This is a genomic window from Methanofollis sp. W23, from assembly GCF_017875325.1.
In the GTDB taxonomy this organism is placed as follows: Archaea; Halobacteriota; Methanomicrobia; order Methanomicrobiales; family Methanofollaceae; genus Methanofollis.
Genome location: NZ_JAGGMN010000001.1, coordinates 57,672 through 115,342, shown reverse-complemented (window position 1 = coordinate 115,342; position 57,671 = coordinate 57,672). Strand labels below are relative to the sequence as shown.

46 protein-coding genes (1 of these 46 only partly in view) are annotated in these 57,671 nt (G+C 55.5%); 18 read left to right on the top strand and 28 right to left on the bottom strand.

Annotated features, from left to right (window positions below; genetic code table 11):
* Positions 1-118 precede the first annotated feature (118 nt).
* A complete protein-coding gene (locus J2129_RS00470; RefSeq protein WP_348632269.1) occupies positions 119-664 on the top strand; it encodes a class I SAM-dependent methyltransferase in 546 nt (181 codons plus the stop codon).
* Positions 665-794: 130 nt separating this feature from the next.
* Entirely contained in the window at positions 795-2,039 is a 1,245-nt protein-coding gene (locus J2129_RS00465; protein ID WP_209628596.1) for a glycosyltransferase, read from the top strand.
* Positions 2,040-2,140: 101 nt separating this feature from the next.
* On the opposite strand, the gene J2129_RS00460 is transcribed toward J2129_RS00465, so the two are convergent.
* The 12 genes from J2129_RS00460 to larB form a co-directional block, all read right to left on the bottom strand.
* Positions 2,141-3,343: a Coenzyme F420 hydrogenase/dehydrogenase, beta subunit C-terminal domain gene (locus J2129_RS00460; RefSeq protein WP_209628594.1), complete on the bottom strand. Its 1,203-nt coding sequence runs from the start codon at positions 3,341-3,343 to the stop codon at positions 2,141-2,143.
* Between the two features lie 4 nt (positions 3,344-3,347).
* The gene (locus J2129_RS00455; RefSeq protein WP_209628592.1) at positions 3,348-4,610 is read right to left on the bottom strand and encodes a polysaccharide pyruvyl transferase family protein; all 1,263 of its coding nucleotides are present in this window, start codon (positions 4,608-4,610) and stop codon (positions 3,348-3,350) included.
* A 26-nt stretch (positions 4,611-4,636) separates the two neighbouring features.
* Positions 4,637-5,710: a UDP-N-acetylglucosamine 2-epimerase (non-hydrolyzing) gene (gene wecB / locus J2129_RS00450; protein WP_209628590.1), complete on the bottom strand. Its 1,074-nt coding sequence runs from the start codon at positions 5,708-5,710 to the stop codon at positions 4,637-4,639.
* A 2-nt stretch (positions 5,711-5,712) separates the two neighbouring features.
* On the bottom strand, positions 5,713-6,987 hold the full coding sequence (locus J2129_RS00445) for a nucleotide sugar dehydrogenase (RefSeq protein WP_209628587.1): 1,275 nt from the start codon (positions 6,985-6,987) through the stop codon (positions 5,713-5,715).
* A gap of 262 nt (positions 6,988-7,249) precedes the next feature.
* Positions 7,250-8,389 (bottom strand): glycosyltransferase family 4 protein, encoded by a 1,140-nt coding sequence (locus J2129_RS00440; RefSeq protein ID WP_209628585.1) that lies wholly within the window; start codon positions 8,387-8,389, stop codon positions 7,250-7,252.
* A gap of 4 nt (positions 8,390-8,393) precedes the next feature.
* Positions 8,394-9,161: a class I SAM-dependent methyltransferase gene (locus tag J2129_RS00435; RefSeq protein WP_209628583.1), complete on the bottom strand. Its 768-nt coding sequence runs from the start codon at positions 9,159-9,161 to the stop codon at positions 8,394-8,396.
* Between the two features lie 62 nt (positions 9,162-9,223).
* Positions 9,224-10,216 carry a GNAT family N-acetyltransferase gene (locus J2129_RS00430; RefSeq protein WP_209628581.1) on the bottom strand — a complete coding sequence of 331 codons (993 nt, stop codon included), beginning with the start codon at positions 10,214-10,216 and terminating at the stop codon, positions 9,224-9,226.
* Positions 10,213-11,631, bottom strand: coding sequence for a hypothetical protein (locus J2129_RS00425; RefSeq protein ID WP_209628579.1), 1,419 nt, complete (start codon positions 11,629-11,631; stop codon positions 10,213-10,215). The genes J2129_RS00430 and J2129_RS00425 overlap by 4 nt, the downstream gene beginning before the upstream one ends.
* Before the next feature lie 4 nt (positions 11,632-11,635).
* Positions 11,636-12,727 (bottom strand): DNA topoisomerase IV subunit A, encoded by a 1,092-nt coding sequence (locus tag J2129_RS00420; protein WP_209628577.1) that lies wholly within the window; start codon positions 12,725-12,727, stop codon positions 11,636-11,638.
* An 846-nt stretch (positions 12,728-13,573) separates the two neighbouring features.
* Positions 13,574-14,266, bottom strand: coding sequence for an FkbM family methyltransferase (locus J2129_RS00415; protein WP_209628575.1), 693 nt, complete (start codon positions 14,264-14,266; stop codon positions 13,574-13,576).
* A gap of 544 nt (positions 14,267-14,810) precedes the next feature.
* Complete coding sequence (locus J2129_RS00410; protein ID WP_209628573.1) at positions 14,811-15,323, bottom strand: nicotinamide-nucleotide adenylyltransferase; 513 nt, start codon at positions 15,321-15,323, stop codon at positions 14,811-14,813.
* Positions 15,320-16,096 (bottom strand): nickel pincer cofactor biosynthesis protein LarB, encoded by a 777-nt coding sequence (gene larB, locus J2129_RS00405; protein ID WP_209628571.1) that lies wholly within the window; start codon positions 16,094-16,096, stop codon positions 15,320-15,322. Before larB ends, J2129_RS00410 begins: the two co-directional genes overlap by 4 nt.
* A 90-nt stretch (positions 16,097-16,186) precedes the next feature.
* Between larB and J2129_RS00400 the strand changes: the two genes are divergently transcribed.
* The 4 genes from J2129_RS00400 (at position 16,187) to J2129_RS00385 (ending at position 21,740) form a co-directional block, all read left to right on the top strand.
* Entirely contained in the window at positions 16,187-16,495 is a 309-nt protein-coding gene (locus J2129_RS00400; RefSeq protein ID WP_209631204.1) for an ABC transporter permease, read from the top strand.
* 41 nt (positions 16,496-16,536) lie between these two features.
* Positions 16,537-17,769 (top strand): histidine--tRNA ligase, encoded by a 1,233-nt coding sequence (gene hisS, locus J2129_RS00395; RefSeq protein ID WP_209628569.1) that lies wholly within the window; start codon positions 16,537-16,539, stop codon positions 17,767-17,769.
* Positions 17,756-19,558, top strand: a complete 1,803-nt coding sequence (locus tag J2129_RS00390) for a DNA topoisomerase VI subunit B (RefSeq protein ID WP_209628567.1) — start codon at positions 17,756-17,758, stop codon at positions 19,556-19,558. The genes hisS and J2129_RS00390 overlap by 14 nt, the downstream gene beginning before the upstream one ends.
* A 1,702-nt stretch (positions 19,559-21,260) precedes the next feature.
* Entirely contained in the window at positions 21,261-21,740 is a 480-nt protein-coding gene (locus J2129_RS00385; RefSeq protein WP_209628565.1) for a hypothetical protein, read from the top strand.
* A 419-nt stretch (positions 21,741-22,159) separates the two neighbouring features.
* Here the strand turns inward: J2129_RS00385 and J2129_RS00380 are convergent, their stop codons facing one another.
* Together J2129_RS00380 and J2129_RS00375 are read right to left on the bottom strand one after the other, a co-directional pair.
* Positions 22,160-22,645: a hypothetical protein gene (locus J2129_RS00380; RefSeq protein WP_209628563.1), complete on the bottom strand. Its 486-nt coding sequence runs from the start codon at positions 22,643-22,645 to the stop codon at positions 22,160-22,162.
* A 19-nt stretch (positions 22,646-22,664) separates the two neighbouring features.
* Entirely contained in the window at positions 22,665-23,003 is a 339-nt protein-coding gene (locus tag J2129_RS00375) for a hypothetical protein (protein ID WP_245320516.1), read from the bottom strand.
* Positions 23,004-23,069: 66 nt separating this feature from the next.
* On the opposite strand from J2129_RS00375, the gene J2129_RS00370 reads away from it, so the two are divergent.
* Complete coding sequence (locus J2129_RS00370; RefSeq protein WP_209628559.1) at positions 23,070-23,804, top strand: metallophosphoesterase; 735 nt, start codon at positions 23,070-23,072, stop codon at positions 23,802-23,804.
* Here the strand turns inward: J2129_RS00370 and J2129_RS00365 are convergent.
* The 3 genes from J2129_RS00365 to J2129_RS00355 all read right to left on the bottom strand — a co-directional run bounded on the left by J2129_RS00365 (position 23,776) and on the right by J2129_RS00355 (position 27,320).
* Entirely contained in the window at positions 23,776-24,999 is a 1,224-nt protein-coding gene (locus J2129_RS00365; RefSeq protein ID WP_209628557.1) for a hypothetical protein, read from the bottom strand. The genes J2129_RS00370 and J2129_RS00365 overlap by 29 nt on opposite strands.
* A 434-nt stretch (positions 25,000-25,433) precedes the next feature.
* Positions 25,434-25,754, bottom strand: coding sequence for a hypothetical protein (locus J2129_RS00360; protein ID WP_209628555.1), 321 nt, complete (start codon positions 25,752-25,754; stop codon positions 25,434-25,436).
* A gap of 393 nt (positions 25,755-26,147) precedes the next feature.
* Positions 26,148-27,320 (bottom strand): redox-regulated ATPase YchF, encoded by a 1,173-nt coding sequence (locus J2129_RS00355; RefSeq protein WP_209628553.1) that lies wholly within the window; start codon positions 27,318-27,320, stop codon positions 26,148-26,150.
* A gap of 42 nt (positions 27,321-27,362) precedes the next feature.
* Here J2129_RS00355 and J2129_RS00350 point away from each other — a divergent pair, with 42 nt between their 5' ends.
* Complete coding sequence (locus J2129_RS00350; RefSeq protein WP_209628550.1) at positions 27,363-27,953, top strand: pyruvate kinase alpha/beta domain-containing protein; 591 nt, start codon at positions 27,363-27,365, stop codon at positions 27,951-27,953.
* Between the two features lie 7 nt (positions 27,954-27,960).
* Positions 27,961-28,818: a hypothetical protein gene (locus tag J2129_RS00345; protein ID WP_209628548.1), complete on the top strand. Its 858-nt coding sequence runs from the start codon at positions 27,961-27,963 to the stop codon at positions 28,816-28,818.
* A 448-nt stretch (positions 28,819-29,266) separates the two neighbouring features.
* On the opposite strand, the gene J2129_RS00340 is transcribed toward J2129_RS00345, so the two are convergent.
* Positions 29,267-30,475: a DUF92 domain-containing protein gene (locus J2129_RS00340; protein WP_245320515.1), complete on the bottom strand. Its 1,209-nt coding sequence runs from the start codon at positions 30,473-30,475 to the stop codon at positions 29,267-29,269.
* 881 nt (positions 30,476-31,356) lie between these two features.
* On the opposite strand from J2129_RS00340, the gene J2129_RS00335 reads away from it, so the two are divergent.
* On the top strand, positions 31,357-33,948 hold the full coding sequence (locus tag J2129_RS00335) for a valine--tRNA ligase (protein ID WP_209628546.1): 2,592 nt from the start codon (positions 31,357-31,359) through the stop codon (positions 33,946-33,948).
* A gap of 484 nt (positions 33,949-34,432) precedes the next feature.
* Here J2129_RS00335 and J2129_RS12955 read toward each other — a convergent pair whose 3' ends face one another.
* From J2129_RS12955 to J2129_RS00315, 4 genes are all read right to left on the bottom strand, one after another.
* Positions 34,433-34,663: a type II toxin-antitoxin system HicA family toxin gene (locus J2129_RS12955; RefSeq protein ID WP_209628544.1), complete on the bottom strand. Its 231-nt coding sequence runs from the start codon at positions 34,661-34,663 to the stop codon at positions 34,433-34,435.
* Complete coding sequence (locus J2129_RS00325) at positions 34,650-34,862, bottom strand: type II toxin-antitoxin system HicB family antitoxin (RefSeq protein ID WP_209628542.1); 213 nt, start codon at positions 34,860-34,862, stop codon at positions 34,650-34,652. Before J2129_RS00325 ends, J2129_RS12955 begins: the two co-directional genes overlap by 14 nt.
* 683 nt (positions 34,863-35,545) lie before the next feature.
* A complete protein-coding gene (locus J2129_RS00320) occupies positions 35,546-36,424 on the bottom strand; it encodes a hypothetical protein (RefSeq protein WP_209628540.1) in 879 nt (292 codons plus the stop codon).
* Positions 36,425-37,276: 852 nt separating this feature from the next.
* Positions 37,277-38,755, bottom strand: a complete 1,479-nt coding sequence (locus J2129_RS00315) for a flippase (protein ID WP_209628538.1) — start codon at positions 38,753-38,755, stop codon at positions 37,277-37,279.
* 643 nt (positions 38,756-39,398) lie between these two features.
* On the opposite strand from J2129_RS00315, the gene J2129_RS00310 reads away from it, so the two are divergent.
* Positions 39,399-40,238 (top strand): MerR family transcriptional regulator, encoded by an 840-nt coding sequence (locus J2129_RS00310; RefSeq protein ID WP_209628536.1) that lies wholly within the window; start codon positions 39,399-39,401, stop codon positions 40,236-40,238.
* A gap of 1,826 nt (positions 40,239-42,064) precedes the next feature.
* Here the strand turns inward: J2129_RS00310 and tmk are convergent.
* On the bottom strand, positions 42,065-42,661 hold the full coding sequence (tmk, locus tag J2129_RS00305) for a dTMP kinase (RefSeq protein WP_209628534.1): 597 nt from the start codon (positions 42,659-42,661) through the stop codon (positions 42,065-42,067).
* The gene (locus tag J2129_RS00300) at positions 42,652-43,299 is read right to left on the bottom strand and encodes a HisA/HisF-related TIM barrel protein (RefSeq protein WP_348632268.1); all 648 of its coding nucleotides are present in this window, start codon (positions 43,297-43,299) and stop codon (positions 42,652-42,654) included. The genes tmk and J2129_RS00300 overlap by 10 nt, the downstream gene beginning before the upstream one ends.
* 62 nt (positions 43,300-43,361) lie before the next feature.
* Between J2129_RS00300 and J2129_RS00295 the strand changes: the two genes are divergently transcribed.
* The 6 genes from J2129_RS00295 to J2129_RS00270 all read left to right on the top strand — a co-directional run bounded on the left by J2129_RS00295 (position 43,362) and on the right by J2129_RS00270 (position 49,931).
* Positions 43,362-44,048 carry a (5-formylfuran-3-yl)methyl phosphate synthase gene (locus tag J2129_RS00295; RefSeq protein WP_209628530.1) on the top strand — a complete coding sequence of 229 codons (687 nt, stop codon included), beginning with the start codon at positions 43,362-43,364 and terminating at the stop codon, positions 44,046-44,048.
* Between the two features lie 5 nt (positions 44,049-44,053).
* Entirely contained in the window at positions 44,054-45,520 is a 1,467-nt protein-coding gene (guaB, locus tag J2129_RS00290; protein WP_209628528.1) for an IMP dehydrogenase, read from the top strand.
* Positions 45,521-45,564: 44 nt separating this feature from the next.
* Positions 45,565-46,200, top strand: coding sequence for an ArsR family transcriptional regulator (locus J2129_RS00285; protein ID WP_209628526.1), 636 nt, complete (start codon positions 45,565-45,567; stop codon positions 46,198-46,200).
* Positions 46,181-46,564 carry an Hsp20/alpha crystallin family protein gene (locus tag J2129_RS00280; RefSeq protein WP_209628524.1) on the top strand — a complete coding sequence of 128 codons (384 nt, stop codon included), beginning with the start codon at positions 46,181-46,183 and terminating at the stop codon, positions 46,562-46,564. Before J2129_RS00285 ends, J2129_RS00280 begins: the two co-directional genes overlap by 20 nt.
* A 1,014-nt stretch (positions 46,565-47,578) precedes the next feature.
* Positions 47,579-48,973 (top strand): mannose-1-phosphate guanylyltransferase/mannose-6-phosphate isomerase, encoded by a 1,395-nt coding sequence (locus tag J2129_RS00275; protein ID WP_209628522.1) that lies wholly within the window; start codon positions 47,579-47,581, stop codon positions 48,971-48,973.
* Between the two features lie 13 nt (positions 48,974-48,986).
* Positions 48,987-49,931, top strand: coding sequence for an SDR family oxidoreductase (locus J2129_RS00270; RefSeq protein WP_209628520.1), 945 nt, complete (start codon positions 48,987-48,989; stop codon positions 49,929-49,931).
* 772 nt (positions 49,932-50,703) lie between these two features.
* Here J2129_RS00270 and J2129_RS00265 read toward each other — a convergent pair.
* Positions 50,704-51,741, bottom strand: a complete 1,038-nt coding sequence (locus J2129_RS00265; RefSeq protein ID WP_209628517.1) for a polysaccharide deacetylase family protein — start codon at positions 51,739-51,741, stop codon at positions 50,704-50,706.
* A 671-nt stretch (positions 51,742-52,412) separates the two neighbouring features.
* On the opposite strand from J2129_RS00265, the gene J2129_RS00260 reads away from it, so the two are divergent.
* Complete coding sequence (locus J2129_RS00260; RefSeq protein ID WP_209628515.1) at positions 52,413-53,111, top strand: GNAT family N-acetyltransferase; 699 nt, start codon at positions 52,413-52,415, stop codon at positions 53,109-53,111.
* A gap of 654 nt (positions 53,112-53,765) precedes the next feature.
* Here the strand turns inward: J2129_RS00260 and J2129_RS00255 are convergent.
* The 3 genes from J2129_RS00255 to J2129_RS00245 all read right to left on the bottom strand — a co-directional run.
* On the bottom strand, positions 53,766-55,541 hold the full coding sequence (locus J2129_RS00255) for an asparagine synthase-related protein (protein WP_209628513.1): 1,776 nt from the start codon (positions 55,539-55,541) through the stop codon (positions 53,766-53,768).
* Positions 55,532-56,986, bottom strand: coding sequence for an oligosaccharide flippase family protein (locus J2129_RS00250; protein WP_209628510.1), 1,455 nt, complete (start codon positions 56,984-56,986; stop codon positions 55,532-55,534). Before J2129_RS00250 ends, J2129_RS00255 begins: the two co-directional genes overlap by 10 nt.
* Before the next feature lie 107 nt (positions 56,987-57,093).
* Positions 57,094-57,671, bottom strand: the 3' portion of a protein-coding gene (locus J2129_RS00245) for a glycosyltransferase family 4 protein (RefSeq protein WP_209628508.1). The gene runs 667 nt beyond the window's last position; 578 of the gene's 1,245 nt are visible here — the last part of the coding sequence; its start codon lies beyond the right edge, outside the window; it ends in the stop codon at positions 57,094-57,096.

The window sequence follows — 57,671 nt, the reverse complement described above, 5'->3', positions numbered from 1 at the left end:
GCGTCTGTGTATTTCTATGTATTCAAAATGAAACTTAATTACTGGCACGACAGACTATAGTATGATGCCCGACATGGATGTACATCGGCACACGGAAGATGAGCTACGTCTAAAAACCGTGTCAAAATACTGTTCAGGGAGAATACTCGATTTAGGATGTAACAAAGGCGAATTAAAACAATATCTAGACAAAAACAGAACAAATTATATTGGATTGGATATGAAAGGTGATGGTTGCGACATACAGGGCAACCTCTATAACTTGCCATTTAAAAACCAGAGCTTCGACACCGTTACATTATTTGAAGTATTGGAACATCTTGAAAACCCCTTAGCTGCATTGAAAGAAGCAGCTCGTGTAAGTAGATCAACAATAGTAATCTCAGTCCCAAATCCGTACAGCATTATAGAGTTAGCAACGCTCATAATTCGAAATCGAAATACAAACGCCCCCTACCATGTTAATCTCTTCGGTGAGAATGAAATAAAGCAGTTATCCCGGCGGTCTTCATTAAAAATCGAAAAGATAGAGAGATTCAATATTGTCATACCCACATACAAAAATAAACATCTAATAATCCCAATTAAATCGAGATTTGGTCACTGGAATATATATGTATTGTCACATGATATATCCAACCAGGAACCCCCCATTTGTATTTAACAACCCACACAGGATATAAAGAAAACAAACAATAGATCACCTTTTTTATTCTGAGGGGATCGTTTCTATCTTAAACCAAACAGAAGAGTACATCTAATATAACAATGACACCCAATGTTAGAGGTGGAGCATGGAAAAGTCTATTTTACTGATTGCGTACAAATTCCCCCCTTTTGCTGGCGTAGGGGGTTTCCGATGGGCAAAGCTCAGCAAATATCTGGCAGAACGAGGATATAAAATCCATGTAATAACAGTTAAATGGCGGAACCTGGGTTTGAATACCAATCAGAATGATATAGATTCACCAAATATCATAATTCATCGTATTCCATCATCATATTTCCACAACTACAAATATAAAAAATATCCATCAAATTTATTCGGGGGACTAAAAAAAATAGTCCGATTTGGATTATTAAATTTGCTAAATATAATCTGGTATGAGGATGAAGCACAGTATTGGGGATACAATATGATCCCATACTGTAAAAAGATCATAGAAAAAGAAGGCATAAAAACAGTAATTGCAACAGGCCATCCATTTATGGTAAATTATTGGGCCGCTAAATTGAAATCAGAAATTCCTAAGATCAAACTAATTCAGGATATTCAGGATCCATGGAACGATGACCCGTCGCATAAATATTATCTAGCCACCATTAAAAAAAGATCAGAATCGCACGAGAGATATGCGTTAAATAACTGTGACGTCCTATTTACTGTAACATCAGGCCTTTTAGAGAGATTATCGGATAGAATAGTTAATCCTGTCGAAAAGATCGTCCTCCCAAACGGCTACGATCTAACTGGACTGGAACAGATACCTACAGAAAATAGGGACTTCTCATTTATATATGCAGGAAATCTGTTTGAAGGGCGTGAAGAGCCATTATCATCATTTTTAAACGTAGTGGATGATATAATCGACAATATCCCTGAAATGAACATTGAGATATATGGTTATGTTGATGCATCGATCGAAAAACATTACAATAGACTCTTTGAAAAAGGACATATTACAATTTCAAACCCCATCTCTCCCCAGGAAATTCTAAGACATATCTCCAAATCCTTCGTGTGTTTACAATTTAACGCCAGAAAATATCCATATCTTGTATCGACCAAAATATATGAATACGGAGCTCTAAAACGTCCAACACTAAGCATTAATTATGGAGGAGAAATTGATAAACTCATAAAAGAACACAATCTTGGAATAAGCACAAATGGAGATAATTACCAAGAGATTAAAGATTCAATATTCAAATTATATGATCTTTGGAAATCTAACCCGAGTTATGAAATAGAAACCATCAAACTGGAAGATTTCAGTTATCGTAACTTATCCAAAGAAGTTGAAAAATATCTGCAATAAATAACCTAGAATATCCCTATATCACTCCAAGACCTACAATTATCAGTTTTAAAAAAGATAGCAAGATCTCACAAGGAATGAAAAGGATAACAAACCTCAACCTATTTTAGGAAAAATCTACGCAATCTGGAAGAACTTAATCCCCACAATACGTATTGATTCACCTTGTGTTTCAAATAATCCACAGAGATGTTTCTTTTTAAGTAACCCTCAATGATCCTATCAAATGTTTGACACTTTAGGTCAGAAAAAAAATCAGCACGGTTATCAGGGATAGAAAGTTTGCCACACGACAATCTCTTGTTGGATTGCAGAGCGGCATCTAGGAGATACGCTTTTACTTCGATTTTTCTTTCTTTGCACACCCTGTCAAATACCTTCTTGCCCCATTGATTATTAATAACAACCAATGAAGTACCCCAATGATTATAAACTTCCTTTGGAGATCTCCAAAAATCTCCCAACGTTATATCCCCCTGGCGCGGGATCTTAGAAAATGGACAATCATAACAGGAGGGTCTCAAATATAATGCATTTGAGTAACCAACAAGATAGGGATCAAACTTTCTGCTACAGATGTATTTTTCATGATTTGAGAAACAAATCTCCATAGAAAAATCCATCCAACCGTGTTTTTTGGATCGAAATGATATCGAAGTAATATCTCCACAGAATTTTTTTTTGTGATGATCAAGGTACTTTCTGAACACTGCAGAAGAACCTACGCCCTGACAAATAAGATCACATAATATTATATTCTGCCGCACATCTTTCATTTTATTAATTGCAATTTTTAATGCTGCCACCTGGCATGGGGTTCCACAAAAAAGAACAAATCGACCTTTTTTCGCCAATGTTATTATTTCAGAATACACTTTCCCAGTATAACTCTGGACATATTTAGAACCAAAAAGTTTCTCGAGTTTATCGGGACAATCCACAGATACATGCCTTAGTTGAAAATTATCATCCCACCCAGCACCATACACTACACCTCCAGCCTGTAGTACACTCAATGCAATCTCTCCAAAAATCCCACCAGAGGAACCCTTCATAAGTAACTCAAAATCATTACTTCTCGCAGCGAAGACCTCTGGTTCTACCCAATTAGAATACTCATAATTCAAAACAGGGCAGTAATTTTCACACTTCCCACAATTCTTACACTTAGAACTATCAAAGTAAGGATAATAAAAACCGTAATCATCCAATCTCATTTCAACTGCATCGAACGGGCAGGAAGAAAAACAACCAAAACAACCGACACAAGCATCTTTTGCAAGATGTAACAACTTTGAGGTCACACTATTACCTTATCAATGTATCTTTAACAAGATCAATCTGAAAGATAGCATTTTCCCGGGCCTTCATCACTTCAGATTTTATTTCCCTGATTAACGAAGGGTAGTTATTATCAATATAATCCACCTTGTCTGCAACGACCTTGGCCAATACCCTGTTGCGATATAAACTATCATCTGTCGCCTCAATGATCAGATCATTCCTTTTTAGCCCCTCACCAATAACACCTTTATATTTTGCCGAATATGAAAGGCAAATTGCAGGTTTATTCATCTGAAATGTTGACACAGCAGCATGCATCCTCCCTGTTATTGTGAAATAACCATTCCCAAGGATACATCTTGCCTGACTGGGCATCAATTCATCATAAATAGGGATTATATTGTTAGAATCTATTCGCTGACAGATCTCTCTGATAACTCGTCGATCATCGAGATGCTCGGGCCTAACTACATGAGGTAACAGAACGATATTATAATGGGAAGTTTTCTCAGATGTGTTCAAATATTGGATAATATCACACCACATTTGAATATACTCATCCCAGTTATTATGATAATGTCTCCATAATCCTGAGGGAACAACAGAAATGTACCGATTTTTTTTCAATTCATAGGTAGAGAGTATGCTCTCAAATGACGCTTCACTTTGCTTTGGCAAATCTAGAAATGCAAGATCAGCACTGTCAAAAATATTATTTAATCCCAATATCTGCTGGGAATAAGTATAATTCAAATAATCCCGGGTAGAAATAAGAATTTTTTTTCTATTAAATATCATTCGAACAGCTGGAACTCTCCATGAATGAAATGGACCAATAGTATGCCCTATCAGAAAGATATGATCACAAAACAGAGATGGAACATATATATTCATTACAAGTCTCTTTATTAATCCAAGATAACTTGTTGCATAATATTCAGATAGAGTATCCCCACCCAAGACAACAATGTTATTTATAGCATTTTTTTTCAGAGAACGGAAAAATCGACAATATGCCACCAAATAAGAAAAAGGCCGTTTAATTGTCAGGTTAATACATTCAAATTCATTTAATTGTTTTATTTCGCTGTTTATACCTGTTTCATATCGCAAGCGAAGAAGATCCTCTTCAGTCATCGCATCGGTAAAATAATGTATGTTAGGCACTTTTTTTTTTAGGTAGTACATAAAATTAATACCCATCATCATAGTGCCATAATTAAAAGTATCAGATACCCCTGTAATTGCAACATGCAATGGCATCGGATTTTCTGGATCAATCGTCATAGTATAATTCTCATATTATGTGCATCTCAACACTTCGTTAAAATCTCAACAATTTGCTTTCCAGAATCCCCGCTCCCAAAGGGATTTTGATTGGAGATTTTTTTGACGAACATACTTTTAACACATGAGATAATAGTCCCTGGCTCCCGACCTGCAAGAATATTCTTTTCAGCGTCAATAGTTTCAGGACGTTCTGTAGTATCCCGTAAAGTTACACAAGGAATATTCAAGATACAGGTTTCTTCCTGAACACCACCAGAATCAGTCAGTACTAATCGTGCATTACCCTCCAGTACTAAAAAATCCAGATATCCAACTGGTTTAATACAGGTAATTCCATTCAAAGAAGAACTTAAGTTGAACGTCTGTATCATCTTTTCAGTTCTGGGATGTACAGGGAATAGTATTGGTTCCGCATAGATTTTAGAGAGATTACTCAATGAAGATAATATATTGCTCAATATATCCTTATCATCAACATTTTCTGCTCTGTGTAAAGTAACTAAAAAATAATCCCCTTTTTTCAGACCGAGATCCTGAAGGATAGTGGATTTATCATTTGCAATATTAAGATTTTGATAAGTTGCATCAACAATTGTATTCCCAACAACAGAAACTCCAGAGATTATTCCCTCATGTATGAGATTCTCCTTCGAGATATTTGTTGGTGCGAAAAGATAATCCGCAATGTGATCTGTCAGAATACGATTTATTTCTTCAGGCATATTTCTATCGAATGAACGTAATCCCGCCTCTACATGAGCAACAGGGATATGCAATTTGGATGCGGCAAGTGCCCCTGCAAGGACACTATTTGTATCCCCTTGAACCAAAACAATTCCTGGTTTCTCTTTCATCAGGACAGTTTCAATTTTAGACAGCATTTTCCCGGTCTGATCACCGGGAGTACCTGATCCGATCTCAAGATTGAAGTTCGGTTCAGGCAGATTCAGATCTTCAAAAAAAATCCTGTCCATATCATATGAGTAATGCTGGTTAGTATGAATAATGTTGAATTCAATATTTTTTTCTTGGCAGTACCTTATTATCGGAGACATTTTTATGATTTCTGGACGTGTACCTACGACTATTGACAGCATTGTTATTTCCCCAGGACTTTTACAACAAACCCAGCGTTTTCCCACCTTTTATGATCAAGACAATTTCGTGTGTCATAGATATTTTTTGTCTTCATAATATCTCCAATTTCTTCAACAGGAAGTGAATTAAATTCATTGTGATCAGTAATGACTACAATACAATCACTATTCTTAACTGCATCCTTAAGAGGAAGGAGGTTAAAACGTCGATCTTTTACATGGGGATCATAAACATTCACCGTATAACCCTCTTTTTCCGCTAACAAAATAAACTTTAATGCCGGTGTTTCTCTTGTATCATCAATATTCCCCTTATATGCCACACCAAATACGGTAATTATAATATCTCTTGGATTTAAATTTTTAATAATTTCTTTTATGGTGCGCAATACATATTTTGGCATACCATCATTAATATCCCGTGAAAGGGATATTATTCGGCTTTTTGTCGAATCTTCGGTTAAAAACCAGGGGTCGACTGCAATACAATGACCTCCTACACCTGGCCCAGGTTTTAGAATACTGACACGAGGATGCTTATTGGCAAGTTCAATCGCTTCCCATACATTTATTCCAACTTCATCAGCAATCTGAGCGAACTCATTTGCAAGTGCAATATTGATATCCCGATATGTATTCTCCATAAGCTTGACTATCTCAGCGATTTTTACAGACGTCGTGAAGATATCTCCCTTCACAAAACTTTGATATATTTTTTTCGTTAACAGAGCAGATTTTTCATCAATCCCTCCAACAACCCGATCGTTATGAACCATTTCATAGTAGGTATTTCCTGGAATCGCCCTTTCAGGGCAATGAGCAAGATAAAAGTCTTGCTGAACCTTCAATCCACCTTTTCCTCCATTGCACATATTTTCCAGAATAGGCACCACACAATTTTCACAGGTACCTGGAGGTATAGTTGATTCAATAACGATTAGGTCCGATTTTTTAATAAATGGCGCAATACTCCGACAGGCTTCAATAACATAATGCAGATCCGCCATTCGATTTCCCTTATCAAACGGTGTAGGAACTGCAATTAAGAAAATATCAGACTCTTCAGGTATTTTTGATGCTCTGAAAGTGTTTGCATCCAGAGCCTCATCAAGAAGACACTGAAAGCCTGCCTCTTCAAATGGCATTGTTCCACGATTTATAGACTCGACTTTATTGGCGTCGACATCTATTCCAACGACATCATATCCATTTGTAGCAAACAGTAGCGACGTTGGGAGGCCTATATAACCTAAACCAACAACACATATCTTTTTCATGGTATCTCTGCATTTAATGAATTCAGTAACCTGTACATTCTGTTAACAAGCCTTCGATTCTAAGTTTGCGTAAATATATGTAATGTATTAATATGCTATATAATAACCTATACTAACGCCAATATGAATACAGGGCGGTTCTGTAGAAGGTCTCTTGTCCAGGTAGGAGGAAGAAAGAATCAAAATGATTCCTCACACCATCAAGAAAGAAGTTGGGATCTATAAATTACTGCCATGATTGAAAAAATCCACGGAACCTCATTTAATGTACAGCAATTTTTTTATATAGACCCAACAGTTTTTTCTCCATATTAATCCAGTTATATTTTGTTTTAATAGCATCTCGACCATTTTTCCCAAATTGCCGTGCAACATCTGGATTTTCAAACAGATAATCAATCGCATCTGCGATCATATGGTCATCCATGGGGTCAACGAGAATTCCACAATTTGAATCCTCAACTATACGAGATATATTTGGATTGTTACTTGCAACAACCGGGATTCCCGCGGCCATGTAGTCAAATAACTTATTCGGGATCCCCATAATGTTATTATAACTCACAGGTTGGAAAAGAATCACCCCCACACCTGAATTGACCAAATATTTAGGAACATCCGCATAGTTCACCCAATCATGGACATCAAAGTTGGATTCAAGACCATTCCTCATCACAAATTGGTTTGCCCATTCTAAATCAGATCCCGGGATCACTCCAACGATCTTAAAAATAATATCAGGATATTTTTTAGAGAGCGATTTCAGTGCATATAAATATTTATCAAGCCCTCTTTTTCGGATATCTACCCCCCCTTCATATATCACAGACCTAGGACTATAGAGAGCCGGAGACCGTTCAATTTCAAGAAATAATCTAGAATCCGGATAAACAAATATTGTTTCAACATCTCTATTAGACACAGTAGAAAATCTCTTTTTTAGATCGTCTCTAACAATAATAATCGCATCTGCACATCGTGCCATCAATGTTTCCCCTATATCAGCGATACGATGAATAAATGGACGTATTATAGGGGGGAATAACAGATCTCCTGCAATTATTGAAGGATAATATTCATGTACATCATAAATAATTTTTTTTCTCCGGATGAATTTCAGCATTGTAGCAACGAGAAGTGAACTTGGTTCATGGCAGTGATAAACATCACAGTCCTGTTTCAGACCTGCAATAAATACTCGCCACAGCGTAAGAGGATGAAGTAATTTATCTTTTGGTTTTTTAACGGTTATGACCCTGACACCATCAATTCTCGTATTGATAACTTCATCAGACGGTGCGATAAGTACGACATCATACACTTTCGCAAGACTTTTCGCTTCTTTATGAAATATACGGTCATCAAACGGAGCATGAACCGTTGTAAGCATACATACCTTCATATGATCACTTCCTGACAACTATGAACTTCATCCAGCAGTCAACTCCGAGATTTTTAAAAAAGAAATTATTTTTGAATGGGATCTCAAAACGGTACAAAAATCTCCTGCATGATTCGGGAAAGAAAAATACCTGAAACAAACCGGATGAACTAGAATCCACAAACTGAGCACCAAGATCGCCCATAATATTCTTATAATACCAATAGGGCCGATAATACTCAGGAATTACATCATATTTCAGTAAACGAGCAATAGTTTTTGAGAAACATAAGGTCAATCCATAGAGCGAAAACTTATTTTTTACATGAATAATTATTACTGAATTTTCTTTTGATACCCTGATAAGATCCATCAATGCTGCTTCACTTACCTCATCACAGAGATACTGAAGGACACTATAACATATAGTTTTATCAAAACAATCGTTCTTGAACCCCAAGCAATTGATAGTACCAACAACCACTTCGGAATTCTCTAAATTTTCAGAATCTATTCTCTTTTTTGCTCTCTTTAGCATTTCATATGAGATATCTACACCAATAATCCTCTTAAATTGTGGTCCAAACCTTCTAATATTTATTCCAGTTCCACAACCAGCGTCAAGAAGACATTCGCCGTGTCCAAGGTCACAGAAATCGTATATAGGATCATTAAGTGAATCAGATCTCCCATTTTTCAAGGCGGAACCACGATCGAGTTCGTAATCTGATATCTGGTGTCTTGCCTTACTATCCCAATGATTTTGCCAGAATCTACTAAATTTTACCATCATACCCTCCAGAAAGTATGATATAGATATTTATGGTCATAGAACCCTAAGATTCCAAGCAAACATCATCTATAGAGATCTCGTTTAACATTTTTACGCCACCATACATATGCACCCCTCCCTGCATCTGCAAGTGATGAGTGTGATTTATAGAGATATGAATAACTGACCAGATCACCACCAAAGCTACTCTTAAACTTTGCAATACTAGGGATATTTGCTCCAAGCATATCATATATCCTGAACCCATTCTGTACAGCCCATTGGATGATATGCCACTGGATCAGATTGTTCGGTGCATACCGATAATAGTCTGGATATGAAGCACCTTGCCAATAATAGATCTTGTCAGCAAAGCACAGAAAAATTGCTCCTCCAATACGTTCTCCATCACGCTCTGCGAAAATCATTTTGAACTGCTCATTCTGGGAAAAAGCATCATAAACCGCTCTGGTATAGTCAACCGAAATCGGAGATTCGGTATCCCATTTTTGAAAGGTAACTTCTATCATTTCCCAGAAGTCTTCAAGATCCCTTTGAGAATTACCTTCAACAATCGTGACATCTGATTTTTTTGCCTTTCGAATTGCATTCCGACATTTTTTGTTAAGATTTTTCCAGATTATATCAATTGACTGATCAAGATTCAAGATATACGTATAACGCTCCTGAAAATCGAGATTTTCCAAGACATTGTCGTCATAAACATATCCGGGTGAGAATGTAATATCATAATAATCTGCACATTCCGAATAGATATCAAAAGCTCGGATTACATCACTTAATTTATTATTCCCAACAACCGGACCCGCATAGGGGGTAGCCGCCTCATGCAATGGGGACACAAGAATATTAAAGATACCTTTCCTTTGCAAAAACGCAGGAAATACCCCGATCAGATCCCCATTCTCAAAAATGCCCAGGGGTATCTTTTGTACCTTATACTGTTGCTCAAGAACATCCATCCACTCAAATGTATGGAAGACTGTTCCATACGGCGATGCCCTAACAACTCGATTCCATTCATCCCCATCGTCGAGCATCTCAAATTTGATCATAATAAACCAATCCTGATATCTTTCTGTTCATATTTCAGATCTACAGAAGTATCTCCCCTCCGATGGGTTCCAGAGATCGATCGCAGAGAACCAGGTTTTACATGCAGACGAAAAGAAAAAGATGGCATGTCAGCACTTGCCTCTATGCCCATAATAGAGGTTGATATAACATCTTCATTCCAATGATAATCGGGAAAACTCTCTCTCCTCTGATCAAACCATCGCGCGACATCCTCAACCGGCGCCACCCACGCCCCATCCGCGATCGCCTTCTCCACCAGCACCCGATAAAACTCCCCCCATCTCTTCGGTGCCGCCATGCTCACCTGATGCCAGAGAACAGTGACGACCCCCCCATACTGTTTCGCATACGCCAGCATCTCTTCGCACCGGCGCATCCCTTCCTCCTCGGAGAGGCGGAGGCACGCCCCACGGCCCCCGTCATCAGACGAGTTCCAGGTCTTTCCCCCAAACAGACCGCCGTCCTGGATGATCAACGGCACCTCCAGCAAGCGCTCACACCCGCGCGGCCGGTAGGGCTGCATCGTCCCCGCCCTGAAGCCCACATCGTCGTTGTACCCAAAGGTCGAGTCATAGGCATAGCTGGCCTCGTCAAGTTTCTTCCAGGAGTCGGCATCAAAGAGCAACCAGTGGACGCGCGTCCCCACCTCCGCACAGGAGAGGGCTGAAACCTTCTGCAACTCTTCCCGCGCCGCACTGGCGTCATGCCAGTTGTCAAGCCCGTGCACCCCGACCTCCCAGCCGCCGTCGGTCAACGTCTTGATCAACGCAGGGTCGAGGTCGTAATACCCCGCCCGGATCGCGGGCGCACCCTCCCCCGCCTTCTCCTTCTCGGGCAGGAAGAACCAGGTCGAGCGCACGCCGAGGTCTTCCTCTAGGCGCATCCACTCCTCAAAGCAGTTCCAGGGGTCTTTTCCGACCCCGCATTTCGCACCGAGGATCCTGGCGGCGTCCTGCACCATGCCCTTCCGCAGGCACTGGTACACCGCATACCCCACCGAGATCCAGCGTCGCTCACGCACCGAGGTGATGTCCACGTCATGGGTCAGGGCGACGATGTACGAGTAACCCCATGGCACCGGCGGGATCTCCACGAGGAGGGTATGTTCCTTCAAGATCTGGCGCAGTTCATCGATGAGGATCTCGACCGCCGGTTCGTGGCAGTGAGGGAGACCCTCGTTCAAGATCCGTGCGATCTCAGCAAAATAGTCTTTCTCTGAGAGGTCGACGAGATAGGCCCCGCCCGTCTCGACCTCCCCTCTGCGGGCGATGACCACGTCATAGGTGTGTGAGGGATTGTACCATTCCCAGGGGATCTTGAAGAGCTGGAAGGTCTCCTCGACCGCGTAGGAATCGTCATACTTCACCCCGATCAGCGCCCGCTGCTCGGCCACGGCCCTACAGCACCCCCATCTCTGACAACCGCGCCGGCAAATACTCCCTCGTCACAAAATCCAGCCCCTGCGCCGCAAACGCCTGCTGTTCCGCCTTCAGCCCCATCTCCAGTTGCAGCCCGATCTGCTCCCGCCAGTAGTCGGTCGCGAAGCGCGGATCGGTCAGCTCCGCCTTCAGCGCATTCACGTCCTGGTCGGAGAGGTGATCCGCGGGCAGGTCATAGTCCCGGATATCCGAAGGCTGCACCCCGACAAACTGCGCCTGCGGCGTGGCGAGCAATTCAGACATATGCGCCGCCTTGATCGAGCCGTAGGCCACCGAGGCATAGATCCGGTACGACCAGGGGTCGCCGTCGGTGAAGACGATCACCGGGAGTGTGAACTCCTCGTGGAGGCGCTTGAGAAGTCGGCGGGTGGAACGCGCCGGCTGGCCCTTCAGGTGGACGAGGGCGGCGCCGTACTTCTCGTCGAACCCGTTCTCAATGAGACGTGCATACATACCGCCGGTCTCCAGGGCGATGACGAAGTTGGCGTCATGGTCCACGAACTCCAGGGCGTCGACATTGTTCGGGATCTGATACCCGGTCTCCCCCACGTCGTCCTGACAGTGGATCTCGCGCATCCCCCGTCTGGTCTCCTCGCGCACCCGGATCGGCCCGAAGAGCGAGGCGCCGTCCTCCTCAGGGCGGAGATGGTAGACCTCGCGCTGGATGTCGGTGAGGATCTCCAGGTCCTCGACAAGCCTGTTGGACTCGTCCTGCGCCGAGAACTTCGCCTGCTTCCAGCCCTCAGAGATGTAGTACATCTCCCTCAAGGTCGAAGAACGGTTCTCGGCAAGTTGCTGCTTCAGGAACCCGACCACATATGCCATCTTCAGGAGATGGACCGCACCCTTCGCCGTCTGCGCCGACCGCACACTCTCGCGGTTCCCGTACTTCCAGACCCCGCTCTCCTCATCGTACTCGATATTCTGCTTGGTCCTGGTCGGGAGGGCGATCGAGGGGATCTGTCCCTCGCTGAGTTGCCCATACCACCGCTCCGCGATCGCATAGAGCCGTTCTGCAGCTCTCTGTTCTGTCTCCACCTGCCCTCTCATCGCCAACGTCACCGGCCTCTTATACCCCCATTGTTTGCGTCCAGGTACGGATTAATCCATTCATTGATTCTGTAGAGTCGGGCATGATGGGCCCAAGCATACCTGGAGCATATCCCAAAACTCTCTATGGTTGAAGATCTCCTCGAACTGAAGTGCTTCCCTCCAGAAATTCTCAACGCTCTCCTCAACCGGGGGCTTGCCGCCCCCCGGACCCCCCGCTGATGAAGATTGGCAGAGAATTGCGTTCCGTCTTCATGATCATCGCTCTACCTTCCTGTCCCCATCGCCATCCCGGGGGTCCGGGGGCAGAGTCCCCGGCCAAAGAGGTGGGAAGGCGATGAATGCATGGGTGAGCGATGAAAAAGTTGGGATCTCTTCATTGTCATCCATCGCGCTTCATCGGTGAGGAGAAGGGCTGGAGAGTTTTGGGATGACCTCCTGATGAATATTGCTCTGAACAGCGCTACAGAGTGCTACGCGGATCCCTATTCTCACAACAGGACATCTAGAAAATGCGGTTTCATCGCCGCCCCCACCTATCTTCGTCGTGGGGGGTCCGGGGGGCACTCGCCCCCCGGTGCGAGACGACGGTGAATTACGATAAGGGCGACCCCCTGATCACCTGCCATCCACCCTCTCCATTGTTCCTATTCTCACGCCTTCCCATGCGCTCGCGCCGGGGGCGCTGCCCCCGGAACCCCCAGGATGGCGATGGGGCGGGGAAGGCAGAGATGGGGACGTTTCAAAGATTTGTGACGCCCTCTGCCTATCAAGTCCACACAGGGTGGAGACGTGGTCAGCTCTGGATTCACACTTCTGAAGAAATTTTTAACAGAGCCAGGATTTCTACAGTTCCCATTCATCCATCAGTCGAGCATGGAGGAGGGCATGGCCATCGACCTCCTCCCACTCAACGACATAGTGCGACCTGATGAAGCCAAGCAACACCTCCGGGTCAGCCCCATTCAGATTCTTCGGATGGTAGGCAAGTTCGATCCGGCGGATCCCGTCGAGTTCCTCGGGCCTGACAGACCACTCCCCCCCTTCGCAGTGGCACTTGAGGACATCGCACCCACCGCAGACCTCCTTGAGGTGCCCTAGCGTCATCGTCTTGACCCGCCGTACCTCCTCCCCCCAGGCGATCTCCTGCTCGGTCCCGTCGCCGAGGCCCGCCTCGATCACCGTGACCTCCACTCCATTGAGGGCGATGTTCTGGCGCAACTCGTCGGCGGTCATCGGCTCGACGGCATAGACATGCGCTGAGTACCTGGAGGCCGGGATGCAGAAGCCCCCCACATTTGCCCCGAGATCGATGACGATATCGTCCTTCCTGATCCCGGAGAGGCGGTACCTCACTGCCGCATCGCTCACCGACCCGACCTCATGCGAGAGCAGATAGCGCGTGCCGTCATGGGTCGAGACCGTCCTGAAAACCCGGCGGTCCAGCGGGACGCGGTGCTCGTCCCTGAACCGTCGGTTCACCCATGCCTGGAGATCCCTGGTCTGGAGCAGGTCCTTGAGCAGGAAGACGATGTTCATTGGTTTGTGGAGAGGAGAGACGGAATATAAAAATATGGATCTGGAGACGGGAGGATCAGAACATCATGTTAAATGGGGTGTGTAGAATCGGGCATGAACCCCAGGCTCAAGCATACGGGATGATAATTTCCTGTCACGTGGTCTCTCTTTTTTAAGACTGAAGAGCAGGTGAGGATCGTGTTCACTCGCCGCCCCCGCCTCTCTTCGTCGTGGGGGGGTCCGGGGGGCACTCGCCCCCCGGTGCGAGATTCCAGGGAAGATGCTGCGATTGGGGGGCGGCATGTCTGGTCATCATGTCTTCCCATATCCTTGCGCCGGGGGCGCCGCCCCCGGACCACCGGGATGGCGATGGGGGCAAGAAGGCAGAGGGGAGGATCATGAAGCGGATGGGGTCACTCCCTACGCTCTCTTCACGCGAGGAGAGAGATCTTGTTCTATCGCATCATGGTGGCGACCTTTCGTTCTTGACTCACCATCAGACTCTCGTCCTACGATGAAGCCTGAGAGCAAAGATCCAAAAAAAAGTAGTGAAGTCCCCTGTCGCTCAGATCACGTCAGAGGAGGCAATCTGCTTCATCCGCTCCACCCCGCGGATCCTGTCGATCTCCTCCGCAACCCGCCCGGGCACAAGGCTCTGCCAGTCCTCGTCTTCGATCATCCGATGGCGGATCTCTGTACCTGAGAGGGTCTTGCGCATCACCATCGGCATCGTGCGCACCTTCATCCCCATCTCTGAGAAGAGGCGGATGACCAGGGGGTTGTTCGAGTAGACCACGTCGAAGTACGGGGTCATCGAGTAGACGTGCGAGACCCAGAGGGCGTTCCTGCGCAGGTCCTCGATCGGGATGGCATAGAAGGGGATCCCGATCTCTTTCATGGCCGCCGAGATCATCATCACCCGCTCGCCCGCAGTGAACGGGTTCTCGATCTCGTGGGAGAACTGGGCGCTCCCAACCCCGATCACGAGTTCGTCCACCTCAGAGGCGATCTGCTCGATCACCGTGTGGTGGCCGATATGGTAGGGCTGGAACCGCCCGATGTAAAACCCGCGGGTCATGCATGCCTCGTCAGGGCCGCGATCTGTGCGGCATGTGCTCCGGCCACAAACCCGGCATCGATGTTCACCACGGTCAGCACCGAGCAGGACTGGAGCATGCTGGCAAGTGCCGCCTCGCCGGCGCCCATATACCCGTATCCAGTCGAGACCGGGACGCCGATCACCGGTTTGTCCACGAGCCCCGCGACGACCGCGGGCAGGGTCCCCTCCCGTCCGGCGGCCACCACATAGACATGCGCCCCGGCCAGGTCCTGGAGGGCCGGGAAGAGGCGGTGGACCCCGGCGGCGCCGACGTCGTAGGCGGTCTTCACGGTGCACCCCATCTCCTCGGCGACGACCCGCGCCTCCTCGGCGACCCTGATGTCGGCCGTCCCTGCGGTGAGCACGGCGACGACCCCCGTGTGCTTTTCAGGCGCACCGCCCTTGGAGAGCACAAGGGTCCGCGCCCGTTCTTCATGACGGAAGGAGAACCCGGCCTTCACTGCGGCCTCCTCCACCGCCGTAGCCTGCGCGGCGCTCACCCGCGTCGCCAGACACCGCCCGGCCGCCCCGGTGTGGCGGAGCATGATCTCGACGAGGTCCTGGGTGTCCTTCCCCTCGGCAAGGACCACCTCAGGGATCCCGCACCGCACCTCGCGTCCGAGATCAATCCGTGCAAGTTCCCCGACCTTTGCGATTCTGAGCCCTGATATTCTCTCTATGGTATCGTCGAGGGAGAGTTCCCCGGCGGCATAGGCGTCGAGCACCTCCCTCAGGTCTCGGTCTGACGACATATTCCCCTCATACATTAGATGGCATCGCTCCTGTATATCATGCTCCCCCTGGCGACAGGCATAAACCGATGCGCAGACCACCTCTCGGCAATGACCTATCTCCTCTATGTGGCCGGTTTCGGGACGGCGGTCACCTTCTTCCTCTGGCTGCGGGACGCCAGGATCTTCTGGCGCACCGCCCTCCCTGGCTACCGGCAGGCGGCGTACAGGGGCGTCCTGTACTCGGCCCTTTCGCTCTTTGGATTTTTGATGGCGTACACCTCTGAGGATCTTGAGTTCCTTGCCCTGGGTGCGGTCCTGCTTGCCCTGTACCTCCAGGGGCGCATGGAGCGGGAAAAGGTCTGGAAGGGCAGCGAGAGCGCCGTGGATCGGTTCCTGGGCAGCGCCGGACGCAGGTAAGATAAGGTCCTGGCCGAAATACTTAGAGAGGAGACGTAGTGATGCTTCAGAAACCACGTGGAACCAGGGACTTTCTGCCCGACGAGATGGCGCGTCGGCGAGCCGCGGAAGTGACAATGCGCGAGGCCGTCGCCAGGTGGGGGTATGGCGAGGTCTGTACCCCGATCTTCGAGCATGTGGAACTCTTCACCATGCGCTCGGGCGAGAACATCAAGAAAGAGATGTACACCTTCGAGGACAAGGGCGGGCGGCAGATGACCCTCCGCCCTGAGGTGACCGCCTCGGTGGCGCGGATGTATGTCAATGAAGGGCGCTCTCTCCCCAAGCCCCTCAGGTGGTTCTATGTGGCAGACTGTTTCAGGTATGAACGCCCGCAGAAGGGGCGGTACCGCCAGTTCTGGCAGTTCGGCGTGGAGCTGATCGGGGCCGACTCGGCGGCGGCCGATGCCGAGGTGGTGATGGTGGCAGACGACATCCTCAGGTCGGTCGGGCTGGAGTACGACCTCAAGGTCGGGTTCCTTGCCCCGATGAAGCATCTCCTCGCAGGGATCGAGCCAGGGCTCCAGCGGCAGGTGATGGGGCTCCTGGACAAGCGCGACTTTGAAGGGCTCTCAGCCTGTCTCCAGACCTGTGGCCAGGACGAACTCGAGGACGCCCTCACCGGCCTGGTCTCCTGCCAGACCCCAGAGGAGGCCTTCGAGATCTGCGGCGACATCCCGGAGAAAGCACGGATCGAGGAGATCTTCTCCATCCTCGACGACTCAGAGACCGAGTACACTCTCAACTTCGGGATCGTCAGGGGCCTGGACTATTATACCGGGATGGTCTTCGAGGGTTTTGCTCCCAACCTCGGCGCCGAGAGCCAGGTCGTCGGTGGCGGCAACTACCGTCTGGCCAAACTTTTTGGTGGGGACGATGCGGCCAGCTGCGGGTTTGCCATCGGGTTCGACCGCGTGATGGTCGCCCTCGGCGAGACCCCGATATCCAGACCGCCCCTGGTCGCCGTCCTCTCGCAGCCCGGGTTTCAGGCGGCGGCCTTCAGGACCGCCCGCGCCCTCCGTGCGGCCGGAGTCACCGCCGAACTGAACCTGCTTGAGCGCGGGATCGGGGGGCAGCTCTCCCATGCCGCAAAGACCGCCGACTTCGCCTGTATCATCGGCCAGCGCGAGGCCGAAGCAGGGACCGTCACCCTCAAGGACCTGCACACCGGGGATCAGCGGGAGATGGACCTCTCTGAGGTTGTTGCCGGGGTGAAGGCCGGTGGGGATCGCTGAAAACCTGGCAAAAGAGCAGCGCAGCATCTCGGTCGCTGAGTTCTTCGAGAAGAACAAGCACCTGCTGGGCTTCGACTCCCCGACCCGCGGGATCATCACCACCATCAAGGAGGCGGTGGACAATGCCCTGGACGCCTGCGAGGAGGCCGAGGTCCTCCCTGACATCTATGTGAGCATCAGGAAGAGCGGACAGGGGGCGTACCGGGTGGCGGTCGAGGACAATGGGCCGGGCATCGTCCCGGAAAATGTCCCGAACGTCTTTGGCAAACTCCTGTACGGCTCGCGCTTCCACCAGATCAGGCAGAGCCGCGGACAGCAGGGGATCGGGATCTCGGCGGCGGTGCTGTATGCCCAGCTCACCACCGGGACGCCGGCGGTGGTGACCTCGCGGACCTCGGCAAAGGTCCAGGCCCACCGCTTCGCCCTGATGATCAGGACCGAGACGAACGAACCCCAGGTGCTCAGCCACGAGGAGGTCGTCTGGGACCGGACCCATGGGACGAGGATCGAACTCGAGTTCGCCTCGACCCTCGCAGCCAGGAAGCGCCTCCTCGAATATCTCAAATATACCTCGGTCGTCAACCCGCACGCACGGGTCAGGGTGGAGATCGACGGCGAGGCCGAGACTTTTGAACGGGTCTCGGCCGAACCGATCAGGCCGCCAGAGTCGATCAAGCCCCACCCGCACGGCACCGAACTCGGCACCCTCAAGCGGATGGCGTCGGCCGCACCAGAGCAGTCGCTCCTCGAGTTCCTGGTCGACTCCTTCTCCAGGGTGGGACAAAAGACGGCGCTTACAATCGCGGAGACGGCCGGGCTCGCGCCCGAGATCTCGGTAGGCGCCCTTGGCGCCGCACATCTGAAGGCGCTCCATGCCGGGATGCAGGAGGTCCATGTCCCGCCGCCGCCGACAAGTGTCTGTCTCTCTCCCATCGGCGAGGAACTCATGGCAAGAGGGCTTGAGAAGGAGTTCCAACTCGACTTTGTCAGGGCCCGCACCAGGCCGGCCGCGGTCTTCTCAGGCCATCCATTCGTGGTCGAGGCGGCGATCGGGTATGGGGGCAGACTCGACCCCGAGGGTTCGGCGCAGTTGATGCGGTTTGCAAACCGCGTCCCTCTCATCTACCAGCAGGGGGCGTGCGCGATCACCGGGGCGGTGGCCGGGGTGAACTGGAAGAACTACAACCTCTCCCAGTCTGGCCTCCCGACCGGTCCGGTGCTCATCCTCGTGCACGTGGCCTCCACCAATGTCCCCTTCACTTCGGAGAGCAAGGACGCCGTCGCCTCTATCCCTGAGATCGAGCGCGAGGTCACCCTGGTCCTCCAGGAACTGGGACGGGAACTGAAGGCCTGGCTTGCCCGCCGGGAGAAGAACAAGCAGCGCCAGGACCGGGCGCGGGCGGTCTGCGCGGTGATGCCCGCGATCGCCGAGAAGGTCGCGGAGGTCGTGGACAAACCGGTCCCTGACATCTCGGCCCTGGAGGGGCGGATCATGCGCAAGGTCGTCGCGAGAAAACAGGTCCATGACGGCCGCGTCGTCGTCGAGGTGAGGAACCACACCGACCAGGCGGTCGACCTCACGGTCTACGACCTCTCCCCTGACGCCGGCGAGGACGCCGCCCCGGCGCCCTCGTTTTCGAGCGGGACCGACGGGGAGTACACCCGCGTCTGGTCCTTTTCCCTGCCTGCAGGCGAGCGCTGGCGGGCAACATATGCCGGGACAGGCGGCGGGTTCATCGACCTCAAGGGCGTGGATGATAAGAAAAGAGTGGTCCTGCCATTTGTGTAGGGTTACGCTCTTTTTTTGAAGAGAAGGATATCCCAAAACACTCTTGGGGTGAAGATCCCCTCAAACCGAAACATTCCTTTCCAGAAATTTTGAATGCATAGTTTATGCTGGGGGGCTCGCCGCCCCCCAGTCCCCCCGCCACACGATTGGGAGAATGACAGTAGCCCCTTCTCATGAAAATTGAAGCAGACGGCACGCACTCGATCCAGAACAGATGATCCTCGTCTGATCCATTGCTCTGCCATCCCTGATCAATCGCCCCTGCGGGGGTCCGGGGGGCGGAGTCTCCCCGTGGAGGAGAGCGTTTCGAATTTCAGAAAGGATGCATTTCAGGTCGAGGAGATATTTCCCCCATGAGAGTTGTGGGATATGTTCCATGAAAATAATCCTGGCGATCGACCTGGGAGGTTTGTATGATGGTTCCAGTGCTCGGCTCTGTAGAATCGATCATGAACCCAGGCTTCAAGCATACGCGATGAAAATTTCTTTGAGCGGCGTTTCGAGATGGAGAGGGATCCTTTTCCTCATGACAGGACATCTGGAAGATCTGGGTTCATCGCCGCCTCTCGACCATCTTCGTCGTGGGGGGTGGGGGTTCCCCCGGCGCGAGACGAGGATGAAGGTTCTGCGGTGAGAGCGGCACACCAGATCATCACGCCGCCCCAGATCCCGATGCCGGGAGCGGGTGCCGCCCGGACCCCCTGGCATGAAGATGGGGTCAGGAAGGCAGAGCGCCGATCACAATGAGGGAGGGTCCATCCTATTTGTGTAGGATTGATTCAACGGGATATGGGGAGTTCAAATGATCATCATGCAAACCGAAAGAGATGATCTTCAGATCACTTTCATAGTAAATCCTCTTGATGTCTCTCTCTGCCGGCGGGCGTGCCAGCCCACGAACCCCCCACGGATGAAGAGTGGCGGGGGATCGCAGCCCGTCTTCTTGATCATTACTCTGCCTTCCTGCTCCCATCGCCATCCCTGGGGTCCGGGGGCAGCGCCCCCAGCCAATGGTGTGGGAAGGCATGAACACATGGGGGCTCACCGAAAAGCGGAGGAACACCCCACCACATCCATTGCTATCTTCTGCGAAGGGGAAGGCGGGAGAGTGTTGGGATGACCTCCATGAAAATTATCCCGAAAACTGTTACTCCGGTTCTGTAGAAATAATCTTGATAAATCTCTGACGGGGGCGAGTGCCGCCCCCCCGGACCCCTGCCACACGATAGGTTCAGGACGGCGGTGCCCTCTTCATGGTCATCGATTCTGCCTTCCCGACCCCGTCTTCATCCTGCGGATGTGGGGAGACGTGATGATCATCAGACATGCCGCCCGCATCACAGAACTGTCATCGGTATCTCGACGAGGAGAGACGGGAGTTGGCTATCAATCGGTGCACGACCCAGAAGATCCACGATTCTTTTGAACCTGGGGATCATGCCCAATTCTATAGAGTCGAAATTCTTGCCCATGGCTTTTTTCCGGAGAACAAACGTCCAGAATCATATCACACACGATATATACAGGAAAATTGATCGCATAATCAAGAAAGACCTGCACATTCTCAAACACACTGGAGTGGGAGATGACAGACCTAGACGAAGTGAATATATCCGCCACAGCCCTCATATACACCTCCTTCCTTTTCTTCTATCCCTGGGTCTTCTCCGTCCTCATGGTGGTTACACCTCTCCCTCCCACTATGCTTGAAGTGGTCCTGCCGCTCCTCCTCGGGAGCATCTCTCTTGTCGGAGCAGCACTCCTGCTCAGTGGCTCTGGAGGCCGACGATGGTACTTCGGTCTCCCTCTCCTTCTTGTGATCGGGGTGATCGTCGCCACCACCTTCCTCTCGGTCCCCCTGGGGTTCAGTCGTCTCATCGGGGGTTCTGGTCTCATCCCGTCTCTCTGGACTGTCGCATTCCTTCTCCTCCCCCCCTGCTCCGTCCTGTTTCTTTTCTCTCTCCCGGAAAGGACAGCAGCGGTCAGGGCCGCCATGGGGGTCACGGGAGTGGTGAGTCTCTTTGCTCTCCTGACCCTCCTCCTGGTCGGGCCGTTCATGCTCGCAAGCGACTCCATCATCCCGCTCATCGGCTTTTTATGGTTGTATGGTGTCATCGGCCTCCCGGTCATCGGGATTCTCTTCATCATCCTTGCACTCAGGGCAGGGAAGGGGATCTCGTGACCTCCTCCACCCTGACACCTGAACAGATCTGGCCGATACGGCCCTGGTTTTGGGTTCTGCCCCCGGGATCCGGGGTCAGAACGGGCATATTTTTTATCTCGGTAGCGTGCAGGTATTTCATGAAATCCAGTGAGAAGCGAGGGCCCTTCCCGCCCCAGGATGGCCGAAAAAAGCACAGATGATACCCAAAACCAGAACTCCCAGAACGCGGAAATATGGGCGTGGTGTCTGCCTGGAATTCAGCGCGATCTTTTTGAGGGGACATATAAAGATACTGTTCAGGCCCTGAAAAATCCAGATGACGGCTTTTCTGTGGCAGGGAGAGCGTGCAGAACCCGGTGAAGGCATTCCAGCCCCAACATTACCTTAACGCGTCCGCTCCCGCGCAAAACCCCAGATCACCGCTCCGGACTAAGATCTCATAGACGCAGCTGTTTCTTGTACGAGGAGAGGACCTGGAGGGGAAGGCCACGGTGTTCGTCGAGCGCCTGCTCGTCGTCAGGGGAGGCGACCGCACCCACGGCGTACAGGAGGAGGAGGGCGTTGTCCAGGGTGAACGTGGCCTCGTCCTCGATCTCGCCAGGCGGGAGAGTTATTGCAAGGTACTGCCGCGCTCCTTCAGAGAAGGGGGGGAGCCCGGTCGAGACCAGGACCGAGGCCTTGAGGTCACGTGCCCGCTGCCGCAGGACCTGCAGGGCGGTCTTCAATGCCCCTGCGCCAGGCACCGTTTCTCCTTCCAGGCGGGTGAGGGCCGCCTCTGCCTTTGCAACCACATTCCCGTAGAGCCCAAACTTGAACCCAAGGAGGGCGGAAGCGACGGTATGCGCCGTCTCATCATCCAGGCCCATGAACGCCGACCTGACCCGCTCGATATATGCGTCAAGATAGGAATCTGCACGTCCCATATCCTCTACCTCTCTGCGCTCATTCAAATCTTTTCTCAAGCCTCACCGCAAGGATAGTGATCGTCGCCGCATAGGCCACCTGCATGATCGGCCCCCCCGAGAAGTCGCCGGTGAGAAAGATGAGCACCGCGTACAGGGGGGCCAGGAGGGAGACGAGATCTTTTCTCTTCTTCTGATACGCCGCATACCCGAGGACAAAGGAGGCGATGATACACCCCCATTTGCCGGCCGCCCAGTACGGGTGGTAGACATTCATGACCGATTCCCCTGCGACGAGAAGCGCCACCACCGAGACGAGCAACCCTCCGAACGCCACCGCCGGGACGACCGCCCACAATCTCCTGCGTATATCCTGCAACTCCATGTTCTTCAATAGAGAGAGATGGGGGCGCACATTTATTGGAGGTTGTGGTGAGATCATGGTGTGGCGACGCTCATCTTCTCCGACGTCCATGCCGACGCCCCTGCACTCTTGAAAATGATTGCTCTCGTAAAAGATCCGGCATTCCAGTCATATTTCGGGGAAGTCGAGGGAGCCGTCAACCTCGGCGACCTCCTCGGCCGGGGATATGCCCCGATGGACACCCTCAGGGGGGTGCGAGACCTCAGACAGGAGATGCCGGTCGTCTCGATCCTCGGCAACCATGACCATGCCTTCCTCCACGACATTCCGGTGAGCGGGAGCGATGTCGCGAGTCTTGCCGCCCACCGCGCCCTTGAGGGGTCCCCTCTCCTGGAGGAGGTCAGGGACCTTCCTGAGGAGTGGGTGCTTGACGCCACTCTCTTTGTGCATGGCGGCCCGATCCGTCCTGGCAACGCCCTCACCGACCGCCCCTTCTGGCAGCGTCTCTCCCACCGGCCAGGCCCTTCCTTTTCCGGGTACCACTACACCCCTGAGATGGCCTTTGCCGAACTCGAACGCCGAGGACTCTCCCATCTCTGTTGCGGGCACCAGCACGTCCCGCTCTGCTGCCAGAGACACAAGGAAGAGGTCGTGCCCCGCCCCCTGACATTCACGCCCATGCCTGCCTTCCCGCTCAGGGGCGCATTGGTCGAACTGGACGCCCCCACCATCCTCAGGGTGGGGGCCTGCCGCGGGGCGCATCCAGAGTTTGCGGTGACTGATTTTGTCAGGTTCTGGTTTCTGCAGGTATGGTGAACCCCTCGCCCTCCAGGGTCACCTCGACACCTGCGACCGGCACAAGGGTGTCCCTGAGCCGGCGCGCCCGCTCGGGGATATGCTCGGTCTCTGACGCGACCTGTTCCTCTGCCTCTTTTCTGGCGGTCTGGTCGGCGGCCACCCCGGCCTTGAGAGCCTCGCACTCATTTTCAAGGTCTTCAGCCTCATGAAGGGCCGTGTATGCACGCGCCTGTGCCTCTGCCTCTTCCGCCTCTTTCTTCATCCTCTCAAGATGGGCGAAGGCGTCGGTGAACGCCTTCTCAATCTTTCCATCCTCTGAGAAGAGGCCCCGGTCTTCCTTGCTCTTGATGGCCAGGTCTTCGCTCTCGAACTGGTCTCTGACCGCCCTGACCGCAGGGGGGAGGGCGGCGACGACCCTCTCGGCCCCTGCACTCACGGGATCGTCGAGGAGAGCGATGCATGCATTCAGCATCTTTGCCTCCTCTTTTCGGTCTGCCCTGGTCGAGACCCGTGCGGCCTTCCTGATGACCCGTGCGGCCTGGGCCCCAAGGCTCTGCACTGCACGCTCGGCCTCGTCTCTCCTCTCGATGCGTTCTTTTGCCGCGTCCCTGGACCTGAGAGCATCCTGGTAGGGCTGTCCCTCTCTGAGGCCCTGGAGCGCCGCGGTCTTCTCCTGCAAGTTCTGCTCGGCCGCCGCGATCCTCTTTTCCAGGTCGGCCGCATGCTCGCCGGCTTCCGTGATCCCGGTCTTTGCCGCCTTGAGGGCGTCGAGAGCGGCGCGTGCAGTATCGATCTGCTTCTGGGCGTCCCGCGCCTCTTTTACCACGACCGTAAGGTCGTTGACGGCATTGCCGATGAGACTGATGACATGCCTGAACTCCTTCATCTCTTCAGGGAAGGCCCCGGCCAGGTAGCGCCCCTGGCCGCGCTGGACCTTGAGGATCCCGGTGATCAGGTCGGCGGCGGCGGCATAGAACCCGTCCGGATCTTCTGGCAGGGGCTTTGCGATCTGCTGATCCATTGCTGTGAGAAAAGAGGGGAGCGAACGTTCGGTGACGGTCTTCAACCGCGACGGAATATCTTCCCGTCCCTCCGCGTCCTTCAATGTGTTGAGGGTTCCTTCGAGTTCCTGGAGCGACTCGACAACCGTCACCCTGGTCTCGCCGGTTTTGGCCACCAGTTGCTCTTCCAGTTCCCTTTCATGTGCCTCCAACCACTCTTCCACCCCGTCGACGTGAAGGGCGAGGATTTCTTCCTCATTCTTCCCGAAAAGACCCCTGAGAAACCTGAACATCACCGATCTATCGGTGGCGGGGTATATAGGGTTTGAGGGGATCGGTGCTTCATTCGTCCAGGTACACCAGAGTCTCACGCGTGGAGGCGAGAGCACGCCATGGATAGACCACATGGATATCCCCCGCGGTAGTCATGATGATTTTTCGTAGAGGTCATCCCAATATTCTCCAGACCTCCCCCACCCAGAAGAGAGCAGGAGATATGGTGAGGAAATCCTCCGCTTTTCGGTGTGCCCCCGGACCCCCGGGATGGCGATGGGAGCGGGAAGGCAGAGCGATGATCGTGACGACGGGGTGCGACCCCCCGCCACTCTTCATCCGCGGGGGGTCCTGGGGGTGCAACCCCATACCCTCAGAACGAGTCGATCGAGATCCCCTCAAACGTCTCGGCGATCTCCCTGACGTCCTTGACCCCGAAGGCTGTCTGGACCGGGACCATCTCGAGTTCACCCGCGCACGAGCACATATAATCTAAAATATCAATGGAGAGCTCGCGGTGCTGGCGGCTCTTACGGAGCTGGTCGGTGAGGTGCGCCACTGTCTCGGGGGGTTCCATCCTGAGTTTTGCAAGGGAAAGGACGCACATGAAGATCCTGGTGAGGTTCCGGTCAGGTCCGGTGATCGTCTCAAAAAAGTTCTTGAGCACCTGCGCCTGGTAGACCTCGCCACCCATGGGTGAAGATCCTCCTCTGAGAGTGAAAAAGATAGCGGTTTGATACGAGTGTCAGATCGAGAACGAAAAATCGTCGCCCCGATGCAATTGAACGAGATCGGCCCTGTAGAAACCCTCACCTATTGTGTGGAGAGAACGTGTGCCGCCCTCCTCGACCTCCTGTGTGGCCGGGAGTTCGGGGGGCGGCCTTCTCGCGCCGGGGGCGCGGCGTCCCCGGACCCCCCATGACGAGGATATGCGGGGGCGGTCTCACAGCGCGTCCAGCGCTGAAGGGGAAGTACAGGCCCACACACTCTGGAGAAGCGCGATGGATCATGTTCAATCGCGTATGCGTGAGCCGGGGGTTCATGCTCGATCCTACAGCGCCCGGACGAGGTGCCACCAAGGCCCCGCTCACTTCTTGGTGCTTACGATCTTGATGATGTCGCCGTGTTTCAGTTCAGTGCTCTCCTTGATCCGCATATCGGTCCTTGCATCGACGGCGTACAGGAACCCCTCGCCGATATCGGTGTGGACCTGATAGGCGAGATCCCTGGGGGTGGAGCCCTTCGGCATCAGGAAGGCGTCAGGGAGGACGCGGCCCTGTTTGTCGGTGAAATGGCGCTCGTCTTCGACCGGGTAGACGATGATCTGGTCGAGGAGTTCGAAGACCGCACGGTCGATCGCCTGCTGGACCCCGGTCCCCCCGTGCTCTGCCATCAGAGCGGCGAGGTGCTCGAGCCCGGCACGCTGCTGGGCAGAGAGGTTGGCGTCTTCATTGATCGTAAACGAGGGGTCGCCAGGGATATAGTGGATGAACCCCCCTTCTGCGGCCATTCGCAGGGCAAGTTCGGCGGCGGCGCTGCTGACGATCCCCCCCTTCTCGGTGAGGTCGGCAAGAAGGGCCCTGTCCGCGGTGTCCATCTTGTTGGCGACAAAGAGGACGGGCTTGTTCTTTGCAAGCAGCAGTTCACAGAAGGGGACGAGGTCCTCGACCTCTGAGCGCTGCAGGTCGATCCCGAGTTCGCTCTCCGCGTGCAGCGAGTCCTCATAGGTGATCCCGAGGCCTGCGAGCACGTCGGCCACACCGTCGTGGATATTGTAATTCTTCGACTGAGCTTGGCGACGGATGCGAGGCCAGTGCTTTGCAAGGATGCCATGGACCCACATCGTCATCTCGACGCCCAGGAACTCGATATCCTCCCTGGGGTCATGGCTCCCCGGGTCGACCGGGTTGCCTTCCTCGTCGGTAGCGCCGCTCGCGTCCACCACATGGAGGATCGCGTCGGCCTGCCTGAGGTTGTCGAGGAACTGGTTGCCAAGCCCCCGCCCCTTGTGGGCGTCGGGCACCAGGCCCGCCACGTCGATGAAAGCGACCGGGACAAAGCGCACGCCGTCCTGACACTGGGTGCAGCCTTCGATGCCGAGTTCTTTGCACGGGCATGTCGTCCGCACATAGGCGACGCCGTGGTTGGCATCGATGGTGGTGAACGGATAATTGGCGATCTCAACCTGCGCCATGGTCGCGGCCTTGAAGAATGTCGATTTGCCGCAGTTCGGTTTTCCTGCCAGTGCAAGCGTAATCATAACAATTCACTTTTACCTTTGTACTCTTATTAATCTGGTACCATGGGCTATATTACACGGAAGACGTATTATTTCGACGAACCCGGTGAGGCAAACACCGGGGACGCCGCCAGGTTCGCGGTCGAGCGCGCAGAAGACGCGGGGATCAGGACGGTCGTCGTGGCCTCCTCCACCGGGAAGACCGCCCTCGCCTTCCTGAAGGCGATGGAAGGGACCGACCTCCATCTCGTGGTCGTCACCCACGTCGTCGGGTTCTCCAAACCTGGGGTCTGGGACTTTGATCCCGGGGCGGCCGCGTGTCTGCGAGCAGCAGGGGCCGAGATCGTCACCGGCACCCATGCCCTCTCTGGCCTGGAGCGGGCGATCTCCAGGTCGCCGAAACTCGGCGGGTCCTCAAGGACCGAGGCGATCGCCGAGGCACTCAGGCGGACCGTCGCCGTCGGGCTGAAGGTGGCCGTCGAGTGTTCGCTCATCGCCGCCGACCAGGGCGCGGTCAGGGTGGACGAGGAGGTCGTCGCCGTCGGCGGGACCGCTACTGGTGCCGACACCGTCTGTGTCATCAGGCCGTCGCACACGGCCTCGTACTTCGACCTCCAGGTGCGCGAGATCGTCGCCATGCCACGGAACCGGTGACCAGGAAATGGTAGTTGCATCCCTCCGTGACGCCGCCGCCCTGCTCAAAACATACCCGGCATTCTGGGCGGCGGGCCTCGTCGCCGGCGCGGCCCTCGGCATCGACCTCTACCTTGAGTTCACCGGGGAGGTCTTCTTTGCGAGCAAGATCCTGCTGCTCGGCCTGCTCCTCGTCCCCTTCTTTGCGGCCGGGGCCTATGGGGGCGCCCAGCGCGAGGACCGGAGTATGGGCGTTTTCCTTGAAGAAGGGAAGAAAGGCTACTTCAGGATCCTCCTGCCGGCAATCGTCCTCCTGCTTGCCACCGTAGTAACGCTCATTCTCCTTGCGATCCCGATCACCCTGATCCTGGGAGAGAGCGCCATCGCCGCGGCCGGATCGGCCGTCTTTGGCGTCATCCTCTCCTTCGCCTTCTTCGCCTACTTCTACGACGTAGCAGCGGTGACCGAAGGACTCGGGGTCTTTGCCTCCCTCCAGCGGAGCGCTGCCGTGGTGCTCACCAGACTCTGGCAGGTGCTCCTCTTCTATGTCACCACTCTCGCCGTCCTCTTTGTCCTGGGCTTTGGGGTGCTCACCGCGTGGAGCATGCTCATGTACGAGAAACTCGCGCCTCTCATCGAGGGCGGGGAGACGTTTGTCTTCGACGCCGCAAACGCCACTGCCGCCCAGGCGCAGTTCACTGCTCTCCTCGGACCAGATGGGGCCATGATCACCGCGATCACCTATGCGGCGATCGTCGTCCTCTTCGTCCCCTTCGCCCTCGCCTTCAAGACCGCCTTCTATGCCAGGCAGGGTGATGAGATCGAGGGCGCTGAAGCCCCGATGCAGGGCGAGTACGACGAGAAGGGGCGGTGGTATAAGTATTAATTGGGCACTGTAGAACCCCTCACATCTCATGGGGGGGGGAGGGTCACCCTCCTTCCTATAGTCTTGCGCCTGGGGGGTGCACCCCCTGGAACCCTCCACGACGAGGAGAGGGGGGGGCGGCAAAGAGGACACGATCCCTCCACCGATTTTTCAGTCCTGAAAAAAAGATCAAATGACGATATATTTTCATCACGTATTCCTGGGGCGTGCGTTCGCTTCATAAGTGATTCTAAAAAACCGGAAAAATAACGCGGGGTTTTACACAGCACCCCTACCTGTTTCTATCAGGCTCATTCTATGGCCTGATCCGTCTCCTCCCATTTTCACGCCGATCAAGATGCCCATGACGAGAGTACTGTTGTCCTTGCCATTATCGTGCGGGGGAGGGCAGGAGGGTACAATCCCCCCGTAAAGGTTCAGGAGGATCTCTACAGAGCAAAAAAAACCCTTATAGCACGAGCACCAGCACCGCCGCACAGAGCCCGCCGCCCAGGGTGGCGATGAAATTGGTGCCCGCGTTCCCAAAGACCCCGCGGTTCTCCAGGGTCGCCCCGACCAGGCTGTCCAGGTTGGTGCCGACAAACCCTGCAAGCGTCCCGACGAGCGCGATCCAGGGGTCGGCCACCCCGAGCGCCCAGGCAGTGAGGGAGACGACCGCCGCCGCACCCAGGCCCGTCGCCTCACCAAGGAAGGTCACCCCGCCGTTTGTGCCCGGGGGCACCGGCCTGAGAGTGGTGATGAGGCGCGGCGTCCCGCCCATCACCCCGACCTCTGAGGCCACCGTATCGGCCGCGGCCGAGGCCACGCTCCCAAGGAAGAGGGCGACACAGGCCGGGTGCCCGGTGATCCCGTACAGCACCGCCCCGACTGTGGCGACAAGCCCGTTGGCAAAGACGTTCAGGTAGCCCCGCACCCCGCCATGGGACTGAGCGACCCCGAGGTCTATCTTCTCCCTGTACTTGAACTTCGTCGTCGCGGACCCCAGGATGAAAAAGACCAGCATGACAAAGAACCAGCGGACATCGGCAAAGACAATGAGGAGAAGCCCGATGATCGCCCCTGAGAAGAGGCCTGAGAGGTCGGCGGCCTTGAAATGGTATGAAAGATAGCCAAAGGCCAGGGCGATGACCAGTGCCAGCATGAGCGACCAGGGATCGACCGAGTAGCCGATCTCAAAGAAGAGCTGCTGGGCCATGGCCACGCCAAGGGCCTCGATCATCAGGGCGTCTTCGCGGCCGACAAGGGCGGCCCTCAAGAATACTGCGACGAGCGCCCCGATCATGACGATAAGCGGGGAGAAGATCCCGATATAGGCCATCGCAAGGACCGCTCCCGCGCTCCCTGTGACGATGTAGGCAAGATATGACCTGGGCGTCGCCCCGGTCACCCTGAAGGCGAACTCACCGAGGACGACGATCGCGAGGGTCGAGGCAAAGACCGCCAGCGAAAGAAGTCCGAGGCCGTACAGCAGGGCCGTGACGATGATCGAGACCGAGACATAGCGCGTCCCCTTGATGAGGAGGAGGACGCCGGAGAAGAGGATCACCAGCAGGGAGAGGAGCCATGCAGGCTGGACCAGGGGAGCGATAAGGATCCCAAAGATCGCAAGGACAGCAGCCAGCGCGGGTCCGATCTCCTGAGTCATCCAGATGATCATTGGGGGTCCACCAAAATGAACTTTGTAGTCGGGAGAGGGGCGGCCACCCCTGATCTCGTGGCGCCCCCTTCCTGGAAACACCCCCGCGCCTACTCTAGGGAGTTTCACACTACATGAGATGATACCCTCCCCTGGTCCCTCTCTCTGAAGAGAGAGGGAAAGGATGGTGGAGAGGTTCTCACCTCTCTGTCGCGCACCCATCAATCAACCCATCGCCTTCTCTCATCCCGCACCGGAGGCTCTCTCGAAAATTGAAGATTCAGCTTTGTAAAAGCTTTGTAAAATTCCTCAAGGTGGCTCTCTCTGCGGGGGGCTTGGCCGCCCCTCGAACCCCCCGCGTCAAGATTGGACGAGGAATCGCAACCCCCTCTTCATGGTCGTCCATGCTGTCGTCCCATCCCCATCTTCATCCGGTGGGACCGGCGGCAGAGCACCCGGTGCGTATGATAGGGGAAGGGGGGAGAATCACGTTCGTCTACAAAACCGAAAATTTTCTCAAGATCCCTTCAGTCGCATTCCCAGGGCTCCAGGGATGACGATTGAGGTGGGAACGCACATTTGATGATCCAGAAGAGGGTGTGCCCATCCTCCTCCCTATCTTCTGTGGGAGTATTTAGGGGCGACACACCCCGCGGGAGAGCGCACGCGTGATCCCGGCGCGGGGTCATGCCCTGGAGAGTTTCAGGACAACTTCCCCATCTCATTACGAGAATATCTACCCAGAAAATATTCATCGCCGCAAATAGATCCTGATGGTCCGTATGATGCAAAACACGCAGATATTAGGGCTCTACTCTGGAGAGAATATCCAGAGCGGCGACTCCACGCCCTGCCCCCCCATCCCTACGAGTTAAAAACTTGAAAATACAATAGGAAAGAAGATGTCATCCTCGCATACGATCCCCAAAAATTACGACTTTCGGGAAGTGGAGGAGCGGTGGCAGCGCACGTGGCGCGACGAGGACAATTACTTTGACCCCGACTCAAAAAAGCCGAGGTTCATCATCGATACCCCGCCACCCTACCCCACCGGCAACTTCCATATCGGAAACGCCCTGAACTGGTGTTATATCGACTTCATCGCCCGCTACAAGCGGATGTGCGGCTACAACGTCATGTTCCCACAGGGCTGGGACTGCCACGGCCTCCCCACCGAGGTCAAGGTCGAGGAGATCCATGGCATCACCAAGAACGATGTCCCGCGTGAGGAGTTCAGGCGGCTCTGCCGGGAACTCACCCACGAGAACATCGCAAAGATGCGGACCACCCTGCGGCGGTGCGGGTTCTCGACCGACTGGAGCCACGAGTACATCACGATGCTCCCTGAGTACTTCGGGAAGACGCAGCTCTCGTTCCTGCGGATGCTCGAAAAAGACTACATCTACCAGAGCGAGCACCCGGTGAACTTCTGCACCCGCTGCGAGACGGCGATCGCCTTTGCCGAGGTCAACCACGAGGCCAGGGAGACGAAACTCAACTACTTCGACTTCGATGGCCTGGAGATCGCGACCACCAGACCCGAACTTCTTGCGGCCTGCGTGGCCGTCGCCGTCCATCCAGATGACGAGCGTTATACCGACCTCGTCGGCAAGACCCTGACCGTACCTCTCTTCGGCCATGAGGTCGCTGTGATCAAGGACGAGGACGTCGACCCCTCCTTCGGGTCAGGCGCCGTGATGATCTGTACCTTTGGCGACAAGCAGGACGTCCACTGGTGGAAGAAATATGGTCTCCCCCTCAGAAAGGCGATCGATCGGAAGGGCAGGATGACCGCGCTCTGCGACAAATATGAGGGGATGACGGCGGAGGAGTGCCGCACGGCGATCCTCGGCGACATGGAGGAGGCCGGGGTCCTCAAGAGGCAGGAGACGATCGAGCAGCGGGTCGGGACCTGCTGGCGGTGCAAGACCCCGATCGAGATCCTCTCTGAGAGGCAGTGGTTTGTGCGGATCAAGCCCGAGAAGATCCTGGAGGCCGCAAGGGAAGTTCACTGGTATCCTGAGCACATGCTGATGCGCCTCGAGAACTGGGTCGAGCAGATGGAGTGGGACTGGTGCATCTCGCGCCAGCGGATCTTCGCCACCCCGATCCCGGTCTGGTTCTGCGCGCAGTGCGGCGAGATGGTCCTGCCTGACGAGGCCGACCTGCCGGTCGACCCGACGGTGGACCGCCCCCGCCATCCCTGTCCGAAGTGCGGGTCAGAGGAGTTTGTGGGCGAGGACGATGTCCTGGACACCTGGATGGACTCCTCGATCTCGGTGCTCAACCTCACCGGATGGGACGGGAGCGGGACGCCGGCGATCTTCCCGGCGCAGCTGCGCCCCCAGGGACATGACATCATCAGGACCTGGGCCTTCTACACCATCCTCCGCTCGGTGGCCCTCACCGGCCAGCGGCCATGGGACGGGATCCTGGTCAACGGGATGGTGCTGGGCGAGGACGGCTACAAGATGTCCAAGAGCCGCAACAATATCATCCCGCCTGAGACCGTGCTCGACAAGTACGGCGCCGACGCCTTCAGGCAGTGGGGGGCGATGGGCTCTGCCACCGGGCAGGACATCATGTTCAACTGGAAGGACGTCGTCGCGGCGTCCAGGTTCCAGACCAAGATGTGGAATATCATCCGGTTTGTGCTGACCCAGATCGAGCGCGAGCCGGTGGACGAGGCGCCCGAGGTGACCGAACTCCTGGACCGCTGGCTCCTGGTGAAACTCTCACAGACGGCGGCCGAGGTCACGAACGCCTTTGAGACCTATCAGTTCGACCAGGGGCTCAAGGCGATCAGGGACTTCACGAAAAATATCCTTGCCGACGACTATATCGAACTGGTGAAGGGGCGGCTGTACTCCGACGCCCCAGAGCGGGCGAGCGCCTGCCGCGCCCTGACCATCACGGTCGACGCTCTCTGCCGGATGATCGCCCCTTATACCCCGCACTTCGCCGAGGAGTGCTGGTCCCAGTTCATGGAGGGCTCGGTGCTGAAACAGCCGTGGGTGGAGTTCGCGGTCGAGGACCCTGAGGCCGAGCGGGTCGGCGCCCACGTCGTCGCCCTCACCGCAGAACTCCGGCGGTACAAGCACGACGCCGGGCTTGCCCTGAACGCCCCCTTCGGGAAGGTGAACATCTATGCGCCTGAACGGATCGACGACTCAGGCGATGTAGCCCGTGCCCTGAATGCCACGGTCGCCTGGAAGACCGGCGAGCCGAAACTCGAGAAGTCGGTGGCCGGCGTCGCCTTCAACATGGCAGTGGTCGGCCCGACGCTGCGCAAGCAGGCGAAGGCCTTCATGCAGGCGGTCGAGGCCCTGCCGCCCGAGGACATCGTCACCCCGCCGGCGACGGTGAGCATCGACGGCGAAGAGGTCGCGGTGCCGGAGGACGCTTTCACCCCGAAGTTCGCCTTCTCGGTGGAGGGCGAAGAGGTCGAGGTCCTCGACTTCGACGAGGTGACGGTCACGCTGCGGCGTGACTGAGTTCTCACTTTTTTTTGGTGCTGTTGATTTCTGACGGGCGTGGCTCTGGAGAATTACTCTTCTGGAGAGGGAACCGGCGGCGACCGCACGCGGCCCCCCCTGCCTGATAAGTAGAGGTAGGGACGAACTTCGTCACGATTTCTCTTCTGCCTTCCCGGCCCTATCTTCGTCCCGGGGGTCAGGGGGCAGCGCCCCCGGCACAAGGGTGGAGGAAGGCACCCCGATTAGAAGGCCGCCCCCAAGCGTCGAATCTTCACCGTCGTCTCGCGCCGGGGGGTTGCACCCCCGGATCCCCACGACGAGAATAGGTGGTGGCGGCGATGGAACACGATCCCCATCGGTTCTTCAGTCTCGAAAAGAGCGATCAAGCGACGAGATATTTTCATCCCATATGCTTGAGATGTGCTTTCCCTTCATGTCGAATTCTACAGAACCAGAATATCTTCGATTAACTCCTCGGAAATAGGACGCCAGAGAGGAGCATTTACAGGTACTGCGCAAAATCGTCCGGGTCGATCTTCGCCAGTTTCAGGACGCCGCGAAGAGTGCCGGTCTTCAACTCTCTGTGCAATGGGACGACAGTCCCCACTTTTCCTGCTGGTGTCTCTTTTGAGAGACGTACATGGCTTCCTGATCGTCCGCTGACGGTGAAACCGTACTCTTTTGAAAGGATTTTTATCACCGTCTCACCAGAGACCGGTTTACGCCCCGGCACTCCCGGTCACCTCAAATGTCGTGATGATGGGCTTTCTTCCCTCTTCAAGTGGGAATTCAGCAAGATACAACTCCGTGGCTTCCCTGAGGTTTGCGACCGCCTCTTCCACCGTCTCTCCCTGACTGACGGTGCCCACTTCCGGGCATTCCGCAACGTACATATCCTCTTCCCTGTAGAGCACGGCTGTGAATGTCTTCATGATCTCGCCACCAGGGGATCATCACCCTCCAGGGAGATAATACTGATCGAGTGTGCACAGGAACTGTGGCGCTGCGGTGCGGTGCTGCCTGAGTGCCAGATTCAGTGCTGTACCAGGGACCGCAGAGAACCTTCTCGTGGCCCATCGGCAGGTGTGGGAGATCTCAACGACCGGGCAGAGATCCCATGACCGAGATCCAGTACCTGGTCAAGGGGTGCCCACGGCGAAAGGTGCTCATTTTTCAACTGTGTAGAGGTCTTCGCGTTATATCCGCTGCAGTTCAATCACCACCCATGATGCGAGATCCGGAATAGGCTCTCCAGGTGGGGGGAAGGCGGATGCAAAAGCCCTGGACTATATTTTTCGATGGAAAAACCCAGCGCAAAGATAGGGGAAAGAGATGAACCTATTCACTCGATTGACGAATGAATGGCTTTGTAGAATCAGGCATGAATCCCCGGTTCACGCATACGGCATGAACATGATCGTTGGTCTCCAGGATTTGTGGACCTGCGCTCCTCCTTTCGCGCAGGACACCACAGGGGGGACACCACTCACCTGCCGCCCCCACCTCTCCTCACCGTGGGGGTGTCCGGGGGCAGCGCCCCTGGCACGTTTGGTGTGGGGAAGATGGATAAGTCACTCTCATACCAGGAATGGGTGAGAATTTCTACGGAGCCGAATTAATGCCTCCATCGCCGCATCCACGAGATCACCAGACCCATACCGATGCTATAGAGAGCTAAACCCCCTCCAAAGCCCGGCGCTGTCGTGGTCGGATGCGGAGTGAGGTCTTTCTTTTCCGCCGGGATAAGGACATACTCCATCCTCGGCCCGTTAAGAACCGCAATCTCCCAGTATATGTCGCCATCATAGACCGTAAGCAGCACGCTCTCGACCAGGGCATCTTCAGGCTGACGACCGAGAGCCTGTTCAATCGCCTCCGACCTGTTGACCGCAAGGTGGTCTTCAGAGAGATACCTGCCTGAAACGATATTCCCGTCCTCAAGGTCAACGATATATTCCGAAAACGTCCCCTCCTCATCGATGAAGTACACTCTGGACCGTGACATTCCGATCGGCTCTTCCTTATAGCGTTCTGGGGAGTGATCTTCGATATAGGTCTGGACGTCCTCATCCTCTTCGAGCACTGGGTACTTCAGATAAAGTGCCTTGAATGGATCGGGATCAGGGGTCGGGATGGGCAGTGGCTCGTCGCGGTCTATGATTTTGACAAACACAATCGAAGGTTCCTGATCATGTCCCAAAGCAGTCTGGTTGTTGAGATAGAAGAGTTTCTTTTCGCTCGCATTGACCGGGACGATACACACATACCGGTGTGTCCGATTCCCCCCCTGTTCCCACCATTCGATATCACCGTGTTCTTCGATGAATGTCCTGATGGTCTCGTTCTTCTGGGCGTTGGGATGAATGCCGTACAGGATCAAGGTCTGGTTTCCTTGACCTAGAAGAGGTGTCTGCACTGCGGCAGATACCGGAACGATAATGAAGAATTCTGCAACCAGAAGCCCGATGATCAGAAGGGCGGTGAATTTTGACATAAAAAATGTTTAATTATACCTCGGAACCTCTCCGGGGTGAGTCTGTGTTCTGAAATCTGCGTAACTTAGGATGCCGTCACCTGTAGGATCTTCCGGGTCGTCTGTATTCCATGAATCATCGGCATCGTCAATGCAACAGCCCTCCACCACAATTCAATTCCATTCTTGAGGGCAATAAATATATCTAATTTTATATTTTTTAAAAAAAAGCACATTCTTAAAATACCCTTGGCTCGATCAATCCTGGGGGTCAGGACACTTTCTGGCCATTGCTCTGCCTCACACGGTTTAATCGCCACTCTTCGGGGTTTGGGGGGCGTTTCCGGTGCGAACGACGGAAGAAAGACAGACCGATCAGACGTACCGCCCACAGAAAGGATAAAGGGCTCTGTAGAAATCCTCCTGATGAATCTCTCGGGGGGGCGTGCCGCCCCCCGGTCCCCCACGACACGATAGGCCGAGGATGGCAGCATTCTCTTTATGGTCATCTATTCTGCCTTCCCGACCCTATCGTGGTCCCGGAGGTCCAGGGGGGCAGAGTCCCCGGCCAAAGAGGTGGGAAGGGGGGGAACACACATCTCACCCACACAAGAGGTGAGGGTTTCTACAGAGCCAGATAAAGAATGATTCTTTGCTCTCTCATGCCGGGGGAGACCCCCCGGACCCCCCTATGATGAGGATAGGGGCGGCACAACCTCTTGAACGACACCATGCTTCAGAAACTCCCTCCACTCGCCTCTCAGGATCAGAGTAGTTTTGGGATGACCTCCAAAAGACTATCAAAATGTTGCAGAGATCTTATCGTCCCAAGAGTCCCCCCTCAAAAAAAATATCCAGCCTTAGAAACCACTCTCACAACCACCGCGGCCAGGGCACCCCGAGTTGGACGACGAGGTCGCGGAGTTCGTCGTGGATCCCGCGGTCGGTTTTCAGGAGCACCAGCCCATAGACGGTCCCGCCGAGGACGACGGCGGCAAGGACAAGGAAAACGTTCGAGAGGGGGATGAGGGCGCAGTAGGCGAGGACGACGAGGGCCATCGCTCCTGCGGCGAGGAGGATGTGGAGGGTAGGGCCGCGCTCAATGGACACCGCGATCTGTTTTGAGAGATAGTGGCGGGCGATTGCGGCATTGACGAGCATCGTCACGAGCGTGGCGATCGCCGCCCCCTCGATCCCGAGGGTGGGGATGAGGGCGAGGTCGAGGACGATGTTCACGACCGCCGCCGTCCCGGTGGCATGGAAAGACTCCCTTGGGCGGTCGAGGGCGTTGAGGGCCATCGTCTGGAGGTACATGAAGACGTTGACCACCTGCACCAGGAGGAGGATGCCAAGCACCGCCGCCCCTTCGGCAAACCCTGCACCGTAGAAGAAGTAGAGGAGGCGTTCACCAAGGATCCACCCCCCGACCGCCACCGGGACCGCGAGGAGGAGCGCATAGGTAAAGGCGCGGGAGAGGGCATTGACGATCCAGCCGAGGTGCCTGTCGGCATGCCAGCGGCTGATCTTTGGATACAGGGTCGTGCGGAGGGCAGTGGTGGTGAAGGCCGCAGCCGTGGTGAACTGAAAGGCGATCTGGTAGACCCCGACGTCGGCGTCGGTCATGAAGTAACCGATAAGGACCGTATCGACGTGTGAGAAGACGATCACGCCGCTTGACGCAAGAAAGATCCAGAAGGAGAAGGTGCTGAGGTTTCGCAGGTGGCGCCAGGTGAACCATGCCGGTCTGAGAGTGAGGAACTTGAAGTTGAAGATCCCCCCGGCAAAAAGACCAGCGACGAACCCGCCGACAAGCCCGGCGGCACCATACCCCAGGAAGACGGCGACAACCTGGAGAAGAATCTTTACAAGATTGTTCAGGAGCCCTCCGCTCTGGTTCACGCCGACCTTCCCTTCGCCATAGACCCCGTTTCCCGTGACCCCGGAAAACACCCCGATGACCAGCGCAAGCACCAGCCAGAACAACATCCCTTCGCCCTGGAGGTCGTCGATAAACGGCCTGAGGGCGAGGAGTGCAGTCACGGAGGCCGCAAGGAGGAACACCCTGAGCACGAGAAAGGCCGTGAAATATTCGTTGCGTTCACTCCCCTCTGAGATCCGCTTGACCGCCGCCCCGCCAAACCCGCCGTCGCCGATGAGATTGAAGATCCCGTAGTACGCAAGGAAGAGCGCATACGCACCATAGGTCGCCTTCCCGAGCACATGGGTGAAGTACATCGTGGCGACAAACCCGGCCATGGTGAGGCTGATCGTAGAAGCAAGACTGATCAGGCTCTGCCGACGGACCGGGTCGATGCCCATGAAGTGGGAGAGGGAGCGAGATGGGGAGAGCACAGGTTGATCTTATGAGGAATATCTCAATAATCATTTGGCCCTGGGGTACTCGGGGCCCGGTCTCTTCACAGCCGTGACCAGGGGATATCGGGTGGGTAGGATCAGGCATGAACCCCTGGTTCAGACATAGGGGATGAACATGATCGTGGGGCTCGGAGTCGTGCACTGATCAATGCGCTTCTTCAAGAGCAGGACACCACGGGGGGACCACCACTCATCTGCCGCCCCACCCCTATACTCATCGTGGGGGGTCCGGGGGGTGCAACCCCCCGGCACGAGACGTCAGTGAAGATCCTGCGATTGGGGGCGGCCGATCAGATCGACGTGCCTTCCCGCACCACCGCACCGGGACGGTGATAGGGACGGGAAAGCAGAGGCTTGATCATTCAGGAGAGGCATCTGCAATTTATGTATGCATCAGTCATGAAGAGATCTGGTGAATTCAACCTATTATGGATATCAGGAGAGATGATCTTCGCGATCATTTCCATGATAAATCCCCTGGATGGTCTTTTTTGGCGGCAGGCGTGCCGCTTGAAGATAGGTCGTGGACGGCAATCCCCCTTCACTATGACCCTGCAGACTCACCCCTGGGGAAGAGAACCAGGACCTATTATCACTCCTCTCCATGAGTGATCATACCATGCCAATCGATCAGATCCCGATCGGGAAGTTCTCGCACCTGACCAGGCTCTCGAAGAAAGCCCTGCACTGCTACGACCAGAAGGGGCTGCTGGTGCCGGTGGCAAAGGACCTCTGTTCGGGCTACCGGTATTATGCGATCGCCCAGATCGACCGGGCCGTCAGGATCCGCACCCTTGCTGGCCTCGGGTTCTCGTTGGACGAGGTGGAGGCCGTCCTCGACGCCATGGACAAAGAGGAGACCGAGGCCATTGCAGGACTCATGCAGATGCGGCGCCGTGCCGTCAGGCAGGAGATCGATCGGTTGCATGGTGTGGAACGGGTGCTGTCGTCAGCAGACCCGTTGAAGGAGTTGTTCAAGATGTCACTCTCTGAATGGACAATCAAGGAAGTCGCGCCCCTGCGCGTCATCTCAACCCGCAAGAAAGGAGCATATGCAGAGGTCACCGGCCCGATGATCGAGCGGCTCTGCCAGGAGGTCGCCCTCCCGGAGAACAGAAACGCCATGGTGAAGGTCACCGGCACCGTCATCTCGATCTGTCATGCCGGAGACGAGAACGGAAGCGACTGCGATATCGAGGTGGCCCTCCCGGTCGCGGGAGCGGTGACGGTCAGGGACCCGGGCGTCGAGGTGCGAAGGCTGCCAGGGTGCCAGGTCCTCTCTGTGCTGTACCAGGGACCGCATGAGAACCTCCCGCGGGCCCACCGGCAGGTGAGAGAGTATCTCGACGCCCACGCCCTGCACCAGACCGGGCCTGAGCGTGAGGTCTATCTCAATGACCCGGCAGAGTCCGCGGCCGCAGACCTCATGACCGAGATCCAGTACCCGGTCGAGGACTGAACCTGGCACAGGGGCCTCCATTTTTGGCCCTGAGAATCACGCATGAACCGAGAGCACGCCTCAGGCATATCGCAGGAGCACTGTTCTGAGCGGCGTTCCAAGATGGGGGAGGATCCCTGATCCCTTTCTTCATGTCAGGGCGGCGGGGAGGGTGCTCCACAATCCCCGTCCCTCCCCTATCTTTGTCATGGGGGGTTCCAGGGAGAGCATGAAGAAAGTGTTGTCATCCCCGGCGCTTTTGTTCATGTGGGGGACCATGGGACAGTCAGACCCCCATACAGAGACCAGTGCAGACGATTTCTTTACGCCCTAAAATTTCTATTGTTCAGGTGCATTCTTTTGGCAACTTTTTGTTCTTGACTTGCCACTTGCCGCCCCCCGGATCCTCGAAAATCAAGGATTCACAGGCTCTGTAGAAATTCTCCTAGTTCCTCACGGTGGCGGGGGCCGGTAATACTCCCTTCATATTCAATATGTGCCTTCCAAGTCCCATCTCCATCCAGGGGGCCCGGGCGGCACTCGTCCCCGGCGAGAAGATAGAGGAAGGTGGTTAAATCGCGCTCGCACCGAGAATTGACGAGGGTTTCCACAGGGCTGATTCACGGAAGATTGAAGATCTTCCTTCCAAGAAAATGCTCCACATTTTTCTTTCAGCGGGAATCTTTGATTCCCCGTGTTTTCATGCTCTTTTCAGTCATCCCACATCATGATAGGACTGAGGACGGAGACACCCTCTTCTCTTCATGGTCATCAATGGTGCCTTCCATGCTCAATCTTCTGAGGTGCGGAAGTGTCGCTCCCGACGCGCGTGAGCAGATTAGAATTGTTTCTCCTCTGGGCTGTCCTGGAAAAAGACATACCCCCCTCAAAATGAGGACCAGCACGATTCTTACCGATCGCTGAAACTCGAGTTTGCCATCTGGCTTCTGGAGGTACTTCATGCCTCTTAAATATCCACAATAGTGACTCTGTAGAATTTTTCATGAGGCGAAAGAACGCCTCAAGCATATGGGATGAAAATATCATCTCAGAACTGGATCGAGTCTTGACCTTCATCCTTGCGAACAGAGAACCATCACAGTGGTTTACCATGAAAATGATCTCGAAGATCCCCTCTATAGGTTTGAATGAAGATTTGATCACACCCAGGGGCTCTGCCCCCAGACCCCATGGATGAAGAGAGGGCCGGGAAGGCGAAGGGCTGATCATTCAGAAGATGCTTCTGCCCTCTGCATATCAGTCGTGAGAAGGCTGGCGCAAGCCTTTGGGAAGGCACGTCGATCAGATGGCCGCCCTCATTGGAGAATCTTCCTTGGAATCTCGCGCCGGGGGGTTGCACCCCCCTGACCTCCCACGACGAAGAGAGAGGTGGGGGCGGCAATGAAGTGGTGGTCCCATGTAGGTCCTGCTCTGAAGAGAGAGCAAGGATCCATAACCCGGAGACCACCAAGAATTTTCATCGCGTATGCGTGAGCCCGGGGTTCATGCCCAATTCTACAAAGCCGTTTTTCCAAATCCCTGGAATTGTGGCTCTGTAGAAACCCTCACAAATTCTTGGTGTGACCGTAACTCACGCCTTCCCATATATATCGCGCCGGGGGCTCCGCCCCCGGACCCCAGAGACGAAGATAGGGCAGGGAAGGCACAATAGACAAATATTTGGGGTTGCAGTCCTCGCCCTATCGTATTGCGGGGGGACCGGGGGGCGGCCAAGCCCCCCGCCAAAGATACCTGTCCTGAGGAATTCTACAGAGCCGGGATCGTCAAATTCTATTTCGCCACAATCAGAGAGATTTGAGCGGGGTGGCAAACTGAGGTTGAAACGATCACCTGGCCGCGCCCGCGCGCCGCCTGACCTCGGCGGCGACGAACGCACGTACTTCGTCGGCAGGGAGCATGGCGTCGACCAGGACGAACCGTTCGGGGTCGGCCGCGGCGAGGGCCAGGAAATTCTGCTGGACCTCTTCGAGGACCGATGCCTCCTCGAAGTGCTCTCGGTTTGCTTTGAGCCTGGTCACCGCCTCCTCGACCGGGAGGACGCAAAGGAAGGTGAGGTCAGGGACGACCGTGAAAGGAGCGTGCACCGCCTTGAGCCACCCGAGAGGGTCGGGAAGAAGACCTTTGAGCGTCACCGCCTGGTAGGCATAGCGCGAGTCAGAGTAGCGGTCAGAGACGACGACCCGCCCGGCGGCCAGCCCAGGCCTGACGACATGCCTGAGATGCGCGGCATGGTCGGCGATGAAGAGGAGGCACTCGGTCATGGGGTCGTCGTTCTCAGCGATGGACCGGCGCACGGCCTCCCCAACCCAGGTGGCCCCGGGCTCACGCGTGACCACGGGGTCGAGGTCGGCAAGGGCGCCGGCAAGCCCTTTCACCAACGTGCTCTTTCCGCTCCCATCGATCCCCTCGACGGTCACGAGCATGTCCGCCCCTCCTGCAGCCACTCGAGCGGGATCTCGCCCTTGTGAACCCCGGTCGCCACGATCGCCCCGTCAAACCCTGCGCCCTCAAGCATATCGAGGTGGCGCACTCCAGCCACGCCGCCGCCCCAGAGGAGGCGGCCCGAATACGCCGCGCGCAGGACTTCGAGATCGTCGGGGAGGCCGCACCCGGTCCCGACCCCGCCGATATTGAGGAGGATACACCCGGCAAAGGGGAGAGATTCGGCTCGCTTCAGCACCTCGACCGGGGGTTCGCCCTTCGGGATCACGAGGCCGTCTTTGACGTCCACCGAGAGGAAACAGCCCGCATACCCGGAGAGGTCCTCGCCAACGGTCTCGGTCCCGACGACATTGGTCACCCCCTCCATCAGGTCGGCAGGCGTGCGGCAGCCGCGGTCGAGATAACAGTGCTTCACCATGCCCGCGAGGCGTCTGATCACTTCGTCATGGTCCCCTACTCCCTCGATCCGGTCGAGGTCGGCGATATACAGGGACCGGGGCGCAAGTTCCCTGAGGTAGGCCTCAGGCTCTGCCGTGGGGGAGAGTCCCCATGTAAGCGGGGCGTACGTCTCCCGTTGTCCTTTTGCGCCATGGACAACACAACCCCCCTTCAGGTCCATTGCAAGAATACATTCCATGTGCTCAACGTAATCACTATTAGGATAAAAGATCATTAATTTCTATGCGATTATTGGTCAGCCCAAGCAGTATCGAAGAGGCTCGATCCGCTCTCTCCGCAGACATTGTTGACGTGAAAAAGCCGTCAGAGGGTTCGCTCGGCGCCAATTTCCCCTGGGTGATCCGTGCGATCAAGGAGATGGCAGAGAAGCCCGTCAGTGCTGCCATAGGCGATTTTGACTACAAACCTGGAACCGCCGCACTCGCGGCATACGGGGCGGCGTGCGCCGGTGCTGACTACATCAAGGTCGGGCTCATGTTCGACGGCAAGGAAAAGGCCTACGAGTTGAGTAAGGCCATCGTAAAGGCCGTCAAGGATGAATTCCCCGAGAAGATCGTCGTCATCGCCGCATATTCCGACTACCAGCGCCTTGGCACCATCTCGCCCTTCGTCGCCGCAGAGGCCGCGGCAGACGCCGGCGCCGATGTCGCCATGATCGACACCGGGAAGAAAGACGGCAAGAGCACCTTCTCTTTCATGGACGCAGATATGCTCGCCGCCTTCACCGAACAGAACCGGAGCCGGGGGCTTGAGACTGCGCTTGCGGGCTCATTGAAGTTCGAGGACCTCACCGCCCTCAAGACCATCGACCCAGAGATCATCGGGGTGCGCGGGATGGTCTGCGGCGGGGACCGGTCCGACTCCATCAGACCCGAACTGGTGGAGAAGGCCCTGGCAATGCTCAGGTGAAGACGATGTTCACAGAAAAACTTGAGATCCCAACCGCCCTCACCTTCGACGACGTCCTTCTCAAGCCGGCGGCGTCGTACGTCGAGCCGTACAACACCGATGTGCACGCGGTCTTCTCAAAGAACGTCCCGCTGAACATCCCGATCGTCTCCGCGGCGATGGATACCGTGACCGAGTCAGAAATGGCCATCGCCCTTGCCCGCCTCGGCGGGATCGGGGTGATCCACCGGAACATGAAGCCCGACCGTCAGGTCGAAGAGGTGATCAGGGTCAAGCATGCCGAGGACCTTATCGAGCGCGAAGTGCTCTCGGTCGGGCCCGACGCCACCCTCAATGAGGTGGAGGCGCTGATGAACCGGCACGGGATCAGCGGGGTGCCGGTGATCAAGGAGAAGCGGCTCGTGGGGATCGTCTCCAGGCGCGACATCAGGGCGATCCTGCATGTGCGCGGCGACGAACCGATCGCCTCGATCATGACCAGAGAACCGATCACCGCCCGCGAGGAGGTCACCGCCTCTGAGGCACTGGAGACGATGTACGCCAACAAGGTCGAGCGTCTGCCAGTGACCAACGGCAACGGGAGACTCCTCGGGATCATCACGATGCAGGATATCCTGGAGAAGCGTTCGTTCCCGCAGGCAAACCGCGACGCCTCCGGAAGCCTGAGAGTGGCCGCAGGGGTTGGGCCTTTCGACCTGGAGCGGGCAATAATGCTTGACGAGGCCGGGGTCGATGTGGTGGCCGTGGACTGCGCCCATGGCCACAACATGCATGTGGTCGAGGCCGTCAGGAACATCAAGGGTAGCGTGAAGGCCGACGTCGTCGCGGGCAATATTGCGACGGCAGAGGCCGCCGAGGCCCTTGCCGACACGGTCGACGGGCTGAAGGTAGGGATCGGGCCCGGCTCGATCTGCACCACCAGGATCGTGGCCGGGGTCGGGGTGCCGCAGGTGACGGCGATCGCGAGTGTCGCCGAGGTGGCCTCGCCGCTCGGGATCCCGGTCATCGCCGACGGCGGGGTGCGCTACTCAGGCGACATCGCCAAGGCCATCGCCGCAGGTGCCAACTCGGTGATGATGGGCAGTCTCCTTGCCGGGACCGACGAGGCACCCGGACGGCTCATCGCAATGCAGGGCAGGAAGTACAAGCAGTACCGCGGCATGGGATCGCTTGGCGTGATGAGCGGCGGCGAGTCCTCTGACCGCTACTTCCAGAAGAAGGGGATTGGCAGGACAAAGTACGTCCCTGAAGGGGTCGAAGGGGCGATCCCGTATGTCGGAAAGGTCTCAGAGGTCGTGTACCAGCTCATCGGCGGGTTGAAGGCCGCGATGGGGTATACGGGATCAGAGACAATCGACGCCCTCAGGACCAGGGCGCAGTTTGTCAGGATCACCCCCGCAGGGATGGGCGAGTCGCACCCGCACAATATCCTCATCACCGACGAGGCCCCGAACTACCGGCAGATGGGATAAACTCCTCATTTTTTAAATACGATGAACACTAACATCAGGTAAAGATGCTTGAGAGCACCGAGACCTCCCGCATCCTCGATATCCTGGGAAACCGCAACAGGAGAAGAATCCTTGATCTCCTCAGACAGAAGCCCTGTTTTGTCACCGAGATCTCTGACCGACTGATGATCTCGCCAAAGGCGGTGATCGAACATCTCCAGTTGATGGAACAGGAACGGATCCTCTCCTCCTTCCACGACGACCGGCGGCGGAAGTATTATTGCCTGACACAGGAGATCAGGATTGATGTCCATCTCAGCAAGAGTGATGATCCGGTCCCGCGCCTCAGGCCGGCCGAGAGCGCCGAGGGAAAATACCTGGCCTCTTTATACACCCTTGCCAGGATGCTCAGGGCGCGCGACCGTCTGATCGCCGACCTTGAAGTGGTCGAGCGCGAGATCGATATCAAGATGAATGACATCGTCAGGTACAGCCATACCCTCCTCACCAACGAGACCGAGATGGACCTGGTGCTGGCCCTGGCACGCTGCACGCTCACCCTGCGAGATCTTGAAGAATATACCGGCATGGACGCCGAGCCGGTCGAGAGAATGCTCAGAGACCTGATCATAAAGGGTATCGTCGAACAGAATGGTAACGAGTACATGTTACGTGGTCCTTATGTCAAACAATCCCTATGACGAAATATTCAAACACCTGGCAGAGATCCTGAAGGACGCCCTGAATGAGAGCGGTGGAAAGCCGAAGGTCATCGGGTGTGCCATCATCACCGGCGGGGGCGGGCCAGAGCCCGAGCCCGAGGCCCATGACGACGACGGGATCGATTACGAGGTGACAGAGAGCGACCAGTGCGTCTATATCACCGCCTCGATCCCCCCGGAGTGCGAGGACCAGGTCTCCGCGGCGATCGAGGGGAAGGTGGTCACCCTCATGATCGGCGAGACGCAGGAGACGATCGACCTTGACACCGAGGTCGACGAGGAGCAGAGTTCAGTCTCGTGCAACCACGGCGTCCTCGACGTCGTCTGTGTGAAGACTGAGTGAATCATTTCACCTTTTTTTGGCCCTGGAGAACCCCTTACAATTCCCGGCGCGAACGTGACCCCCGCGGATGAAGAGGGGCGGAGGATTGCGCCCCATCTTCATGGTTTGTTTTATCTCTGTCCTCCCGACCCTATCGCCATCCCAGGGGTCCGGGGGAGCCGCACCCACGGCGCGTATGGTGAGGAAAGGCACATCGATCAAACAGGCCACCCATAGAAAAACAAAGAGTTTCAGTCGCCATGAAGATCAGAATGCCGTCCACCCCCTATCTTCGCGCGGGGGGACCGGGGGGCGGCGCACTCCCCCGCCAAAGAGAACTGTCCTGAGGATTTCTACAGAGCTTTTTGTCCTTCATCTCGTGCCGGGGGAACCCCCCGGCCCCTCTGGAATGAAGATAGGCGAGGGGCAGCGATGGCTTGTGTTCCTGTCCACTGTCTCGTCTGAGGAGCGCGATCAAAGGTCTCGAAAGGTCCGACATTTGATGCATGACTTGCCACCAGGTGAGAACGTCTACACAGCCAGAATCTTCAGCTCCAGGATGAAGATCGGGCAGGGAAGGCATATTCGAAATCCCTGAAGAGGGATTGCCGTCCACGACCAATCGTGTTAGCAGGGGGCCCGGGGGGCGGGCGGCCAGGCTCCCCCCCAGAGATAGCTGTCCTGAGGGGGTCTCTACAGAGCCAGAATTTTCACCATCTCCCCACACCGTAGGGGGGACTCGAAGACTTCGTCATCCATGACAGAGATAGCAGTGATCATGATTGCGTAGTGTCTTCCATCATCCCCTGTCGCAATCTGGAGAGATCGGGAATCTCTGCATGCCACAAAGATCTGCTCAGAACCATTTCCATGCACTAACTCCAGGGGATCCCCCGACAGACACCAGATTCCACAAAACCTGAGAGATCACACCCCCTTCCTCCAGGACCGGCCCCAGGGGAGGCATCACCATTATATATGATCTTCATGGTATAGCCCTCAGGGAATTTTTCCATTCACAGAGAGGGGGGACAGATGAAGACCGTGATCCTTGCAGGAGGGACAGGGACCAGGCTCTTTCCCTTGAGCCGTTCCCATTTCCCAAAACAGTTTCTCCAGTACTTCGAGGGAGAGTCGCTCTTCCAGAAGACGCTCAAGAGGGCCATGCTCCTCTCGGCGCCCGACGAGGTGACGGTGGTCACCAATGCCGATCACCGGTTCCTGGTCATGGACCAGATGAAAGGGGTCGGCGCCGAGGAGTGCAGGGTCCTTGTCGAACCTGAGGGAAAAAACACTCTTCCTGCCGTGCTCTATGGGGTGAAAGATCTCCCTGGTGACGAGACGGTCGCGGTCTTCCCCTCTGACCATCTCGTCGAGGTCGACGAGGCCTACCGTAAGACGATGGACGCGGCCGAGAGCCTGGCAGAGGGGTATCTTGTCACCTTCGGGGTCCCTCCCCGCTCGCCGCATACGGGCTACGGCTACATCAGGCCAGGCACCAGGGTCGAAAGGGGGTACAGGGTCGACGCCTTTGTCGAAAAACCAGACTGCAAGACGGCAGAGCACTATCTTGCCGAGGGGTATCTCTGGAACTCAGGGATGTTCCTCTTCAACACCCGTCTCTTCCTTGAAGAATGCCGACGCCATATCCCTGAAGCCCTCGCTGCCTTTGAAAAACCACCCGAAGAGGCCTTCAGGCTGACACCGGCGATCTCGGTCGACTATGGGGTGATGGAGCGGACAAAGCGGGCGGCGGTCGTCCCCCTCTCCTCGGCATGGAGCGATGTGGGGAGTTTCGACGCCCTGTACACCCTTGCCAGGAAAGATCAGGAGGGGAATGTCGTCCATGGCGAACACCTCGGGATCGGGGGGCGAGAGAACTTCATCATCTCCGACCGCCTCGTCGCCACCATCGGGGTCTCTGAGATGGCGATCGTCGATACCAAGGACGTCCTCCTGGTCTGCCCGAAGGCCGAGGCCCAGAGGGTCGGCGAGGTCGTCGAGAGACTGCGCACTCTGGGGGACGCCCGCTGCGACTCTCACACCACGGTCTTCAGGCCCTGGGGGTCGTACACCCTCCTCGAACGTGGGCCTTCCTTCTCCATCAAACGGATCACCGTCCTCCCGGGCCGGCGGCTCTCCCTCCAGCTCCACCACCACCGGAGCGAGCACTGGGTGGTGGTGAGGGGCACGGCCCTTGTCTCCAACAATGGAAAGCAGTTCTTTGTCCGTTCAGGCGAGAGCACCTATGTCCCTGCCGGGGTAAAACACCGGCTCGAGAACCCAGGGCTGATCCCGCTCGAGGTGATCGAGGTCCAGAACGGCGAGCACATCACCGAGGACGACATCGTGAGGTACGACGACGACTTCAAACGTGAGTCCAGGCCAGAAGTGAGACCGGCAGTGCTATGTACCCATACGATACACTAAGGAACCGGATCGTATGAGATATGTCGTGACAGGGGGTGCGGGTTTTATCGGCTCCCATATTGCAGAGGCCCTCGCAGGAGAGCACGAGGTCGTGGTCATCGACGACCTCTCCACCGGTCACCGCGAGAACATCCAGGAGTTCGACCTTGAGTTCGTCGAGGGGAGCGTGACCGATCTTTCCCTCCTTCAGGAGGTCTTCAAGGGTGCCGACGGCGTCTTCCACCAGGCGGCGATCGCCTCGGTCCCGAAATCGGTCGACGACCCCCTTGCCACCCAGTCTGTCAACGAGACCGGGACGCTCAAGGTCCTCCTCGCGGCACGGGACGCCGGGGTGAGCAAGGTCGTCTTCGCCTCCTCATCGGCGGTATATGGCGAGGAGCCCACTCTCCCCAAACACGAGGGGATGCTCCCGGCCCCGGTCTCCCCGTACGCCATCTCCAAACTGACCGGCGAACATTATGAGGCAGTTTTCTCAAGACTTTTCGGGCTCAAGACCGTGGCACTCCGCTACTTCAATGTCTTCGGGCCGCGCCAGGACCCTTCCTCCCAGTACTCGGGGGTGATCTCTATCTTCACCGACCGGGTCAGGGCAGGCAGACCGGTCACCATCCATGGCGACGGCGGGCAGACCCGCGACTTCGTCTATGTGGCCGACGTGGTGCGGGCAAACCTCCTCGCGATGGAGCGGGACGTGACCGGGGTCTTCAACATCGCACGCGGACGCCAGACCGACCTCAACACCCTGGCCAGGAGCGTGATGGAGGCGGCAGGGCGCGAGGTGCCGGTGGAGTACGCCCCGGTCCGCCAGGGCGACGTCCGCCATTCGCGTGCCGATATCTCCCGCGCACGCAAAGAGCTTGGGTGGGCGCCCGAGTGGACGCTGGTGGACGGACTTGGGGAGACGATCCGGTGGGGCGATCAGGGCACAGATGAAGGGGAACAATCCCCTCGCCTCTGAACCCGCTGACCCAGGGCCCGGACATGCCTCCGGGCCCAGACTCTTTTTTTCCGAATATGAACTACGATCTTCTATCGGCCCTGTAGACGCAGGCATGAACCCCCGGCCCAGGCATACGCGGTGAAAATTTCATGTCACAGGGTCCGGGGCGTGGAAGGATCTGTGGTCATTCTCCCTGGACAGGGGACAGGCCAGAAATCTTGCCTCATGCCGCCCCCGGCAGGGGCGTAGGGGAGGGCGGGAGAGTGCTGGGATGATCTCCATGAAAATGATCCTGACGATCGACCAGGGAGATCTGTATGATGATTCCTCCTCCCCGGGATCCTCCATACCTGATATACGAACTCCAGAAACGCTCTCAGAATGATCGCCCGCCCTCAGCGCAACACTGTCACCGTCGTCTCGCACCGGAGACGGCACTGAGGCGGGGGTCTCACAGAGTGTCCCGTGCTGAAGGGGCGGGCACGGATCCACACACTCTGGAGACCCGCGATCCTCTTCATCCCATCTGCGTGAGCCCCAGGGTCATGCTCGATTCTATAGAGGGGTTCTATCCCAATTTTCGGTACGAAATGACTGAAGGTCTTTGAGGAGTGACCGCGGAGGAATTTTTGGCTCCTCCTCTTCTCGACTCCCTCGGACCGTCCACCAGGTCCCTCGAAGATCGGCCCTGTCACAGATCCCCTCGATGAATCTTTGTGGCGGGGGGATGTCTCCTTATCGCCGCCATTCCTGGAGTCAGGGAACTCTTGTGAGACCCTCCACCGAACTTTTATTCAGGCCGACTGTACCCTTCCCATGTGGCGATCTCGTCGCCTCCTGTCATCCAGGCACCCTTCTCCCTGCAGTAGCGCAAGACCTTCTCATAAAATTTCATCCCGTCCCCATTCAGGGAAGTGTTATGCCAGAGGAGAGTGATGACGCCATGGCACCGTTCCACCGTATCGATGAGATGCCTGACGAGGTCCCAGGACTGCCTGGGACCAAGGCGCATGTAGACCTCCAGGGTGCGGTCCATGACCGTGAGCGGGATCTCGACGATCCCGATCTCCTGGTGTTTTCTACCATGATAGGGCCTGAAAGGATAGCACATTCCGTTCCTGAACCCGGCACAATCGGCATAGCCAAATGTCGTGTCATAGAGGAACCCTGCCTGGTCCAGGAGTTCCCAGGTCTCAGGTGCCCTGAACCTGAGGAAGTGGTTCCGGTATCCGGCGACCGGTCGGCCAAGAACTCTCTCCATCCGCGCCTTCTCGTCTTTCAACTTCTGTAGGTCTGCATAGGCCTGATGCCCGCCATGGAGGCCCACCTCCCATCCATGGTCGGCGATCGTCCCGATCTCGCGGCCCAGGTCTTCTACCTGATAGGAATGGTCCTGGTCGCCGTCCTGGAGGGCGAGAAAGAAGAAAGTCGACGTAGCATCGTACTTCTCCTCAAGTGCGATAATCTCCTCGAAGTTGCAGAGGGGATATTTCGGGCCCCTCAGGTCTCTGACACCCTGCATCAGACCGGCCCTGTTCCCGCGTCCCAGGGCAAGGAGGAGGTCGAGCCCTTTTTTCGGGTACGACTGGTAGACGACATCGATGTCATGGGTGAGGCAGACCGCAAAGGGCTGGCCTTCAGGATATTCGGGATGATACCCCCGCTCAAAGAGGTAGTGTGAGACCCTGGGTTCGAAGACCTGCCGGTTGCTGCTCATATAGTGGGGGAAGCGGTCGTACCTGTCCCTGTATGGCGCCCCATACTCCTCTTCGCAGGTGAAGAGATGCCAGATCTCAGGGTCCTGTTGCAGGATCTCATGTATCTGCATAGTCTGTCCCGAGCTATGGACCGTACTTTTCTGGGTGATCAGGCGTTTTTTGGTGAGCGAAGAGGCCAATGGATCTGGTTCTGAAGGGCTAAGGTCCACTCGCGTGCCCTGCCGTAGGACGGGCGCCATACATATATGGCAATATCTATATACATATAATTATATCCCCCGTGTGAGATATCGTCGGATTGGATCGATTGTCAGTCTGCAGAAAGAATGATGCAGCATGGAGAGGATCCTGACGTGCGAGAACACTTTGCGACAGGGGGAAGAGAGGGCATCTCTTTGTGATCATGCTGATGCCCCCCTCCCCAGATACGTAGTAGAACTGCATATCAGAGTAATAGATCAGGAAGGAAATTATGAAAAATAGTGCCAGTACACGCGATCTTCCTGTTAGAGTATTGGAACCCGGGGAATATCCTTTATGGGACAAATATGTCCATACATCCCCGTCTGGATCCCTTTTTCATACCTCTCAATGGCTCAAGACGGTCAGTAGCCTGCAAGGGGTAGAATACAGGATCTATGGGTGCTGGGTGGGGGACAACCTGGCGGGGGGGTGCCCCCTGTTTATGCGAAAGATGGGGATGTTTACCATAGGCACTTCCATCCCACCGATGACGCCATTTGGCGGGGTTCTCTTCGCGCCCCCTGATTCGGTCCCCAGTATGGCAAAAGAGAGATGGAAAACCACTGTAACCCAATCCCTTATCAAAAATCTCGGCAACGGTGGGGTCGACAGCATCCACATCGTCAACACCCCGGGGTACACCGACATCAGGCCATTCCTCTGGGAGGGATGGGACCCTGGCGTCTTTTACACCTATTACCTGAGCCCCGAGACCCTTCAACTCTCAAGAAATGCGAGGCGCAATCTGAAAAAAGCAGGAGAGAATAATATCTCAATAAGGGCGTCAGAGGATATCGCCGAATTTTGTTCCCTGTTTGCCGAGACCTTCAGGCGCCGCGGCACCTCCCCTGCGGTGAGTATCGAGTTCCTCAAGGGGGTGTTCGACACCTTCTCCCGCTCTGGCCAGTGCAGACTGATGGTCGCGGAGAACGCGTCCGGCGAGATGATCGGGGGGGATCTCTATCTCACATTTCTGCAGAAGGCCTGCCGGTGGGCGGCCGTCACTTCTCCTGAATTACGGGCATGCGGGGGTTCGTTTCTCCTGGTCAGAGACTCGCTCAGGGAACTGGAAGAACAGGGGTGTGGGCAGGTCAATATGATGACGGCAAATCTCCCATTTCTCTCGGAATTTACGATGAATTTCGGGGCACGTCTCGTCCCGTACTACGGGGCAACCACTCGTTCGCCCCGTTTCAAGCGGATCGCAACGTTAAAAAGTCTTTTTTCGCCAGGGTAAAATTTCCCAGAACTGCAGGGGGTCGATCACCCCCATCTCTCGCTGATCAGGAGAGAGGGGCAGGGATAAATCAGCCCTGGAGAATCAGGCATGAACCCCTGGTTCACGCATACGGGACGAAGATGAGTGGGTCTCCAGGCCCCCGCGTGAGCGCAGGACACCACTCACCTGCCGCCCCACCCCTCTCCTCGCCGTGAGGGACCTCCAGGAGGAGTGCTCCCAGGGCGAGATGGCAGGGACGATTCTACGATCTGGGGCGGCACACCCGATCATGCTGAAGACGTCTCTCTCATCTGCATATCATCTTCGACGAAATCGGGATGGTTCAAATTCTCATAAAAACCAGGAAAGAGTATCGTCAGGATCATGTTCATGGTAAACCCTTTGCCTATTTCCCCAAGGGGCAACTGAGTCATCTTCCCGCCTCTCCACGCGATCGAGAGGCGGTGGACGGCATTACGCTCTTCATGGTGATTGAATATGTCTTCCAGGCCCTCTCTTCCTCATGGGGGTGCGGGCGGCACGCGCCCCCGGCCAGAGAGGGGGGAATGGTGAGGGATTCTACAGAATCGTATTTTGTAAGATGACGCAGGTCCGCTGAACATTCCTGTCATCCACCCAGCAGGGGAGGGGATCTGCCACGACAGATCGGGATCATCTCCTCCCCCCTTCTTCGACACCCCCCTCTTCTTTCCCAGGATGCTCCAGGCCGACCTCTCCGAGACCCGCCTCCCGGAGGAAGCAGACCCCGGTCTGTCTGACCAGATACTCAATATTCAACAGTCCGATGATATTCGCCCCCCTCAGGCCGGCGTCCCGGCCGCCTATCACCTGCCTGATGGCCGGATACTCAGGGCAGACGTCCAGGCGGTCGGAGAAACGGTCCTCCAGCAACGGCTTGAGATCCCGCCACCAGCGTGAATAAAGTCCCATCTTGCTGATCCGGTCATACGGGACACGACACCGGCGAAGGGTGGTCAGGGCACGCGACAGGGCCGAAGAGTCAAAGGGTGTCGTGCACTCGATCTGCCTGAGACGAGAGAATTCTCCTGAGAACAGGCGTTCTCTGGCAAACCGTTTGTAGAGGCGCTGCCCGATACGGTACTGGACCGGAGTCTGGAGGAAAAAAGAGACAAACTCGAGGTCCCAGTACGGGAGACGCCATTCATATCCATAAAATTCATAGACGCGCATCGAGTTCAGGATATATTTGGCCTGTCTCTCATGAAAGTCAAAATAATCGATCATATCCGCCCCATTCACCTCGTCCCTGCGGGAAGGCTCTCCCAGGGGGGCAAGTGCCGCGTGGATCCGGTCCACGGCACACCGGCGCACGGTCGGGTCGTTCCCCCATGCGACATTTGAATAATGGACGTTGATCAGGTGGTCGTCGACCTCTCCGGCCGTGAAACCCAGACCTGGATCATAGGTCTCCGGGATCTTACAGCCTGAAAGCAGGTCAGACCCGTGTCCGGGTACAATGACCGAATTGTCAGGGATGAGGTCCCTCTCCTGCAGTGCACGCACCGCCGGCAGGTCCTGGACATGGGGAAGACACGCAAGATTGCCGGCATACCTGAAATACCGGTCCAGGTCTCCGGAATCATCAAGATCACGCCAGGTCTCAGGGGTATATTCGATAAAATGCCAGGGATATCCCATCACTCCAGCCACTCTCCGGCTGATCGAGGACTCAAGGTTATATCTGGACCCATACGTGAAGCAGGTCACTTCCCTAGCCCCGAGCCGACCGAGCATCGCCACCAGGATGCGGGAGTCCAGTCCTCCGCTCAGCGGGACGACAAGGTGTCGGCCCTCTGCCTCGGTGGTCTCGAGGAGACGGGAGAAGACGGCGGTGCAGATCGGATCCAGTTCGGCCACCAATTCTTCCTCAGACCTGTCAGGAACCTTCCTGCACCAGAAATGGAAGTACGGTGCCATGGTGATCTCCCCGGTCCTGCGGTCATATGCCATGCATGTGCCGGCAGGCAGTTGCCCCACATCTCCAAGCAGGGTGGACTGCCCGGTCACATACCCTGACAACAGAAATTCCAGGCAGTCTTCTTCATCAGGCCAGGCGGGGGAAAAGGAATGGAGGGCATGGACATCGTCTGAAATATACAGGGTTCCGTTCTCGGTCTTGAAAAACAACGGGATGCTTCTGATAGGATCTGTGGAGCAGACCACTGATTCGCCGTCATCCGCGACGATGGTAAAGATCCCGTTCAGGTCGGCAAGCAGGGCAAGGCACGGCGCAAGGTCTCCTCCTCTGCATTTTCTGAATGCGTCAAGAAAGAGCCTGGCAGTCTCCGCATCGTCCAGAAGGGCGGTGCGGTGATGGAGACGGCCCTTGATCCAGAAAGAAGTGTCATCATATTCTATCTTTCGCCATGGCGAATACCGATTTGACAACTGAACCGTTACACCCATTTTCGTTCCCCTCCAATAAGGTCAAAGAAGGTCGTCCTGAGACGATTGTCATACGAAATAATACATGCATAATAAATACCGGTCACAAGGACTGAGATGACCAGGAGCACAATCAAGGAGGATCCAAGAACCTTTACTGCCATGAGAGGCGAGGCGATCACGACCCCAAGAGCCCCGTACCTGGCAATAGTCGAGAGCGAAGTGAATAGGCTGATCCCTGAGAGCCGCAGGATCCAGATGTTCATGAACCCGGAGAAGAGGACACCGGTCGCAGAATATAGCAGGATCGTCAGGACCGGGTCGCCAGAGATCCCCCCGGCCACCAGCACCACGACCCTGGACACCAGGATGAGCAGGTTGAATGAGAGGTCGATGTTCTGTTTTTCAAGCACCGAAAATATGCTTGAGAGAGGAAGTGACAAGAAGACGAAGAAAAACCATGGGGCAAGGATCTGCGTAAATGTCCCGGCCATCAACCAGGCAGACCCGAAGACCAGGACAAAGAGATCTTCGGCAATGAGCATGGTGAGGAGCGTGGGGAAGACCCCCAGTTTGATCAGACTGGTGTGGACTGTCTGGACAAACTCTTTCACGTTCCCGGTCTGGTTCTGCACTTCACTTGCCTTCTGGAAGAACACCTGCGACGTGGAGATGCCAATGAGACGGACCGGCATGTTGACGGCCTGGTGGGCGAGGGCATAGAGCCCGGTGACCACCGGGCTGAAGAAGAACGCGAGCATGAAGGGGGTGACCTCAGAAGAAAGGGTATTGGTGAGGTTTGAACCGGTGTTGAAGAGGGGAAAGCGTCGATAGCGTGACGCAAGACTTTTCATCTTTTCCCTGTTGACGTCGGCCACCAGGTGACGGTCCTCTTTCATGCCCCTGATCATGACCAGGTCGGCGACGGCAAAACCCGCGATCATGCCGCCGAGAAGCCCCAGGGGTGAGGCTGCAAGGAGCCCTGCCCCGATCTGAACCGCCTTTGAGAAGGTGTTGTTCAGAACCTTTGAGAGGCCTATCACCCCATATCTGCCTTTTCGTGAGAGCCAATATGTCAGGATGAAGTAAATCACATTAAAACCTACAAGGATCGGCACAAAATAGGTGTAGTGACCAAACCCGACCACGCCGACCCTCTCCTCGATCAGGTCCGAACCCCCTATGAGCAGGACGGCGGTGACCAGGGTGATCAGGAGTGCAATCCCTAACGAGAGGACCAGCAGGTTTATGGAATCGCTGTCCTTTTTCGGGAGCATAAGCGCAAATTGATAGGAAAAAGGAGCGACTACGACAACGATCGCCGTGATGGACATGACCAGTTGAAAGATGCCGAAATCGATCGGAGCGTACAGACGGGTGATGATGGGGAGGAGAAGGAATCCCAGCACCTGCGCTACCACACTTGCAGATACCAGTTTCAGGACATTGACTGCAAATCGCGCCATAAGGTTCACCCTTCCTGCGGGGTTTTGTCTGATCTGAAGGTCATCTGGCAGGTCCTTTCGAGGGGGTCGTCCCCATATCCTCCATATTTCAACAGAGTGAACGATGGTCACCGCGGGTCATCGGTCTTGGCCCCAGATCTGAGGGCGGCAGTCGGGACGGGGACCTCGAGATCTGCCGCGGCCGCCTTTTCACAGACTGCAGAGACCTGTGCGGCCACATTCGCCCAGGTGTGGTGGTCCCGCACATAGGAGGCGGCACGTTCACCCATGGTCTGGCGCAGGTCATCTGAGGAAAGGAGCCTGATGACGGCCTCTGCAAGGGCACGGGGATCCTCGGGCCTGACCAGGACGCCCCCGCCAGAACGGACAAGCAATTCGCTGACGCCTGGAATGGCGCTGGCGACCACCGGCCTCCCGCATGCCATATATTCATAGACCTTCAGCGGCGAAAGTCCGATGACCGCGTTCCTCTCCCTCACAAACGGCGCAATGCAGATGTCTGACGCCTGTACACAGGCCGGAACCCGGGTATATGGGACAGGGCCATAAAAGATCAGGTAGTCTGAGACACCCAGGGCCTCTCCCATCCTGGTGCAGTCCTCCCTCATCACCCCGTCGCCGACCAGGAGCACACGGCAGTCAGGATGGGCCCTGACAATCGCCGGGACCGCCTGGACGATATACT

Excerpts from the sequence above, each read along its gene's own strand:
- J2129_RS00465 (WP_209628596.1), top strand. The coding sequence starts at position 795 with ATGGAAAAGTCTATTTTACTGATTGCGTACAAATTCCCCCCTTTTGCT.
- J2129_RS00455 (WP_209628592.1), bottom strand. The coding sequence starts at position 4,610 with ATGACGATTGATCCAGAAAATCCGATGCCATTGCATGTTGCAATTACA.
- wecB (WP_209628590.1), bottom strand. The coding sequence starts at position 5,710 with ATGCTGTCAATAGTCGTAGGTACACGTCCAGAAATCATAAAAATGTCT.
- J2129_RS00445 (WP_209628587.1), bottom strand. The coding sequence starts at position 6,987 with ATGAAAAAGATATGTGTTGTTGGTTTAGGTTATATAGGCCTCCCAACG.
- J2129_RS00440 (WP_209628585.1), bottom strand. The coding sequence starts at position 8,389 with ATGAAGGTATGTATGCTTACAACGGTTCATGCTCCGTTTGATGACCGT.
- J2129_RS00435 (WP_209628583.1), bottom strand. The coding sequence starts at position 9,161 with ATGATGGTAAAATTTAGTAGATTCTGGCAAAATCATTGGGATAGTAAG.
- J2129_RS00430 (WP_209628581.1), bottom strand. The coding sequence starts at position 10,216 with ATGATCAAATTTGAGATGCTCGACGATGGGGATGAATGGAATCGAGTT.
- J2129_RS00420 (WP_209628577.1), bottom strand. The coding sequence starts at position 12,727 with ATGAGAGGGCAGGTGGAGACAGAACAGAGAGCTGCAGAACGGCTCTAT.
- J2129_RS00415 (WP_209628575.1), bottom strand. The coding sequence starts at position 14,266 with ATGAACATCGTCTTCCTGCTCAAGGACCTGCTCCAGACCAGGGATCTC.
- J2129_RS00410 (WP_209628573.1), bottom strand. The coding sequence starts at position 15,323 with ATGACCCGCGGGTTTTACATCGGGCGGTTCCAGCCCTACCATATCGGC.
- larB (WP_209628571.1), bottom strand. The coding sequence starts at position 16,096 with ATGTCGTCAGACCGAGACCTGAGGGAGGTGCTCGACGCCTATGCCGCC.
- J2129_RS00400 (WP_209631204.1), top strand. The coding sequence starts at position 16,187 with ATGACCTATCTCCTCTATGTGGCCGGTTTCGGGACGGCGGTCACCTTC.
- hisS (WP_209628569.1), top strand. The coding sequence starts at position 16,537 with ATGCTTCAGAAACCACGTGGAACCAGGGACTTTCTGCCCGACGAGATG.
- J2129_RS00385 (WP_209628565.1), top strand. The coding sequence starts at position 21,261 with ATGCTTGAAGTGGTCCTGCCGCTCCTCCTCGGGAGCATCTCTCTTGTC.
- J2129_RS00380 (WP_209628563.1), bottom strand. The coding sequence starts at position 22,645 with ATGGGACGTGCAGATTCCTATCTTGACGCATATATCGAGCGGGTCAGG.
- J2129_RS00360 (WP_209628555.1), bottom strand. The coding sequence starts at position 25,754 with ATGGGTGGCGAGGTCTACCAGGCGCAGGTGCTCAAGAACTTTTTTGAG.
- J2129_RS00355 (WP_209628553.1), bottom strand. The coding sequence starts at position 27,320 with ATGATTACGCTTGCACTGGCAGGAAAACCGAACTGCGGCAAATCGACA.
- J2129_RS00350 (WP_209628550.1), top strand. The coding sequence starts at position 27,363 with ATGGGCTATATTACACGGAAGACGTATTATTTCGACGAACCCGGTGAG.
- J2129_RS00345 (WP_209628548.1), top strand. The coding sequence starts at position 27,961 with ATGGTAGTTGCATCCCTCCGTGACGCCGCCGCCCTGCTCAAAACATAC.
- J2129_RS00340 (WP_245320515.1), bottom strand. The coding sequence starts at position 30,475 with ATGATCATCTGGATGACTCAGGAGATCGGACCCGCGCTGGCTGCTGTC.
- J2129_RS00335 (WP_209628546.1), top strand. The coding sequence starts at position 31,357 with ATGTCATCCTCGCATACGATCCCCAAAAATTACGACTTTCGGGAAGTG.
- J2129_RS00325 (WP_209628542.1), bottom strand. The coding sequence starts at position 34,862 with ATGAAGACATTCACAGCCGTGCTCTACAGGGAAGAGGATATGTACGTT.
- J2129_RS00320 (WP_209628540.1), bottom strand. The coding sequence starts at position 36,424 with ATGTCAAAATTCACCGCCCTTCTGATCATCGGGCTTCTGGTTGCAGAA.
- J2129_RS00310 (WP_209628536.1), top strand. The coding sequence starts at position 39,399 with ATGCCAATCGATCAGATCCCGATCGGGAAGTTCTCGCACCTGACCAGG.
- tmk (WP_209628534.1), bottom strand. The coding sequence starts at position 42,661 with ATGCTCGTGACCGTCGAGGGGATCGATGGGAGCGGAAAGAGCACGTTG.
- J2129_RS00300 (WP_348632268.1), bottom strand. The coding sequence starts at position 43,299 with ATGGACCTGAAGGGGGGTTGTGTTGTCCATGGCGCAAAAGGACAACGG.
- J2129_RS00295 (WP_209628530.1), top strand. The coding sequence starts at position 43,362 with ATGCGATTATTGGTCAGCCCAAGCAGTATCGAAGAGGCTCGATCCGCT.
- guaB (WP_209628528.1), top strand. The coding sequence starts at position 44,054 with ATGTTCACAGAAAAACTTGAGATCCCAACCGCCCTCACCTTCGACGAC.
- J2129_RS00285 (WP_209628526.1), top strand. The coding sequence starts at position 45,565 with ATGCTTGAGAGCACCGAGACCTCCCGCATCCTCGATATCCTGGGAAAC.
- J2129_RS00280 (WP_209628524.1), top strand. The coding sequence starts at position 46,181 with ATGTCAAACAATCCCTATGACGAAATATTCAAACACCTGGCAGAGATC.
- J2129_RS00275 (WP_209628522.1), top strand. The coding sequence starts at position 47,579 with ATGAAGACCGTGATCCTTGCAGGAGGGACAGGGACCAGGCTCTTTCCC.
- J2129_RS00270 (WP_209628520.1), top strand. The coding sequence starts at position 48,987 with ATGAGATATGTCGTGACAGGGGGTGCGGGTTTTATCGGCTCCCATATT.
- J2129_RS00265 (WP_209628517.1), bottom strand. The coding sequence starts at position 51,741 with ATGCAGATACATGAGATCCTGCAACAGGACCCTGAGATCTGGCATCTC.
- J2129_RS00260 (WP_209628515.1), top strand. The coding sequence starts at position 52,413 with ATGGCAAAAGAGAGATGGAAAACCACTGTAACCCAATCCCTTATCAAA.
- J2129_RS00255 (WP_209628513.1), bottom strand. The coding sequence starts at position 55,541 with ATGGGTGTAACGGTTCAGTTGTCAAATCGGTATTCGCCATGGCGAAAG.
- J2129_RS00250 (WP_209628510.1), bottom strand. The coding sequence starts at position 56,986 with ATGGCGCGATTTGCAGTCAATGTCCTGAAACTGGTATCTGCAAGTGTG.